50 protein-coding genes (2 of these 50 running past the window's edge) are annotated in these 57026 nt (G+C 68.7%); 32 read left to right on the top strand and 18 right to left on the bottom strand.

Going from position 1 to position 57026, the window contains the following annotated elements; translation table 11 throughout:
- The 6 genes from MRBLWH12_RS11665 to rocD all read left to right on the top strand — a co-directional run.
- A protein-coding gene (locus tag MRBLWH12_RS11665; protein ID WP_363549017.1) for a bifunctional proline dehydrogenase/L-glutamate gamma-semialdehyde dehydrogenase crosses the window boundary here: on the top strand, positions 1-1310 show its end. It extends 2341 nt beyond the left edge of the window; the window shows 1310 of its 3651 coding nt (coding positions 2342-3651); its start codon lies beyond the left edge, outside the window; its stop codon occupies positions 1308-1310.
- 152 nt (positions 1311-1462) lie between these two features.
- The gene (locus MRBLWH12_RS11660) at positions 1463-1927 is read left to right on the top strand and encodes a hypothetical protein (RefSeq protein ID WP_341977501.1); all 465 of its coding nucleotides are present in this window, start codon (positions 1463-1465) and stop codon (positions 1925-1927) included.
- Positions 1927-2157 carry a helix-turn-helix transcriptional regulator gene (locus MRBLWH12_RS11655; RefSeq protein WP_341977503.1) on the top strand — a complete coding sequence of 77 codons (231 nt, stop codon included), beginning with the start codon at positions 1927-1929 and terminating at the stop codon, positions 2155-2157. The genes MRBLWH12_RS11660 and MRBLWH12_RS11655 overlap by 1 nt, the downstream gene beginning before the upstream one ends.
- Before the next feature lies 1 nt (position 2158).
- Positions 2159-3169 (top strand): NAD(P)-dependent alcohol dehydrogenase, encoded by a 1011-nt coding sequence (locus MRBLWH12_RS11650; RefSeq protein WP_363549015.1) that lies wholly within the window; start codon positions 2159-2161, stop codon positions 3167-3169.
- A gap of 225 nt (positions 3170-3394) precedes the next feature.
- Positions 3395-4273, top strand: a complete 879-nt coding sequence (gene ddaH, locus MRBLWH12_RS11645) for a dimethylargininase (protein ID WP_363549012.1) — start codon at positions 3395-3397, stop codon at positions 4271-4273.
- A complete protein-coding gene (rocD, locus tag MRBLWH12_RS11640) occupies positions 4270-5484 on the top strand; it encodes an ornithine--oxo-acid transaminase (protein WP_363549009.1) in 1215 nt (404 codons plus the stop codon). Before ddaH ends, rocD begins: the two co-directional genes overlap by 4 nt.
- Before the next feature lie 16 nt (positions 5485-5500).
- On the opposite strand, the gene MRBLWH12_RS11635 is transcribed toward rocD, so the two are convergent.
- The 3 genes from MRBLWH12_RS11635 to MRBLWH12_RS11625 are packed head-to-tail and all read right to left on the bottom strand — an operon-like array spanning position 5501 to position 7529.
- Complete coding sequence (locus MRBLWH12_RS11635; protein WP_363549007.1) at positions 5501-5701, bottom strand: hypothetical protein; 201 nt, start codon at positions 5699-5701, stop codon at positions 5501-5503.
- Positions 5702-5757: 56 nt separating this feature from the next.
- Positions 5758-7083 carry an MFS transporter gene (locus tag MRBLWH12_RS11630; RefSeq protein WP_363551359.1) on the bottom strand — a complete coding sequence of 442 codons (1326 nt, stop codon included), beginning with the start codon at positions 7081-7083 and terminating at the stop codon, positions 5758-5760.
- 5 nt (positions 7084-7088) lie between these two features.
- The gene (locus tag MRBLWH12_RS11625) at positions 7089-7529 is read right to left on the bottom strand and encodes a MarR family winged helix-turn-helix transcriptional regulator (protein WP_363549004.1); all 441 of its coding nucleotides are present in this window, start codon (positions 7527-7529) and stop codon (positions 7089-7091) included.
- An 82-nt stretch (positions 7530-7611) separates the two neighbouring features.
- On the opposite strand from MRBLWH12_RS11625, the gene MRBLWH12_RS11620 reads away from it, so the two are divergent.
- The 4 genes from MRBLWH12_RS11620 to MRBLWH12_RS11605 are packed head-to-tail and all read left to right on the top strand — an operon-like array spanning position 7612 to position 11299.
- Positions 7612-8349 carry a copper homeostasis protein CutC gene (locus tag MRBLWH12_RS11620; protein ID WP_414684980.1) on the top strand — a complete coding sequence of 246 codons (738 nt, stop codon included), beginning with the start codon at positions 7612-7614 and terminating at the stop codon, positions 8347-8349.
- 45 nt (positions 8350-8394) lie between these two features.
- On the top strand, positions 8395-9249 hold the full coding sequence (locus MRBLWH12_RS11615) for an alpha/beta fold hydrolase (RefSeq protein WP_363551357.1): 855 nt from the start codon (positions 8395-8397) through the stop codon (positions 9247-9249).
- A 35-nt stretch (positions 9250-9284) separates the two neighbouring features.
- The gene (locus MRBLWH12_RS11610; protein WP_341977518.1) at positions 9285-10334 is read left to right on the top strand and encodes a lipoyl protein ligase domain-containing protein; all 1050 of its coding nucleotides are present in this window, start codon (positions 9285-9287) and stop codon (positions 10332-10334) included.
- Positions 10331-11299: a DNA-methyltransferase gene (locus MRBLWH12_RS11605; RefSeq protein WP_341977520.1), complete on the top strand. Its 969-nt coding sequence runs from the start codon at positions 10331-10333 to the stop codon at positions 11297-11299. Before MRBLWH12_RS11610 ends, MRBLWH12_RS11605 begins: the two co-directional genes overlap by 4 nt.
- A 22-nt stretch (positions 11300-11321) precedes the next feature.
- On the opposite strand, the gene MRBLWH12_RS11600 is transcribed toward MRBLWH12_RS11605, so the two are convergent.
- The 4 genes from MRBLWH12_RS11600 to MRBLWH12_RS11585 all read right to left on the bottom strand — a co-directional run bounded on the left by MRBLWH12_RS11600 (position 11322) and on the right by MRBLWH12_RS11585 (position 14289).
- Positions 11322-11798, bottom strand: a complete 477-nt coding sequence (locus MRBLWH12_RS11600) for a DUF3237 domain-containing protein (RefSeq protein ID WP_363548998.1) — start codon at positions 11796-11798, stop codon at positions 11322-11324.
- A complete protein-coding gene (locus tag MRBLWH12_RS11595) occupies positions 11795-12283 on the bottom strand; it encodes a MarR family winged helix-turn-helix transcriptional regulator (protein ID WP_363548996.1) in 489 nt (162 codons plus the stop codon). The genes MRBLWH12_RS11600 and MRBLWH12_RS11595 overlap by 4 nt, the downstream gene beginning before the upstream one ends.
- On the bottom strand, positions 12280-13524 hold the full coding sequence (locus tag MRBLWH12_RS11590) for a flavin-dependent oxidoreductase (RefSeq protein ID WP_363548994.1): 1245 nt from the start codon (positions 13522-13524) through the stop codon (positions 12280-12282). Before MRBLWH12_RS11590 ends, MRBLWH12_RS11595 begins: the two co-directional genes overlap by 4 nt.
- Positions 13525-13608: 84 nt before the next feature.
- Positions 13609-14289 carry a TetR/AcrR family transcriptional regulator gene (locus MRBLWH12_RS11585; RefSeq protein WP_363548992.1) on the bottom strand — a complete coding sequence of 227 codons (681 nt, stop codon included), beginning with the start codon at positions 14287-14289 and terminating at the stop codon, positions 13609-13611.
- A 163-nt stretch (positions 14290-14452) separates the two neighbouring features.
- On the opposite strand from MRBLWH12_RS11585, the gene MRBLWH12_RS11580 reads away from it, so the two are divergent.
- From MRBLWH12_RS11580 to MRBLWH12_RS11560, 5 genes are read left to right on the top strand one after another with little or no spacing between them, the layout of a single operon-like run.
- Positions 14453-16129, top strand: a complete 1677-nt coding sequence (locus MRBLWH12_RS11580; protein ID WP_363548990.1) for an amidohydrolase — start codon at positions 14453-14455, stop codon at positions 16127-16129.
- Positions 16129-17772, top strand: a complete 1644-nt coding sequence (locus MRBLWH12_RS11575; RefSeq protein WP_363548987.1) for an ABC transporter substrate-binding protein — start codon at positions 16129-16131, stop codon at positions 17770-17772. Before MRBLWH12_RS11580 ends, MRBLWH12_RS11575 begins: the two co-directional genes overlap by 1 nt.
- Complete coding sequence (locus MRBLWH12_RS11570) at positions 17769-18725, top strand: ABC transporter permease (protein WP_363548985.1); 957 nt, start codon at positions 17769-17771, stop codon at positions 18723-18725. The genes MRBLWH12_RS11575 and MRBLWH12_RS11570 overlap by 4 nt, the downstream gene beginning before the upstream one ends.
- Entirely contained in the window at positions 18722-19588 is an 867-nt protein-coding gene (locus MRBLWH12_RS11565) for an ABC transporter permease (protein ID WP_363548983.1), read from the top strand. The genes MRBLWH12_RS11570 and MRBLWH12_RS11565 overlap by 4 nt, the downstream gene beginning before the upstream one ends.
- Positions 19585-21195 (top strand): ABC transporter ATP-binding protein, encoded by a 1611-nt coding sequence (locus MRBLWH12_RS11560; RefSeq protein WP_363548981.1) that lies wholly within the window; start codon positions 19585-19587, stop codon positions 21193-21195. Before MRBLWH12_RS11565 ends, MRBLWH12_RS11560 begins: the two co-directional genes overlap by 4 nt.
- A 24-nt stretch (positions 21196-21219) precedes the next feature.
- Here MRBLWH12_RS11560 and MRBLWH12_RS11555 read toward each other — a convergent pair whose 3' ends face one another.
- Entirely contained in the window at positions 21220-21792 is a 573-nt protein-coding gene (locus MRBLWH12_RS11555; protein WP_341977538.1) for a TetR/AcrR family transcriptional regulator, read from the bottom strand.
- A 177-nt stretch (positions 21793-21969) separates the two neighbouring features.
- Between MRBLWH12_RS11555 and MRBLWH12_RS11550 the strand changes: the two genes are divergently transcribed.
- From MRBLWH12_RS11550 to MRBLWH12_RS11530, 5 genes are all read left to right on the top strand, one after another.
- On the top strand, positions 21970-23280 hold the full coding sequence (locus MRBLWH12_RS11550) for an MFS transporter (protein WP_363548979.1): 1311 nt from the start codon (positions 21970-21972) through the stop codon (positions 23278-23280).
- Positions 23280-24785: a carboxylesterase/lipase family protein gene (locus MRBLWH12_RS11545; protein WP_363548977.1), complete on the top strand. Its 1506-nt coding sequence runs from the start codon at positions 23280-23282 to the stop codon at positions 24783-24785. Before MRBLWH12_RS11550 ends, MRBLWH12_RS11545 begins: the two co-directional genes overlap by 1 nt.
- Positions 24782-25570, top strand: coding sequence for a phosphatase PAP2 family protein (locus tag MRBLWH12_RS11540; RefSeq protein ID WP_363548975.1), 789 nt, complete (start codon positions 24782-24784; stop codon positions 25568-25570). Before MRBLWH12_RS11545 ends, MRBLWH12_RS11540 begins: the two co-directional genes overlap by 4 nt.
- Complete coding sequence (locus tag MRBLWH12_RS11535) at positions 25567-27816, top strand: glycoside hydrolase family 3 C-terminal domain-containing protein (protein ID WP_363548973.1); 2250 nt, start codon at positions 25567-25569, stop codon at positions 27814-27816. Before MRBLWH12_RS11540 ends, MRBLWH12_RS11535 begins: the two co-directional genes overlap by 4 nt.
- A gap of 351 nt (positions 27817-28167) precedes the next feature.
- Positions 28168-29157 carry a hypothetical protein gene (locus MRBLWH12_RS11530; RefSeq protein ID WP_363548971.1) on the top strand — a complete coding sequence of 330 codons (990 nt, stop codon included), beginning with the start codon at positions 28168-28170 and terminating at the stop codon, positions 29155-29157.
- A gap of 187 nt (positions 29158-29344) precedes the next feature.
- On the opposite strand, the gene MRBLWH12_RS11525 is transcribed toward MRBLWH12_RS11530, so the two are convergent.
- A complete protein-coding gene (locus tag MRBLWH12_RS11525; RefSeq protein WP_341977548.1) occupies positions 29345-30730 on the bottom strand; it encodes an aspartate aminotransferase family protein in 1386 nt (461 codons plus the stop codon).
- Positions 30731-30757: 27 nt separating this feature from the next.
- Positions 30758-32242, bottom strand: a complete 1485-nt coding sequence (locus MRBLWH12_RS11520) for a CoA-acylating methylmalonate-semialdehyde dehydrogenase (RefSeq protein ID WP_363548969.1) — start codon at positions 32240-32242, stop codon at positions 30758-30760.
- A gap of 140 nt (positions 32243-32382) precedes the next feature.
- Here MRBLWH12_RS11520 and MRBLWH12_RS11515 point away from each other — a divergent pair, with 140 nt between their 5' ends.
- Positions 32383-33933 carry a PucR family transcriptional regulator gene (locus tag MRBLWH12_RS11515; protein WP_363548967.1) on the top strand — a complete coding sequence of 517 codons (1551 nt, stop codon included), beginning with the start codon at positions 32383-32385 and terminating at the stop codon, positions 33931-33933.
- 184 nt (positions 33934-34117) lie between these two features.
- Here MRBLWH12_RS11515 and MRBLWH12_RS11510 read toward each other — a convergent pair whose 3' ends face one another.
- The 3 genes from MRBLWH12_RS11510 to MRBLWH12_RS11500 are packed head-to-tail and all read right to left on the bottom strand — an operon-like array spanning position 34118 to position 36350.
- Positions 34118-34483: a cupin domain-containing protein gene (locus MRBLWH12_RS11510; RefSeq protein WP_341977555.1), complete on the bottom strand. Its 366-nt coding sequence runs from the start codon at positions 34481-34483 to the stop codon at positions 34118-34120.
- Positions 34480-35883, bottom strand: a complete 1404-nt coding sequence (locus MRBLWH12_RS11505) for an NAD(P)/FAD-dependent oxidoreductase (RefSeq protein WP_363548965.1) — start codon at positions 35881-35883, stop codon at positions 34480-34482. The genes MRBLWH12_RS11510 and MRBLWH12_RS11505 overlap by 4 nt, the downstream gene beginning before the upstream one ends.
- Positions 35883-36350 (bottom strand): Lrp/AsnC family transcriptional regulator, encoded by a 468-nt coding sequence (locus MRBLWH12_RS11500; RefSeq protein ID WP_341977559.1) that lies wholly within the window; start codon positions 36348-36350, stop codon positions 35883-35885. Before MRBLWH12_RS11500 ends, MRBLWH12_RS11505 begins: the two co-directional genes overlap by 1 nt.
- Positions 36351-36451: 101 nt before the next feature.
- On the opposite strand from MRBLWH12_RS11500, the gene MRBLWH12_RS11495 reads away from it, so the two are divergent.
- The 3 genes from MRBLWH12_RS11495 (at position 36452) to MRBLWH12_RS11485 (ending at position 41978) form a co-directional block, all read left to right on the top strand.
- A complete protein-coding gene (locus MRBLWH12_RS11495; protein ID WP_363548962.1) occupies positions 36452-37888 on the top strand; it encodes a gamma-aminobutyraldehyde dehydrogenase in 1437 nt (478 codons plus the stop codon).
- A 79-nt stretch (positions 37889-37967) separates the two neighbouring features.
- Complete coding sequence (locus MRBLWH12_RS11490; protein ID WP_363548961.1) at positions 37968-40601, top strand: hypothetical protein; 2634 nt, start codon at positions 37968-37970, stop codon at positions 40599-40601.
- A gap of 201 nt (positions 40602-40802) precedes the next feature.
- Positions 40803-41978, top strand: a complete 1176-nt coding sequence (locus MRBLWH12_RS11485) for a hypothetical protein (RefSeq protein WP_363548959.1) — start codon at positions 40803-40805, stop codon at positions 41976-41978.
- Here MRBLWH12_RS11485 and MRBLWH12_RS11480 read toward each other — a convergent pair.
- The 4 genes from MRBLWH12_RS11480 to galT all read right to left on the bottom strand — a co-directional run bounded on the left by MRBLWH12_RS11480 (position 41956) and on the right by galT (position 46298).
- A complete protein-coding gene (locus MRBLWH12_RS11480; RefSeq protein ID WP_363548957.1) occupies positions 41956-42495 on the bottom strand; it encodes a GNAT family N-acetyltransferase in 540 nt (179 codons plus the stop codon). The genes MRBLWH12_RS11485 and MRBLWH12_RS11480 overlap by 23 nt on opposite strands.
- A gap of 163 nt (positions 42496-42658) precedes the next feature.
- On the bottom strand, positions 42659-43636 hold the full coding sequence (gene galE, locus MRBLWH12_RS11475; protein WP_363548955.1) for a UDP-glucose 4-epimerase GalE: 978 nt from the start codon (positions 43634-43636) through the stop codon (positions 42659-42661).
- Between the two features lie 248 nt (positions 43637-43884).
- Positions 43885-45081, bottom strand: coding sequence for a galactokinase (gene galK, locus MRBLWH12_RS11470; protein ID WP_363548954.1), 1197 nt, complete (start codon positions 45079-45081; stop codon positions 43885-43887).
- 41 nt (positions 45082-45122) lie between these two features.
- Entirely contained in the window at positions 45123-46298 is a 1176-nt protein-coding gene (galT, locus tag MRBLWH12_RS11465; protein ID WP_363548952.1) for a galactose-1-phosphate uridylyltransferase, read from the bottom strand.
- A 139-nt stretch (positions 46299-46437) separates the two neighbouring features.
- On the opposite strand from galT, the gene MRBLWH12_RS11460 reads away from it, so the two are divergent.
- The gene (locus MRBLWH12_RS11460; RefSeq protein WP_363551355.1) at positions 46438-47388 is read left to right on the top strand and encodes a LacI family DNA-binding transcriptional regulator; all 951 of its coding nucleotides are present in this window, start codon (positions 46438-46440) and stop codon (positions 47386-47388) included.
- A 38-nt stretch (positions 47389-47426) separates the two neighbouring features.
- Here MRBLWH12_RS11460 and MRBLWH12_RS11455 read toward each other — a convergent pair whose 3' ends face one another.
- Positions 47427-48515, bottom strand: a complete 1089-nt coding sequence (locus MRBLWH12_RS11455) for a substrate-binding domain-containing protein (protein WP_363548950.1) — start codon at positions 48513-48515, stop codon at positions 47427-47429.
- A gap of 143 nt (positions 48516-48658) precedes the next feature.
- On the opposite strand from MRBLWH12_RS11455, the gene MRBLWH12_RS11450 reads away from it, so the two are divergent.
- From MRBLWH12_RS11450 to MRBLWH12_RS11420, 7 genes are all read left to right on the top strand, one after another.
- A complete protein-coding gene (locus MRBLWH12_RS11450) occupies positions 48659-50590 on the top strand; it encodes a DUF2264 domain-containing protein (RefSeq protein WP_363548948.1) in 1932 nt (643 codons plus the stop codon).
- A 54-nt stretch (positions 50591-50644) separates the two neighbouring features.
- Positions 50645-51925 carry an ABC transporter substrate-binding protein gene (locus tag MRBLWH12_RS11445; RefSeq protein WP_363548946.1) on the top strand — a complete coding sequence of 427 codons (1281 nt, stop codon included), beginning with the start codon at positions 50645-50647 and terminating at the stop codon, positions 51923-51925.
- A 70-nt stretch (positions 51926-51995) separates the two neighbouring features.
- Positions 51996-52943: a carbohydrate ABC transporter permease gene (locus tag MRBLWH12_RS11440; protein ID WP_363548944.1), complete on the top strand. Its 948-nt coding sequence runs from the start codon at positions 51996-51998 to the stop codon at positions 52941-52943.
- Positions 52940-53845 carry a carbohydrate ABC transporter permease gene (locus MRBLWH12_RS11435; protein ID WP_363548942.1) on the top strand — a complete coding sequence of 302 codons (906 nt, stop codon included), beginning with the start codon at positions 52940-52942 and terminating at the stop codon, positions 53843-53845. Before MRBLWH12_RS11440 ends, MRBLWH12_RS11435 begins: the two co-directional genes overlap by 4 nt.
- A 3-nt stretch (positions 53846-53848) precedes the next feature.
- Entirely contained in the window at positions 53849-54517 is a 669-nt protein-coding gene (locus MRBLWH12_RS11430) for a DUF624 domain-containing protein (RefSeq protein WP_363548940.1), read from the top strand.
- Positions 54514-55491: a hydroxyacid dehydrogenase gene (locus MRBLWH12_RS11425; RefSeq protein WP_363548938.1), complete on the top strand. Its 978-nt coding sequence runs from the start codon at positions 54514-54516 to the stop codon at positions 55489-55491. The genes MRBLWH12_RS11430 and MRBLWH12_RS11425 overlap by 4 nt, the downstream gene beginning before the upstream one ends.
- Positions 55492-55497: 6 nt before the next feature.
- Positions 55498-57026, top strand: partial view of a heparinase II/III family protein gene (locus MRBLWH12_RS11420; protein WP_363548936.1) — the 5' portion only. The gene runs 376 nt beyond the window's last position; the window shows 1529 of its 1905 coding nt (coding positions 1-1529); the start codon lies at positions 55498-55500; the stop codon falls past the right edge of the window.

Below are 57026 nucleotides of genomic sequence, written 5' to 3'. Positions count from 1 at the left end.
CGGCCGACCTCGTGCGCAGCGCCTTCGGGCATGCAGGGCAGAAATGCTCGGCGGCCTCCCTGGCGATCCTGGTCGGACCGGTCGGCCGGTCCAAGCGGTTCGCACGTCAGCTCGGCGACGCCGCGCGCTCACTGCATGTCGGCTGGCCCACCGACCCGCTCGCCGAGGTCGGGCCGGTGATCGAGAAGCCGCAGGGCAAGCTCGCCTGGGCGCTCTCCGAGCTCGAAGGCGATGAGCAGTGGCTCATGAAGCCGGCGCTCGCCGACGGCGATGCGAGTGGACGGCTGTGGAGTCCCGGCATCCGCGTCGGAGTGCAACCCGGATCGCGTTTCCATCTGGAGGAGTTCTTCGGACCGGTGCTCGGCATCATGCATGCACCGACGCTCGCGAAGGCGGTCGAGCTGCAGAACGCCGTCGCCTTCGGCCTCACCGCGGGTCTGCACACGCAGGATCCTGATGAGCTCGACTTCTGGTTGGACCGCGTGCAGGCCGGCAACCTCTACGTGAACCGCGGGATCACCGGTGCCATCGTGCAGCGCCAGCCGTTCGGCGGCTGGAAGCGCTCCGCCGTCGGGCCGGGGGCGAAGGCCGGCGGGCCGAACTACCTGTTCGGGCTCGGGTCGTGGCGCTCGAACTCCGGCGGAGCGGCATCCAGCACCCTGCATCTGCGCGGACTCGACTCCCGGATCACCACGCTCATCGAGTCCGCACAGCCCTCCCTCGATTTCGAGGCTTTCGAGTGGTTGCGCCGTGCGGCGCTGTCGGACGCGCTGGCCTGGGATCGAGAGTTCGGGCGGGTCAGAGACGTGTCGCGCCTCGAGGTGGAGCGCAATCTGTTCCGCTACCGTCCCGTGCCGGTCGCGATCAGGGCGACGGCGGATGCCGAGTGGCAAGAGGTGCTGCGCGTCGTCATCGCTGCCGTGCGCGCCGGCGCCGGATTCGTGCTGTCCACCCCGGTCGGTCTGCCCGCCCCGGTGCGGCATGCCCTCGGTGAGCTCCAGGCCGTCGTGTTCATGGAGAGCGACGAGCAATGGGTGGAGCGGATGCGGCGACCCGTCGTCGACGAGAATGAGTTCGAGCCTGCGCCTCGCCCCGATCGGGCGCGGCTCGTCGGCTCGCGGGAATCGGTCGCTGCGCTGCACCGGATGCTGGCCTCGGCGGTCGAGGGCGACCCCGACCTCGCGGTCTACGCCGGAGAGGTGACTTCGGCCGGCCGGATCGAGCTGCTGCCGTTCGTGCGCGAGCAGTCGATCTCGATCACCGCGCATCGCTACGGGAACCCCGATCCCTGGAGCGCCGGCGTCATCTGATGTCGGTTTGGCGTCGCCGCCCCTCGGCCGTTCAAAGAGCGCAAACGGCTCGATAATCGGCGAAGAAGGAGCCGTTTGCGCTCTTTGAACGAATCGCGCGCTCACACGGTGTAAAGAATTCTTGACATGAGTCGACGGCGAAGCGTACGCTCATGTCAAGAATCTTTTACATCGGAGGCGTCATGGTCTATGAAGAGCGCAATGCGTGGGCGGGGCTCGTCGTCGGAGTCATCTCAATGGCGGTCTACGTCTGGCTCGTGCTTCAGCAGGCCGCCGGCGGTCCGCTCACGGCGGTCGACTGGCTGCCCCTGATGCTCTGGACGATCGGCGTGAGCATCGCCATCATGATCGTGATCAGCATCATCTCGGGCATCGTCGCCGGTCTCACCGACGACGGCGGTGTCGGCAAGGCCGACGTCCGCGACCGGGACATCAGCCAGATGGGCGGCCGCGTCGAGAAGGCATTCCTCGTGATCGCCGGTCTCGGCGTGATCGCGCTGTGCGCGGTCGGCGCCGACGTGTTCTGGATCGCGAACACGATGTACCTGGGATTCGCGGTGTCCAATCTCGTCGGCGGCATCGCACGGGTCATCGCCTACCGTCGTGGACTCGTGTGATGGTCAAGCCGACACTCGTCTCCAACAGCATCCGCACTCACCGCGAAGAGGCCGGGATGACCCAGGCCGACCTCGCCCGCACGATCGGCGTGACGAGGCAGACGCTCATCGCCATCGAGCAGGGCAGATACTCGCCCACGCTCGAACTCGCCTTCCAGATCGCCCACGCCTTCGCCGTCGGACTCGACGATCTCTTCCAGTATCCGGCGCCTTCCCACACAGAGGACTGACATGACCGACACGATCCCCGACACGATGCCCGTCTGGCGTCGCGACTCCTATGGGGCGGCCGACGGGACCCGCCTCGAACAGACGCCGGTGCCGACGCCCGGTCGCGGCCAGGTGCTGCTGCGCATCAGAGCGACGGCGTTGAACGCCGGGGATGTCCGGCTCATGCTCGGGGATCCGCTCCTCGTCCGGCCGTTCGTCGGTCTGACCCGACCGAAGAATCCGGTGCGCGGAATGGACGTCGCCGGCACCGTCGTCGCCGTCGGCCCCGATGTGGTCGGCGCTGAAGTCGGTGAAGAAGTGATCGTCGAACTCCCGGGCGGAGGGGGCCTCGCCGGCTACGCCTGCGTCGCCGCCTCGCGTGTCGTCTCGATGGGGCGCGGGCTCGAGCCGGAATCCGCCGCATGCCTTCCGATCGCCGGCGGCACGGCGTGGCAGGCACTCGACGTGGCGGGCGTCGGGCTGACCGATCGGGCCACCCCGCGCGTGCTGATCATCGGAGCATCGGGCGGAGTCGGCGTCTTCGCCGTGCAGCTCGCCGCGCTCCGCGGCGCAGAGGTCTGGGCCTCCTGCGGCGATCGCAATGCTCCCCTGATCGAGGCGCTCGGTGCCACGCGCACCCTCGATCACCGCACGGAGCCACTGGAGGACCTGCCCGCGGGGCGGTTCGACGCGATCATCGATATCGCGGGCGGAATCCCGCTGCGACAGCTGCAGCGGCTCCTCGCCCCCGGCGGTACAGCGGCGCTGGTCACCGGCGACGGTGGCCATGTGATGGGGCCGGTGCCCCGGATGCTGAAGGCGGCCTTCCTCTCCATCGGATCGCCGCGCCGCATCCGCTCGGTCGCCGCCGTCAACCGGCCGGAGGTGCTGCGCAAGCTCCTCGCGCTCGCCGCCGAAGGGCGCATCGTCCCGGTCATCGAGCGGGAGTACCCGTTCGCCGAAGCGCCCGCTGCTCTGGCTCACATCGAGGCGGGCCACACCGTCGGCAAGATCGTCGTCCGCGGGGCCTGACCCCCGGTTCGGAGAGCGCAATCGGCTCGATATCTGGCGGCGATGCAGCCGTTTGCGCTTTCTGAACCGGCTGTGCGACGCTCTGGCGTCGCACAGCCGACGGGTGACACAATGGAGACTGGCGTGCCCGGGTCGCATCTTCCCGCGCCGACTCTGACGAGCGGCCGGTCGAAGGACCGCCGGGCCCCTGGACAGCGTCCGCCGCACCCCTTTCGAGGAGCATCCATGTCGACGCCCGAGACCACCGTCACGTCCGCACCCGTGCGCACCGCGCACCACCGCCGCTACCTGATGTGCACGCCCGCACACTTCACCGTCAGCTACACGATCAACCCGTGGATGGAGCCGGCGAAGCCGACCGACACCGCCAAGGCGGTCGCGCAGTGGCAGAAGCTGTACGACCTCTACCTCGAGCTGGGCCACGAGGTCGAGCTCATCGAGCCGCTCGCCGACTACCCCGATATGGTCTACACGGCCAACGGCGGGTTCCTCATCGACGGCCGCGCGTACGTGCCGAAGTTCCGATTCGAGGAGCGCGCCGGTGAGGCACCGGCCTTCGCCGACTGGTTCCGTGGCGCTGGCTACGACACCGTCATCCCTGAAGAGGTCAACGAGGGCGAGGGCGACTTCCTGCTCGTCGGCGACGTGATCCTCGCCGGCACCGGGTTCCGCTCCACCGGCGACAGCCACCGCGAAGTGGGTGAGGTCTTCGGCCGCGAGGTCGTATCGCTCAACCTCGTCGACCCGCGCTTCTACCACCTCGACACCGCCCTCACCGTGCTCGACCCCGTGCAGGGCGTCGAGAACGGCGGCCCCGAGCGCGCCAACATCGCCTACCTGCCCGGCGCCTTCGACGACGCCAGCCGTGTCATCCTCGAGGAGCGCTTCCCGGAGGCGATCCTCGTCTCGGACGAGGACGGCTCCGTGTTCGGTCTCAACTCCGCCAGCGACGGCTACAACGTCATCATCTCGCCGCGGGCGAAGGGGTTCGAAGTGCAGCTCCGCGAGCGCGGGTACAACCCGATCATGATCGACCTCTCCGAGCTGCTGCTCGGCGGCGGCGGCATCAAGTGCTGCACCCTCGAGCTTCGCGGTGCGAAGTGACGGCGGTCGAGGCTGAGACGACCTCCGCCGAGACGGTCGTCGAGCCGCACGTCGCGCACAACTATCACCCGCTGCCGGTCAACATCGCCCGCGGCGAGGGCGCGTGGGTGACGGATGTCGAGGGCAAGCGCTACCTCGATCTTCTCGCTGCTTACTCGGCCGTGAACTTCGGACACCGGCATCCGGCGCTCGTGGCCGCCCTGACCGAGCAGCTCGGCCGGGTCACGCTCACCAGCCGCGCCTTCATGAGCGACCGGCTCGAGCCGTTCGCCGCCGCCCTTGCCGCACTCTGCGGCAAGGACCTCGTGCTGCCGATGAACACCGGCGCCGAGGCCGTCGAGACCGGCATCAAGGTCGCTCGCGCCTGGGGCTACCGGGTGAAGGGCATCGCCGAAGGTCGTGCGCGCATCGTCGTCGCCGCCGGCAACTTCCACGGGCGCACGACGACGATCGTCAGCTTCAGCGACGACGAGCAGGCTCGCGACGACTTCGGGCCGTATACGCCTGGATTCGATGTGGTTCCCTACGGAGATGCGGATGCGTTGGCCGCCGCCATCACAGAAGACACCGCTGCGATCCTCATCGAGCCCATCCAGGGCGAGGGTGGCGTGGTGATCCCGCCGGAGGGCTACCTGCGCCGCATCCGCGAGATCTGCGATGAACGGAATGTGCTGTTCATCGCCGATGAGATCCAGTCCGGACTCGGCCGTGTCGGCGAGACGTTCGCCTGCGACCGCGAAGGCGTCGTTCCCGACCTGTATCTGCTGGGCAAGGCGCTGGGTGGCGGCATCCTTCCGGTCTCGGCCGTCGTCGGCGACAGTGATGTGCTGGGTGTCATCCGCCCGGGTGAGCACGGCTCGACGTTCGGCGGGAATCCGCTGGCCGCGGCTGTCGGCCTGCGCGTCGTCGAGATGCTGGAGTCGGGTGAATTCCAGGAGCGGGCCCGCGCGCTCGGCGCGCACCTCTTCGCCGCTCTCGAACCCCTGATCGGCCATGGTGTCACCACCGTCCGCATCGCCGGACTCTGGGCCGGCGTCGACATCGATCCGGCCAAGGGAACAGGGCGGCAGATCGCCGAGAAGCTGCTGGAGCGCGGCGTGCTCGTCAAGGACACGCACGGTCAGACCATCCGCATCGCGCCGCCCATCGTCATCCGTGCCACCGAGCTCGACTGGGCCGTCGAGCAGCTGCGGCTGGTGCTGGAGGCGTAGCGGACGCGCGCACCACTCAGGCCGGGGAGTCGTCGGGGTCCAGCGACTTCAGAGTGTCGCGCTCCGTCGGGTTGTCGGCCTGCAGCTGATCCTCTGTGACGTCGTCGCCCCCGAGCGGCGCTCCGCGATCATCGCTGGGAGAGCCGTCCTCGTCGACGCGGGAGCGGTCTTCGGCCGGGTCGTCGGAGTAGGGTCTGCGTTCCATGTTCTCGTCCATGGCAGGAGCGTACGTCGAGTCGGGGCGCGCAGCGGAAGGGATTGACAGCGCGCGTTTTAGTCCTTGCGCGGCGTGCGGATCGGCGTCGTCTGGGCGGCGGTGTCGCTGAACTCCACCGGGTCGACCTCGTCGATGATGCTGAGCGGGCGGGTCTCGTCGAGCGTCAGCCGGAAGCGGCTCTCCTCCCGGCGGTGCAGTCGTCCGGATGACAGCACCCACAGGGCGCCGATCAGGCAGGCGATGAGACCAGCGGTACCGCCGAGCATGATCGCGGCGCGGGGCCCGAACGCGTCCGCCACCCAACCGGCGATCGGGGCGCCAACCGGGGTCGAGCCCATGATCACGGCCATGTACAGCGCGAGCACCCGGCCGCGGAGCGCCGGATCGGTGCTGATCTGCACGTAGCCGTTCGCGGTCGTCAGCAGGGTGACGATCATGAATCCGGTGAACATCAGGGTGACCGCGTAGGTGGCGTACGAGGGCATGGCGGACGAGACGAACGCCGAGATGCCGAAGCCGCCGGCGGCGAGGATGACGACCCGCACTCTGGCCCGATCACGCCGCGCGGCGAGCAGCGCGCCGAGCAGGGCGCCGATGGCGAGGATCGAGCTCAGTACGCCGTAGCCGTCTGCACCGCTGCCGAACTCCAGTGCCATCGTCGACGCGAAGATCGGGAAGTTCATTCCGAAGGCGCCGATGAGGAACACCATCACGAACACGACGCGCAGGTCGCCGCGTCCCCAGACGTAACGGAAGCCGGCGGCGAGGCCACCGCGGTTGCGGTTCTTGAGGCGCGGGGCGAGCAGATGCGTGCGCATCATCAGGAGGGCGAGCATCATCGCGAGGAAGGTGGCGGCGTTCACGATGAACACCCACCCCGAACCGATCGCGACGATGAGCAGTCCGCCGACGGCCGGGCCGATCATGCGCGCCAGATTGAATGATGCGGAGTTCAGGGCGACGGCGTTCGACGTTTCGCCGGTGGAGACCATGTCGGATACGAACGCCTGGCGGGCCGGGGCGTCGAAGGCGTTGGCGACGCCGAATCCGAGGGCAAGACCGAACATCATCGGCAGCGTCATCACGTCGGTGAGCAGCAGGACGCCGGCCGCGACCGCCAGCAGCAGCAGCACGGTCTGGGTGACCAGCAGGATATGGCGGCGGTCGAAGCGGTCGGCGACCCAGCCGGTGAGGCTGACCAGCACCAGGGGAGGGGCGAACTGCAGAGCCATCGTGACGCCCATCGCCGCGGCGTCGTTGTCGGTGAGCTCGGTGAGCACGACCCAGTCCTGGGCGGTCGCCTGCATCCAGCCGCCGATGTTGGAGACCAGGGCGCCGGCGAACCAGATCCGGTAGTTGACGTTGGAGAAGGAGCGGAACATCGCGCTCATCGCTCGGCCACCCTTCGCATCAGTGCGCTGGCTTCGCGGAGGGTCGTCAGCTCCTCGTCGGTGAAGTCGACGTCGTCGAGCATCGCCGCGAGCAGTTCGTCGCGGCGGCGGATGGTCTCGGCGACGATCTCGACGCCGGCATCCGTGATCTCCACCTGCACTCGGCGGCGGTCATCCTCGTCGGGGATGCGCACGACGTAGCCCTGTTCCTCGAGGCCGTTGACGATGCTGCTCATGGACGGGGCCGTCACGTGCTCGTTCACGGCGAGAGCGGAGATGGTGCGACGGCCGTGGATGCGCAGGCCCGCGAGCACGGCGAGCTGCGTATCGCTCATCGAGTCGGCGGCGCGAGCGGATCGCAGGCGTCGCGCCAACCGGAACGTGGCCATGCGGAGTTCGGTGGCAGTGAGGGAGAGGGATTCATCAGACGCAGACATTACTTAGTTAGTCTATCTAATCTTCTTCGGGAGGGAAGGGCGGATGCGGGGGACGGCGGCAGCGCGGGGCAGAATGGATGTCGTGACTCGAACGCTCGCCCTGGAAATTGCCGTGCAGGATCCCGCCGGAATGCGCATCGCCCGGGAGGTCGGCGCCGCGCGCGTCGAACTCGCTCAGGCCCTCGCCCTCGGCGGGCTCACCCCCTCACCGGCGACGCTGGAGCTCACCCTTGAGGCTGCGGGCCCGGACGGTCCCGAAGTGCACGTGCTGATCCGTCCGCGGGCCGGCGGCTTCCACTACGACGCCGACGAACTCGCCATCGCCGAGCGCGACGTCCGCTGGGCCGTCGGAGCCGGCGCTTCCGGTGTCGTGATCGGCGCGCTCGACGCCGCGGGACGCCTCGACATCGACGCGATGACGCGACTGCGTGACGCGGCCGGCGGAGCATCCGTCACCCTGCACCGTGCCATCGACGTCACCGCCGACCCGCTCGCGACCCTGGTGGCCGCGCGCGAGCTCGGGCTCCGCCGCGTGCTCACGTCGGGGGGAGCCTCGGCCGCGATCGACGGCATCGACACGCTCCGCGCCCTGGTGGCGGAGGCCTCGGGGCAGATCGAGATCATGGCCGGCAGCGGGGTGGATGCGGCGACCGCTCCGGTGCTCGCGGCGATCGGTGTCGATGCTCTGCACTTCTCCGCGAAGCGCGCCGTGGTCGAAACGGGCGGCGTGCGGATGGGTTCGGCCTCGGACGGCGTCGGCGGCTACGAGGTCACCGACCGCGACACCGCGTTCGCCGTGCTCACCGCGCTCACGCGCTGACTCACTCTGCACGACGAGGGCGCCCGTGGGTAGGGTGGGGGCGTGATGGATACGCGTGAGTTCACTGATGCTGACGGCATCGCCATCGTCTACGACGTGCATCCCGCACAGGGCGCGCCGCGAGGAGTCGTGCAGCTGCTGCACGGTGTCGGCGAGCATGCGGGTCGCTACTCGGCGCTGATCGCCGCACTCAACGCTGCGGGATTCACCGTCTACGCGGACGATCATCGAGGGCACGGGCGCACGGGCATCCGTCAGCACGACGGGCCGGCGAAGCTGGGTCGGCTCGGCAAAGGCGGAATTCGCGCCGCGAAGGACGCGATCTGGCAGCTGACGCGCATCATCCGCACGGAGAACCCCGACCTGCCGCTCGTGCTGCTCGGACACTCGTGGGGTTCGTTCCTCGCTCAGATGCTGGTCAACGAGCATCCGGAGGCATGGGACGCCGTCATCCTGTCCGGATCCGCGTTGCGGACGCCGACGATGATGAACCCGGCACCGCTGAACGCGCGCTGGGCAGGACCTGAGGCGACCGGCTTCGAGTGGCTCTCGACAGATCCTGAGGTGTGGCGCGCATTCGACGAGGATCCGCTCACCACCGACGTGCCGCTGCTGAAGCTCTTCGGTCCGGTGGAAGCGGCGAAGCTCTACGGCCGCCCGGCGAAGGACCTCGGCCGGGACATCCCGCTGCTGCTCATGGTCGGCCGGGACGACCCGGTGGGCGGGCCGCGCAGTGTGCACAAGCTCGCCGAGGAATACCGCACGCGCTCGGGGCTGACCGACGTGACGACGTTGGTCTATCCCGACGCGCGGCATGAGATCTTCAATGAAGTGCAGCAGGCCGAAGTGCGTGCCGACGTGCTCTCCTGGCTGAACAAGCACATTCCGCCTCGGGATTGAGCGCAGCTCGACGGGCCGCGGCTTAAGCTGGATCCGTGCACGGTGAATACAAGGTTCCTGGCGGAAAGCTCGTCGTCGTCGACCTCGAAGTCGAGAACGGGGCGATCGCCCGGTTCCGCCTCGCGGGTGACTTCTTCCTCGAGCCCGACACCGCACTCGAGGACATCAATGCCGCGGTGACCGGGCTGCCGGTGGAGACGGACGCCACGGCCATCGCTGCCGCCGTGCGGCAGGCTCTCCCTCAAGGCGCACAGCTGCTCGGGTTCACCCCGGATGCCGTCGGCACCGCCGTGCGCCGCGCTCTCGTGACCGCGCCGGGCTGGCGCGACTTCGACTGGGAGATCGTGCACGACAAGGCGGTCTCGCCGCGCATGAACCTCGCTCTCGACGAGGTGCTCACCGCCCGTGTCGGTGAAGGGCGCCGACGCCCGACCCTGCGGATCTGGGAGTGGGACGAATCGGCCGTCGTCATCGGATCGTTCCAGTCGTACCGCAACGAGGTCGACCCTGAAGGTGCCGCGCGGCACGGCTTCGACGTCGTGCGCCGCATCTCCGGCGGCGGCGCGATGCTGATGGCCGCGGGGCAGATCATCACGTACTCGTTGTACGTGCCGGCCTCGCTCGTGCAGGGCATGACCTTCGCCGACTCCTATGCGTTCCTCGACGACTGGGTGCTGCAGGCGCTGCGCTCGCTCGGCATCGACGCCGTCTATCAGCCGCTCAACGACATCGCGTCGCCCTCGGGAAAGATCGGCGGAGCAGCCCAGAAGCGCCTCGCCAACGGGGGAGTGCTGCACCACGCCACGCTGTCGTACGACATCGACGGTCAGACGATGACCGAGGTGCTGCGCATCGGCCGCGAGAAGCTCAGCGACAAGGGCACGACATCGGCGGCGAAGCGCGTCGACCCGCTGCGGAGCCAGACCGGACTCAGCCGCGCCGAGATCATCGAGCGGTTCAAGGACACCTTCCGCTCTCTCACCGATGCCGAGGACGGCGCGGTCGCGCCGGACGAGCTCGCCGCCGCCGAAGCCCTCGTGGAGTCGAAGTTCGCCACCGAGGCGTGGCTGCAGCGGGTGCCGTGACGCCTTCGATCCCCGAGCCCGTCGAAGGGCCCGCGGTCGGGTCCGTCTCAATCCTCGAAGGCGACAACCTCGCCGCCGCTCGAGGCCTGCCATCGGCATCCTTCACCCTCGTCTACCTCGATCCGCCGTTCAACACCGGGCGTACGCAGGAGCGGCAGGTGGTCACCGCCCGGCGCACGTTCACAACTCAGGAAGAACCTGCCGAACCGGGCGCAGACACTGCCGAAACGACCGGGGTCGAGCCGAATCTCCTGAATTACGAACCGCAGTCGGCCGCCAGCGAGGTCCGACACGGCTTCCACGGCCATGCCTACGAGCGGGTGCGCGGGATGCTGCGCACCTACGACGACCGTTTCGATGACTACGGTGCGTTCCTCATGCCGCGGCTGGAGGAGGCCTGGCGGCTGCTGGCGGACGACGGCACACTGTACCTGCACCTCGACTACCGCGAGGCGCACTACGCCAAGGTGATGCTCGACGCGGTCTTCGGCCGGGAGTGCTTCCTCAACGAGCTCATCTGGGCCTACGACTACGGTGCGAAGTCGCGCCGCCGCTGGCCGACGAAGCACGACACGATCCTGGTCTACGTGAAGAATCCGCGGGAGTACGTGTTCAACTCCGACGACGTCGATCGCGAGCCGTACATGGCCCCCGGCCTGGTCACCGCCGAGAAGGCAGCGCGAGGAAAGCTGCCGACCGATGTCTGGTGGCACACCATCGTGCCGACGACCGGCCGCGAGAAGACCGGCTATCCGACGCAGAAGCCCGAGGGCATCCTGCGCCGGATCGTGCGGGCGTCGAGTCGGCCAGGCGACCGCGTGCTCGACCTCTTCGCGGGCAGCGGCACGACCGGGGCCGTGGCCTCGGCGTTGGGCCGCGATGCCGTGCTCGTCGACGACAACCCCGAGGCGATCCGCGTGATGCGCGAGCGGATGCCGCATGCCGAGGTGACCGGGATCGCCTGAGCGAAGCCGAAACGGCGGCGGGTCAGTCCACTCGATAGGCGCGGTACCGCACGGCCTTCGCCTGCCGTTGGGCCGCAGCGACGAACAGTGAGCGCTGCAGGTCGGCCAGGTGCGCGGCGGCGGTCTCGATCTGCACCGTCGTGCGGAAGCAGTACTCGTGAGGGTCGACGTCCTCACCCCGGCGCAGGCGTCCCAGCACGTCGGGAGGCCCGGTACGCAGGCCGCGGGCATGCAGCAGAAGATGATCACCGGATGCCGTGCGCGCCGTGTACCGGCTGTCGATCTCGATGGTGCCGTCGGGGCGGATGAGCTGCCAGTCGGCCCCGCCGGCGAGGATCTCCGCATTCACCGCACCGGAGATCCGGCCGCCGAGGATCGGCACGACGCGTCGTGAGCCCGCGCTGGTGGAATGGTGGTCCTCGATCGGGCCCAGCTCGACGGTGACGTCGAACGCGGATTCCAGTGTCGGAACGGGCAGCAGGGTGTGCGGGGTGCTCATGGCGAGGTCTCCTCCGGAGCTGTCGGTGCGTCGGATGCCGCGGCATCTGCTTCGCTGAGAGCCACGCTCAGCCGCTCGAGCACGGGCAGTGCGTCCGCGAGGATGGCGCGCTCACCGGAGTTGAGCATGCTGCTCGCCTGCGTGAGGATGGCGGCGCTCGCGGCATCGAAACGCGCGAACAGGTCGAGGGCGCGATCCGAGGCCTGGACGAGGACGCGGCGGCCGTCGGACGGATCGGAGGTGCGCTCGACGAGGCGCGCGGCTTCCATCGTGCCGAGCAGATTGCTCACCGTCGGACGGCTGAGCCGCAGCTGCGCGGCGATCTCGGCCGGCCCCCGTGCGGTGCCTCGCGGGAGCGCGCGGATGACGTCGATCTGCGCATCCGGCAGCTCCGGAAGTCGAGCCGCGGCGCGGGTCGCCGCGAGCAGAGCTCGGCGCAGCGGGGAGATGACCGCGGCGAGTCGCGCGGCGTCGAACGCGGTCATCGGGCCGGGGTGAGCGACGGGCGCTCATTCAGGATGGTCGGCAGGAAACCGGCGGCGGTCTTGTAGTCGGCGGCGATCTGCTCGCGCTCGGAGAGCGGGATGATGTCGTCGATGTCGCCGAAGCCGTGCGGAGCACGCTCGTGCGCCAGTTGCATGACCCGCTCCGGACCGGTCGCCCTGGTGCCGGCCAGGAGCGCGGTCATCCGTGGGCGGCGGGCGGCTTCGTAGCGGGCGAGGCCTTCGTCGATCGTGTCGGCGGTGGCCAGGTGGAAGGCGAGCGTACGTGCGTCGATGATCGCCTGTGAGCCGCCGTTCGAGCCGTTCGGGTACATCGCGTGCGCGGCATCCCCGAGCAGAGTCGTTCGGCCGAATGTCCAATGCGGCAGTGGGTCGCGATCGACCATCGGATACTCGAGGATCTCGTCCGCCGCCGCGATCGTGGCCGGCACATCGAGCCAGTCGAAGCTCCAGTCGCGGAACAGCTCAGCGATCGGTGCGGGGTCGACGGCTCGATTCCAGTCGGCGTCGCCGGAGCCGCCGACCCGGCGCTCGGCGATGAAGTTCACCAGCATCCGCCCGGTGGGATCCGCCGCGGACAGCGGGTACGCGACGAACTTCTGCTCGCCGTCGCCGGCCATGATCATCGTGCGCCCGTCGAGGAAAGCCGGGATCCGGCTGACCCCGCGCCATAGTGTGAGACCGCTCCATGGCGGGGCGCCCTCGGCCGGGTAGCGTGCAGCGCGGAGCGCTGAGTGGATGCCATCGGCGCCGATGATCAGATCGGCGGTGGCGTCGACGTCGCCGGCATCGGTCGAGAAGCGCGCGGTTTCGGAGCCGTCCGAATTCGAGGCGACGCCGATGAGGCGATGCCCGAGACGGATCGGCTCGGCGAGGCGCGCTTCGGCGAGGTCGCGCAGTGCCAGCTGCAGCCGCCCGCGGTGCACCGAGAGCTGCGGCCAGTGGTACCCGGCCGCGAGGCCGCGCGGCTCGCTCCAGATCGGCTGACCATGGCGGTTGAAGTAGCTAAGCGTGGCCGGCGCGACGCCGAGGTCGGCGATGGTGTCCGCGAGGCCCAGCTCGGTCAGTTCTCGAACGGCATGGGGGAGCAGGTTGATCCCGACGCCAAGGCCGCGGATGGCGGCGCTGCGTTCATACACGGTGACGTCTGTGAGTCCGGCTTCGTGCAGGCTGATCGCCGCGGCGAGTCCGCCGATGCCCGCGCCGACGATGATGATCTTCATCGATCTCTCCCTCTGAGACTCTCTTTCGAGTCACCGGAGTAGTTTTGCAACAAAACTAGTTTTGCGCAAGCGGTCGATCGCGACTCAGTCGTCGGTTGCCGTGCGCCGCGCCGAGTCGATGACCAGGTCGACTCCGCGGAGGAACAGATCCCGGTCCTGCAGCTCGGACAGCATCAGCGAGTGCTGAGCGATCAGCGGGAACCGACGAGGGTCGGCCAGGAGCGGGGCATCCACCCAGGGGTCGCCTTCGTCGGTCTCGCTCGGGTGCTCGGCACGCGCTCGCGCGATTCCGGCGGCGAGCGAGAGCACGTGGGAGGCGAGAAGGGCGTAGTGCTGCACGAGTTCCGCGCCGTCGAGCCCTGCGCGTCGGAATGCGTCGAGCATGAGCTCGATCGCGGCCAGCTCTCCGGGACCGTGGGTGGTGAGACTCATCGCCTCTGCGCCGATCGCCGGATGCTGGATGTACAGGTCGAGCGTCGAGATGGAGAGCTCGCGCAGGCGCTCCGCCCAGTCCTCGGCCGGCGCGTGAACGGCTGCGGCCGCACGGCCGTTGAGTTCGTCGAGGAGCGCGCCCATCAGGGCATCCTTGCTCTGGAAATGGCGGTAGATGGCGGTCGGATCGGCTCGCAGTCTGGCGCCGAGATCGCGGACCGAGATCGTGGTGACGCCCGGTGTGCTCGCAAGCTCCAAGCCGGCCTCCACGATGAGCGCGCGATCCAGCCGAGCCCGTTTCGGGGTCTGTTCGTGATCGGTCACCGCAGGCATGGGCGCCTCCTTTCGTTCGCTTCATCATGTCAGCAGGGGGGCCGCCGACGTCGAAGAGCGCTCTTTCGAACCTAGGTGCTGTCATTGCTGTGGTCAACAGTGTTGACATTGCCTTGCGAGCCGATTAGCGTGAGCGAAATCACTTCAGAGAAGAGGGAGAGCGATGACGCTCGAGATCGTGTTTCAGGGCGGTGCGGTGTTCACCGGCACCGGCGAGCCGCTCACCGGCCGGGCCGTGGTGGTCCGCGACGGGCGCATCGCCGCCGTCGTGCCCGAGCCGGCCGTCGAGGGGCTGATCTCTCCGGACGCCACCCGGATCGACCTGCGCGGCGCACTGCTCAGCCCTGGCTTCCAGGACGCGCACATTCACCCGGTCGGCGGCGGCATCGAGCTTCTGCAGTGCAACCTCACCGAAGTCGAGAATGCCGAGCAGACCGCGGCCATCATCCGTGCGTACGCGGAGGCGAACCCCGACGAGGAGTGGATCCTCGGGGGCGGCTGGGGCATGGACCACTTCCCCGGCGGCAATCCGTCACGAGGCGTCCTTGATGAGGCGACCGGCGGACGCAAGGTGCTTCTGCAGAGCCGTGACCACCACAGCACGTGGGCAAGCACCGCGGCGATCGAGTACGCCGGCATCACCGCTGAGACGCCGGACCCGGAAGACGGCCGAGTCGTGCGCGAAGCCGATGGCTACCCGGCTGGCACCTTCCACGAGGGAGCCGGCGATCTCTTCGAGGAAGTGCGCCCGAAGACCTCACCGGAGCTCGCCTACCAGGGGTTGCTCCGTGCGCAGGACGACCTCATCGCTCTCGGGATCACCGGCTGGCAGGATGCCATGGTCGGATCCAGCGTCGCCGGAATCGCCGATCCCCTCACCGCATACGAACGAGCGGCCGATGAAGGGACCCTGAAGGTCCATGTCGTCGGTGCCCAGTGGTGGGTGCGCGATCGCGGGATCGAGCAGGTCGAGCACATGGTCGCCCGTCGTGCGCGTATCGAGGCCAGGCATCCGGACCGGCGCCTCGACCTCGCATCGACCAAGATCATGGTCGACGGGGTCGCCGAGAACCAGACCGCCGCGATGCTCACTCCCTACCGTGACGACGCCGGCCACGACACCTGTAACCACGGTCTCAGCTTCATCGACCCAGCCAGACTGCGCGACTACGTCACGGCGCTGGATGCGGCCGGCCAGCAGGTGCACATGCACGCCCTCGGCGACCGCGCCGTCCGCGAGGCACTGGATGCCCTGCAGGAGGCGCGCGACGGGAACGGCGCGATCGACGGGCGCCACCACCTCGCGCATCTGCAGATCGTCGCCGAAGAGGACATCCCTCGCTTCGCCGAGCTCGGTGCGATCGCCAACATCCAGGCGCTGTGGGCAACTCACGAGGACCAGCTCGACGAGCTCACCCTGCCGTTCCTGCAGGACGGGCAGGAAGCCAGGCAGTACCCGTTCGGGGACTTCGCCCGCGCGGGCGTGCGGTTCGCGGCCGGCAGCGACTGGCCGGTCTCCACCGCCGACCCGATCGCCGCGATCCACATCGCGGTGAACCGGGCCTACCCGGAGTCCGAGCAGCCGCCGCTGGGTGGAGCGCATCAGTGCCTGGATCTGGCGACCGCGCTCGCCGCCTACACCTCCGGCAGTGCCTACGTGAACCGGCGTGATGACGACACCGGCAGCATCCGCGAGGGATACCTCGCGAACCTCGTCGTGCTCGATCCGAACCCGTTCGACGTTCCGGCATCCGAGCTGTACCGCACCAGGGTCACGTCGACCTGGATCGAGGGGCAGCCCGTCTACACCGCGGAAACCACCACCAGCAGGGAGTCCTGATGAACCGCACGTTCCTTCGCGGCAGCGTCGCCGCAACCGCCGGTATCCTCTCCATCGCGGCCCTCGTCGCCTGCAGCTCCGCTGCATCGAACGGCGCAGGCTCCGACGAGTCCGTCGAGTGGGAGATCACCGCGACGACGGCCGCGCCGAGCGGTGATATCGACTCCTTCACGTTCGCCAGCTACGCCGAGCCGTACTCGCTCGACTACGCCTACGCCTTCGACTATCCCGATAACTCGGTGCTCGCCAACGTCTGCGAATCGTTGCTGCGACTGAACCCGGACTACTCGCTCAGCCCAGGCCTCGCGGAGTCGTTCGCTCACCCTGATCCGATGACCTGGGTGTACACGATCCGAGAGGGCGTCACCTTCCATGACGGATCGCCGCTGACCGCGGCCGACGCCGTCGCATCGATGAACAGGCACCTCGATCCCGAGGTCGGATCGTTCTGGTACTCGGTCTACCAGAACGTCGCATCCATCGTGCAGACCGGCGACCGCGAAGTGACCGTGACGATGACCGGGCCGGACGCGCAGTTCAACCTCGGCATGGGCGGGTCTGCGGGCGTCATCGAATCGGCGGCCACTCTCGCCGAGAAGGGCGCCGATTACGGCAACTCCACCGGCGGTGTGAACTGCACAGGGCCGTTCGCGCTCGACCGCTGGGAGTCCGGCGAGTCGATCACCCTCACCCGCAACGACGACTACTGGGATGAAGACCTCAAGGCGCGCTCCGGTGAGGTCGAGTTCGTCTTCATCAACGACGCCACGGCGCGGGTCAACGCGCTCAAGTCCGGCAGCGTCGACGGCTCCTGGATGCTGCCGATGGAGGCGGTGCCCACCCTGCAGGCCGCGGGCAAGGGCGACGTGCTGTTCGGTCTGAACACGGCCGTCGGATCCGTCGTGGTGAGTGATCTCGAGGGTCCGCTCGGCGATGTGCGCGTGCGCAAGGCGCTGCTGCTCGCGATGGACCGGGACGGCATCCTCCAGGCCGCTCTGCGCGGAATCGGTGAGCGGACCGACGTGATGACCACGGAATCCGTCTGGCAGGAGGCATCCGATTCCGCTCGAACGGCGGCCTTCGATGACGTCGCCGATTACGAACAGAACCTCGAGGAGGCGAAGAATCTGATCGCCGAGGCCGGTGCGGAGGGTGCGGAGCTGACATACGTCACGGCGCCCATCAGCAACGACTTCTCCGTCATCTCGCAGGCCACCGCTGCTGCGGCGAAGTCGATCGGCCTGAACGTCACGGTCGAGACGGTCACCCCGAGCGCCTACTCGACGCTGTTCTCCGACCCCAGCGCACGCGAGGGCGTGGACCTGTTCTACACGAGCTGGTATCTCTCGAGCCCGGATGCGCTGGAGATGTACTCGGTGCTGCGAACCGGCGACTTCAGCAACTACGGCAACTGGTCCGATCCTGAATTCGATGCCCTCGTCAACGAAGCAGCGACGATCGACGACCCGGTCGCGCGCGGCGCGTTGACGGCGAAGGCACAGCAGATCGCGAATGAGCAGCTGCCCTGGCTGCCGCTGTTCGAAGCGCCGATCTCGCTGTATCTCGGTGAGCGCATCACGGGCGTCCAGCCCTCCGTCGCCTTCCTCTACTACCCCTGGGCAGCAACGATCGGCGCCCGATGACAGCCACCCGCCGTGTCGCCGGGAAGCTCGGGGGGCTGCTGCTGACGCTGTTCCTGGCGTCGCTGCTCGTTTTCTTCTCGCGCTTCCTGGTGCCCGGCGACCCGATCCGGTTCCTGCTCCGCGGGCGCAAGCCCACCGCCGAGGCCGTGGCGGAGGTCACCGCGCAATACGGTCTCGATCTGTCGCCGGGCGAGCAGTACCTGCGCTGGATCCTGGGGGTGCTGCAGGGCGACTTCGGCCGTTCGCTGCAGTACCGCCAGGATGTCACCGCCGTGATCGGGGATCGGCTTCCGGTGACGTTGATGCTGGTCGCGATGGCGGGTGCGATCATCGTGGTGGTCGGTCTCCTCCTCGGCGCGGTCGCTGCCTTGAACCGCGGCAGGGCGGCGGACCGGGCCATCCTGATCGGACTCACCGTGCTCGGTGCGATCCCGTCGTTCGTCGGTGCGATCGTGCTCATCGCGATCTTCTCGGTGCAGCTGGGTTGGTTCCCGTCCTTCGGCTCCGGCGACGGTTTCTTCGACATGGTCCGCCACCTCACGTTGCCGTCGATCGCGTTGGCGATCGTCTTCATCGTGCTCGTCGCCAAAGTGACCAGGTCGGCGATGGTCGACCAGTCGAGCCGCGAGCATGTCGAGGTCTCGACGAGTCGCGGAGTCGGCCGCTGGGCCGTGGTGCGCAGGCACGTTCTGCGCAATGCGCTCGGTCCGATCCTCACCGTGGGCGGGGTGCTCGTCGCCGGACTCATCGTCGCCAGTTCCATCGTCGAGGCGGCCTTCGGTCTCTCCGGGATCGGCTCGCTCCTGGTCCAGTCCGTCGATCGGCTCGACTTCCCCGTGGTGCAGGCGATCGTCTTGCTCGTCGTCGGCGTCTTCGTCGTGATGAACGCCATCGTCGACGTTCTCGAACCCTGGATCGATCCGCGATCCGCCGCCGGAACAGGTGCCAGATGACATCTTCGACCCCCACGCTCGCCATGCGGGTGCTGCGCGCACCCAGGAAGCGGCGTCCGCGAGTCCTGTACCTCGGCAGCGTCGTCGTGCTCGCGCTGGTCGCGCTCGCTGCGATCCTCGCGCCGCTGCTCGCCCCCTACGATCCGGATGCCGTCGATTTCACGTCCTTCCTGGCACCGCCGTCTGCGGTGCACTGGCTCGGGACGGATGCTCTCGGCCGCGACGTGCTCAGCCGGATCATCCACGGCGGACGCACCGCGCTGATCGGCCCGCTGCTGGTCGTCGTCTTCTCCACCGTCATCGGCATCCTGCTGGGCCTGTGGGCAGGGTGGCGCGGCGGCTGGGTGGATGCGGCCCTCAGTCGAGTGTTCGACGTCCTGTTCGCATTCCCCTCGCTGCTCATCGCGATCATGGCCGTCGCCCTGTTCGGCAAGGGGCTCGTCGCGCCGATCATCGCGATGAGCATCGCTTACGCGCCGTTCGTCGCCCGGCTCACGCGGTCGCTGGTGGCAGCAGAGCGCACGCGGCCGTATGTCTCGGCGTACCGTGTGCAGGGCTTCGGCGGCGGCTGGATCGCTGTGCGCAGAGTGCTCCCGAACGTGACACCGATCGTCGGCGCCCAGTCGACGCTGAACTTCGGGTACGTGCTCGCCGAACTGGCAGGGCTCTCGTTCCTCGGCCTGGGCGTGCAGGCACCGACCGCCGACTGGGGCGCGATGATCAACGAGGCTCAGTCCGGTGTGGCGGCGGGTCACTTCCTGCCGGCCATCGCGCCGGCCGTCATGGTCGTCATCGTGGTGGTGGCGGTCAACATCATCGGCGAAGAGCTCTCCGATCGCATCGGTGGGGAGACCCCGGCATGAACGTTCTCGAAATCGACTCCCTGACGCTCGATCTGCCGAGCGGGGCGCGGCTGCTGCACGGCATCAGCCTGGCTGTCGCCGCGGGCGAGACCGTCGGCCTGGTCGGCGAGTCCGGGTCGGGCAAGTCGCTCACGGCGCGAGCCGTGCTCGGACTCCTGCCCGACCGCGCGAGCGTCGGCGGCACCGTCACGGTCGATGGGCGGTCACCGCTCCGGGATGCCGATTCCCGCCGCGAGGTCCGTCGGCGCAGCGCGGCGATGGTGTTCCAGGACCCGAGGGCCGGCATCAACCCGATGCGCACCATCGGCGATCACGTCACCGAGGCGTTGCGGCTCTGCGAAGGGTGGGACCGGGCGCGGGCGCGCGAGCGCGCTCTCGAACTGCTGACCGACGTGCGGCTTCCCGCTCCCGCGGATCATCTCGCGCAGCATCCGCACGAACTGTCCGGAGGGATGCTGCAGCGCGTGATGATCGCCGGTGCCCTGACGGCCTCGCCGAAGCTGCTCGTCTGCGATGAGCCGACCACCGCCCTCGACGTCACCACGCAGGCCGAGATCGTGTCGGTGCTGCGCCAGCTGTGCGCGGAGCGAGGGATGGGGATGCTGTTCATCACCCACGACCTGAACCTGGCCGGGGCGCTGTGCGATCGTCTCGTCGTCATGAAGGACGGCGCCGTGGTCGAGACGGGCAGCGCCCGCGAGGTCCTCACGGCCCCGGCCGCCGAGTACACGCGGCAACTGGTCCTGGCCACGCCGAAGCTCACCGGGGGAAGCACGGCCGCGGCCCCGGACGTCGTCGCGGCCGAGCCGATACTGTCGGTCTCCGCCGTCACGAAGACCTATCACCCGCGCGGCCGAAGCGCCGTCACGGCGGTCGCCGAGGCCGACCTGGTGGTACCGCGTGGCGGCGCCCTCGCGGTCGTCGGAGAATCGGGTTCCGGGAAGTCCACGCTCGCACGGATGATCGTCGGTCTGGAATCACCCGACAGCGGTGAGATCCGGATCGGCGGACGAACCATCGGCGCTGCGGACCGCTCCGCGGCCGCTCGACTGGCCAGGGCGAAGAGCGTGCAGATGGTGTTCCAGGATCCGTACCTGTCGCTCGATCCGAGGATCCAGGCAGGACGGGCGATCGAAGACGTTCTGCGTCTGCACGCCGGTCTCTCCGGGGCGGCGGCGCGGTCGCGGGCCACGGAGCTGCTGACCGCCGTCGGCCTCGGCGAGGAGCATCTCACCGCGCGGCCGCGCACGCTCTCCGGCGGGCAGCGACAACGAGTCGCCATCGCGAGGGCGCTCGCCGTGGAGCCCGAGCTGCTGGTGATGGATGAGGCCACCAGTGCGCTGGACGTCTCGGTGCAGGCGCAGGTGCTCGATCTCGTCGCCGGCATCCGTCGCGCTCAGGGTCTGACCCTGCTGTTCATCAGCCACGACCTCGCCGTGGTGCGCAAGGTCTGCGAGCAGACGATCGTGATGCGCCGGGGCGAGATCGTGGAGGCGGGGCCGACGGAGCAGATCCTCAACGCTCCGCAGCACGACTACACGCGCCTGCTGATCGCATCGGTGCCGGTCCCGATCGAATCCGGATCATCCGCCGGCGGATCTCGCTAGGCGAGGTGACCTCGCCTAGCGCCGTCAGGATGCCGGTCGCAGCAGGGCGATGAACTGCTCGATCTCCGCGGCCATGTCGATCGAGGGGTCGAGCATCCAGGCGGACTGCAACCCGTCTGCGAGTGCATGCACCGAGCGGACGATCCACGCCGGATCGAGATCGTCCCGGATCAACCCGGCCTCCTGATCCTGGGCGACCTGCGCGCGGGTGGCCGACTCCACGAGCGCGGTGCGCTCACGGAAGTATGCGTGCGCGGGGTGCGCGGGGTCACCGGCTTCGGCGGCGAGCTGTGCATACAGCTGCACGAGTCCTGGCACGGCGGAGTTGTGGCGGACGACGGAGAGCAGGGTCTCGATCGCGTCGTCGGTGCCGTAAGTGCGAACGTCTCGTTCGTCTCTGGCACGGAGGATGGCGATGAAGAGCTCTTCCTTGCTCTCGAAGTAGTGCAGGAGGCCGGCGGGGCTCAGACCTACCGCTTCCGCGATCTCGCGTACTGATGCGCCGCGGTATCCGCGGGTCGCAATCACGTCGAGCGCCGCCTCGAGGATCTCCTCGCGTTTCGCGATTCCCTTCGCGTACACGGCTCGTCCTGACATGGCCTCAGCGTATCCGCCCACGCCGATCGGAAGAAACCGAACGTCATTCTGTTTCCCTCTTGCGTCGGGCTGCGGGTCCTGCCATCCTGATTACCGAACGACGTTTGGTTTTTGAGCTTCGGCCCCGATCCGAGGCTCGTCCTACCCCGTGAACCGTGCTCAAAGAGGAGCAGAACCATGACAATGCAATCCACGCCCGACCCGGCCGCAGATCTGGCGCCCACCGGGACCATCTCCACGGATGCTCCCGCTCCCGGCGAACCCGCAGCCAGCCCGCCCGCCACAAGACGGCTGCTGCCGAGCCTGCTGATCGCCTCGCTCACGCTGTTCGCCACCTACGGCGGACTCATCGCGATCCTCCTCCCGTCGCAGGTCGCGATGATCGACGAGGCGAACAAGGTGCAGAACCTCGCCATCGTGACGACGATCTCGTTCGTCTTCACCCTGTTCGCGCAGCCGCTCGCCGGCGCGTTCAGCGACCGCACGCGCTCACGTTTCGGCCGCCGGGCACCCTGGATGGTGATGGGAGCCGTCGTCGGCGCCATCTTCCTCTTCGGCCTCGGATCCCTCACCGACCTCCTGTGGATCACCGTGTTCTGGGTGATCATCCAGGTGGCGCTGAACTTCTTCCAGGCCCCGCTGACCACGATCACCGCCGACCGGTTCCCGCGCTCCAAGCGCGGCGGAGCCAGCGCCATGATGGGCTTGGGCACGCAGCTCGGCATGACCGTCGGGATCATGCTCGCGGCCGGTCTCGCCGCCCAGGTGGGCGTCGGCTACTCGGTCTTCGGTGTCGCGGTGCTCGTCGTGACGGTGCTGTTCGTCGTCGTCAATCGCGACTGGTCATCGAAGGATGCCGCTGTCGACGGCTTCCGCTGGGGCGCGTTCTTCCGGGGTTTCTGGATCAGCCCGCGCCGCCACCCCGATTTCGCCTGGGCGTTCGGTGCGCGCTTCCTGCTGATCCTCGGATACTTCGTCGTCACGACGTACCAGTTGTACCTGCTCACCGACTACATCGGCATGTCCCTGACCGAGGCGCAGGGCGCTGTCGTCACGTTGACCCTCGTCGCGCTCGTACCCACGCTGCTCGCCATCGGCGTCTCTGGCTGGTGGAGCGACAAGGTCGGCCGCCGCAAGGTGTTCATCTACGCGGCATCCCTCGTGATGGTCGCCGGCCTCGCCATGCCGCTGCTGATGCCGGACATGACCGGGATGATCGCCATGAGCATCATCAACGGGATCGGATTCGGCCTGTACATGGCCGTTGATGCCGCGCTGATGACCGAGGTGCTGCCGAGTGAAGGCACGTCGGCGGGCAAGGATCTCGGCATCCTGAACATCGCGACGAACATCCCGCAGGCGATGAGCCCGGCGATCGCCGCCGTGATCATCACCTCGTTCGGCGGGTATCCGATGCTGTTCGTCTTCGGGATCGTGTTCGTGATCCTCGCCGCCATCGCCACCGCGCCGATCAGAGGAGTGCGCTGATGACCGCCATCGACCAGAAGAATGCTGTGATGACCGAATACGTCGAGGTGGAGACCGCAGCCGGGCGGGTGCGCGGATGCTGGAGACCGACGACAGGGGGCAGAGGCAGGCCGCGCTCGGCCGCCTTCCTCGGCATCCCGTTCGCCGAGCCGCCGGTCGGAGCGCTGCGATTCCAGGCTCCGGTGCCGAAGGCGCCGTGGGGCGGGGTGCTCGATGCGCTGGAGTTCGGGGCGACCGCCCAACGCGGCGACCCCGGTGTGACGCTCATTCCCGAGCCGTCCGTTCCAGGGGAGTCGACGCTCAACGTCAACGTCTTCACGCCCGATCCCACGGCATCCGGGCTCCCGGTGTTGGTCTGGATCCACGGTGGCGGATTCTTCGCCGGATCGCCGGCGAGCGAGTGGTACGACGGGCGCAACTTCAATCGCGACGGCGTCGTCACCGTCACGCTGTCGTATCGGCTGGGCTTCGACGGATTCGGCTGGATCGAGGATGCGCCGTCGAATCGCGGTGTGCGGGACTGGCTGCTCGCCCTGGAGTGGGTGCAGCAGAACATCGCCACGTTCGGGGGAGACCCGAGTCGTGTCACGATCGCCGGGCAGTCCGCCGGAGGCGGCGCCGTGCTCACGCTGCTGGGCATGGAGAAGGCGCAGCACCTCTTCCACGGCGTCTACGCGATCTCCGGGGCGCTCGCCGATGTGGCTCGGCCGCGGGCAGAAGCGTTCGGGCGCGCGCTCGCCGCGGATGCCGGAGTCGAGCCGACGATCGCCGGATTCGGGACCGTGTCGGAGGAGCGGCTCCTGGAACTGCAGAAGAAGGCGACGCAACTCGGACCGGACTCGTTGACCTCGATGATCGAGGAAGGCCTCGCCCTCGGCCCATCCGTCGACGGTGATCTCCTGCCCAGGCCGACGCGGGAGGCGCTGCGTGCCGGCATCGGTGCCGACAAGCCCCTCGTACTCGGCGCGACCGATGACGAGTTCACGATGGCGCTCTCGGCGGCTCCGAAGATCCTGCGCTGGGTGCCGAAGTCATTGCTGCTGAAGAAGCTCGGTATGCCGAAGGCGGCGATGCGGGCGTATCTCGATGCGAACGCGGACGTCGTGGCCAAGGGCTCCGTACGCATCGCCGGTCGCTATCTCACCGATCGCATGTTCCGTGCTCCACTCGTGAACATTGCGGCTGATCGCGCCGAGGCGCCCACGTGGCTGTACCGATTCTCGTGGCCGTCCGGCACTTTCGGATTCGCCGAGCACTGCCTCGATGTGCCCTTCTTCTTCGACTGCCTCGACGGACCGGCCATGGAGCCGCTCGCCGGCCCGAACCCCCCGCAGACACTCGCCGACGAGGTGCACTCGGCCGCTGTCGCGTTCATCGTCACGGGCGTTCCCGGCTGGGAACGACACCAGGAGGACCGCGGAATCGTGCGGGTGTATGACACGCCGACGCGGGACGTCGCGGATGCCTATGCCTCAGTCCGTCCGCTGCGAGGAGTCGCATCGTGACGGACCTCGCCTCGGCGGAGGCCGTGCCGGCGCGTCATCACGCTGTGCGGCCGCGCCCGATGCTCTGGACCGCCTTCGGCCTGCTGGTCGCGTTCCTCCTGTTGGCCGTCGGCGTGCTCGCCGCGCCCGAGTCCCCCTGGACGCAGGCGGTGGACGATGTCTGGCGACGATTCGCCGGAGTGGACCCGGCCTCGTCTCTTCCCGGAACGGCGGTGGCGCAGCTCTTCCAGCACCTCGGACAGCTGCCCGGTGCTGTGCTGATGATGCTTCTGCTGCCGCTGGTGCTCGTCGCGGTCGGACGCTGGCGCTCCGCGTTGTTCGTCATCGCGGTGCAACTCGCTAGTCCCGGGATGCTGTCGCAACTCACGAAGAATCTGGTCGACCGTCCGCGACCCGCCGATGACGCAGCGGCGGGACTCTTCGGCCCGCTCGTCCCAGTCGACCACGGTTCGTTCCCGTCCGGGCACGCGGTCAGCATGGCGGTGATCATCGTCACCGTGTTCGCGTTGATTCCGGCATCCGCCGTCTGGGCGCGTCGGATCTGGGCGGTGCTCGGTGCCTTCCTCGCCGTCGGCATGGTGTGGCAGCGAACCCTCATCAACGCGCACTGGTTGAGCGACGCCGGTGCCGGACTGATCGGTGGCGCGGGCGTGGCGCTGCTGCTCTGGTGGGCGTTCTGGCCCCAACTGGCGCAGGATCATCGCCGGCCCGTGTGGTTCCTGCCGCACGGCAACTCCTCGATCCCCGCGGCGACTCCCGAATCCCAAGAAAAGGTGAACCGATGACCACTCCTGAAAACCTCAGCCTCGAACAGAAGGCATCCCTGACCAGCGGCGCCGACTTCTGGACGACGAAGGCGATCGACAGCGCCGGCGTGCCCTCCCTCATGCTCACCGATGGCCCGCACGGGTTGCGGAAGCAGGCGGAGGCCAGCGATCACCTCGGTCTGAACGCGTCGGTCCCCGCGACGTGCTTCCCGCCGGCGGCGGCGCTCGGTTCGACCTTCGATCCGGAGCTCGCCGAACGCGTCGGCGTCGCGCTCGGCATCGAGTCCGCGATCGAGGACGTCGCCGTCATCCTGGGCCCCGGCATCAACATCAAGCGGTCTCCGCTGTGCGGCCGCAACTTCGAGTACGTCTCCGAGGACCCGCTCCTGTCGGGTGGAATCGGAGCCGGTCTCGTCCGCGGCATCCAGTCGCAGGGGGTCGGATCCTCGCTCAAGCATTTCGCCGCGAACAATCAGGAGGACGACCGGATGCGCTCGTCCAGCGACGTCGATCCGCGCACACTCCGCGAGATCTATCTGCGCGGGTTCGAGCGCGTCGTCAAGGATGCCCAGCCGTGGACCGTGATGTGCTCGTACAACCGCATCAACGGGGTCTACGCCTCCGAGGACCCGTGGCTTCTCACCCAGGTGCTGCGCGACGAGTGGGGTTTCGACGGCCTCGTCGTGTCGGATTGGGGGGCCGTCGACGACCGCGTCGCCGCTCTCGCTGCCGGACTCGATCTGGAGATGCCGTACAGCGGCGGCGAGACGGATGCCGAGATCGTCGCCGCCGTCCGCGACGGTGGGCTCGCCGAGGATGTGCTGGACACGGCGGCGCAGCGTGTGCTCGACCTGGTCGCGAAGGCGCAGGAGCGTCCGCCGGTCCCGGGCCCGCTCGACGTCGACGCGCACCACGCGCTCGCGCGGGAGGTCGCCGGACGCTCGATCGTGCTGCTGAAGAATGAGGGCGCTCTGCTACCGCTGGCACCCGAGGTCTCCATCGCTGTGATCGGCGAGTTCGCACGCACCCCGCGCTACCAGGGCGGCGGGTCCTCGCACATCAATCCGACCAGGATCGACACCGCGCTTGACGCGTTCCGCGATGTCGCGGGGGACCGGGTTGCGTTCGCGCCGGGGTTCACCTTCGACGGGGCGGATGCCGAGGCGCTGCGGGATGAGGCCGTGGTGCTCGCCGCGCAACGCGACGTCGTCGTGCTGTTCCTCGGACTGCCGGATGCAGAGGAGTCGGAGGGTTTCGACCGCGCGCATCTCGACCTGCCCGCTGTGCAGCGGGAACTGGTGGATGCGGTCGTCGCGGTGAACCCGCGCACGATCGTCGTGCTCTCCAACGGCGCGGTCGTGACGTTGCCGTTCGCCGAGAAGGTCCCCGCGATCGTAGAGGCGTGGCTGCTCGGACAAGCGGGCGGATCGGCGACGGTCGACGTGCTCACCGGTGCGGTGAACCCCTCTGGTCGCCTCGCCGAGACCATCCCGCACCGCCTGGAGGACACTCCGGCCTTCGGCAGCTTCCCCGGTTCGTTCGGGCACGTCCGCTACTCCGAGGGCATCTTCGTCGGATACCGCTGGTACGACGCGCGCCGCATGGAGGTGGCGTTCCCGTTCGGGCACGGTCTGTCGTACACGACGTTCTCGTACGGTGAGCCCACCGCAGCGGTGAACGCCGATGGCGACATCGTCGTGTCGCTCGCCGTGGCGAACACCGGCAATCGCGACGGCCGCGAGGTCGTGCAGGTCTACGTCGCCCCCGAGTCGTCGGCCGTCGAGCGCGCCCCACGCGAACTCAAGGCCTTCGCCTCGGTCGAGGTCCCTGCGGGGTCGCGGCGGGAGGTCGAACTGGTCGTCCGTCGCGAGGACCTCGCCTACTGGGACATCCGCGTCGATCGCTTCGTCGTCGAGGGCGGCTCTTATCGGGTCGAGGTCGCAGCATCCAGCCGCGATATCCGGGGCGCGATCTCTGTCGAGGTCGGCGGCGACGAGGTCCGCCTCCCGCTGACCGCTCACTCGTCGATCACCGAGGTGCTCGCGCACCCGGTCGTCGGTCCCGTCGTCGCCCAGCAGCTCGCGGCGATGCGGGAGCAGGCGGACGGCGCGATGGATGCCGGGATCATGGGCGACGAGGCCATCATGAAGATGATGGCGTCATTCCCGATCGGCCGGATGGCCGGCTTCCCCGGGATGGGCATCGACCGCGCACAGGTCGATCAGCTCATCGCCGCAGCTGCTGCCGCGGACGCGGCGCGCTGACGTGGATGCTGTTCGCCTTCACTCGCATCGACCTTGATCTGGCACCTCGGGTCGGTATTCCTGCGTGATAGCGACCCGAGGTGCCAGATCAGCGCGCGCCCGACTTGGAGCTGCACCTTGATCTGGCACCTCGGGTCGGAATTTCTGCGTGATAGCGACCCGAGGTGCCAGATCAAGGCGGCCGCGGCCGATGTTGGCGAGGTGCGGGGCGCGAGGCGCGGGATGCGGCCCGAGGTATCCAATGACGCGGCGGGGCGACTTGTCCTGCACAGCGGCAAGATTGGCGGGAGTTCTACGCATCTTCAGGTAACTCGGGCAGTGGCAGCATCCGCAATGCGGCACTATCTCGAGATGCCGAGGTCTCCACGTCCGTTGCCCACTTCGCTCAGTGCGACCTTCACCCAGGAGGAGGCGCGTGCAGCCGGTGTCACTCCGCGTCGGCTGCGCGCTCAGGACATCGCTCGGCCCTATCGAGGCCTGCTGCGCAAGGAACAGTGCAGCGAGTTCAGGGATGACGAGGCGGATGCCGTAGAGCCGCCGACCCGCGAGCAGCAGGAGTTCGCGGCCATATGGGAGCGAGCGCGGGAGTTCGCACCCCTCATGGTCGAGCATGCGTTCTTCGTCGGACGCACGGCTGCGAAGCTCCGGAACCTCCCCGTGGATGCACAGAGCGACCTGGAAGTAGGGGTCACCACGCCGAATCGTGCACCGCGCCGCCGCGGGATCAAAGGGCGACAGCTCATGCCGGAACTCGTGTCGGTTCGTGAGGTCGGCGGCGTCCGGATCGCGAGTCCGGCATCGACCTGGGCGATGCTCGCCTCTGAGTTGACCGCGCGCGAACTCGTCGTTCTCGGCGACGCCATCGTGCGGGTGCCCCGCGATGATCGTGGTGATCTGCATCCGGAACTCGCGCTGGCGACCATCGACCAGCTCCGCGCCGTGGTCGATGCCGGACGTCGCGAAGGGCGAGCGCTCCTCAGGGCAGCGCTGGGACGAATCAGGGTGGGCAGCGCGTCGCCGCTCGAGACTGAGTATCGAATGGATGCGGAGGATGCCCGGTTGCCGGAACCCGTGCTCGATCTACCGATCCGCGACGTGTACGGGCGTCTTCTGGGGATCACGGAGATCGCGTATCCGGAGTTCCGCGTGCTGGTCGAGATCGAAGGGGATCAGCATCGGGTCTCACGTCAGCAATGGAATCGCGACATCGAGAAGTATGCGGCGTATGTCGCCGAGGGGTACGAGGTGGTGCGCCTGACGTCAGCCCACATCCGGGGCAAGCAGCCGCGCGCGGTGGCGATCGTTCGCGAGGTGTTGACGAGGCGCAACTGGCGCAGTTGAGCAGCGCGCGCTGCCTTCATCTGGCATCTCGGGTCGGTAAACGTCGGACATTCCGACCCGAGGTGTCAGATGAAGGCGAGCCCGCTGTGTTCATCTGGCACCTCGGGTCGCTCAGCGACGCGAATACCGGCCCGAGGTGCCAGATGAGGGGGGTGAGGGGGATGAAGGGCGCGTGAGGAGAGGTGACTCAGCCCCGCACGTAGCCGTCGGCGACGGTGAGCGCCTCGTCGAGCACACGCAGGCCGCGTACGAGGTCGTCTTCGGAGATCACCAGGGGAGGAGCGACGTGCATGCGGTTGAAGTGCGTGAACGGCCACACGCCGCCCCGCTTCGCCGCCGCGGCGAACTCGGTCATCGGCGCCGCATCCGCTCCGCTCGCGTTGAACGGCACCAACGGCTCACGGGTCTCGCGGTCGCGCACGAGCTCGACGGCCCAGAACAGTCCGCGCCCTCGGACTTCGCCGACGCTGGGGTGCGTCTCCGCCCAGGCCCGCAGCGTCGGTTCGACGATGCGGGTACCCAGATCGCGCACGCGCTCCAGGATGCCGTCGCGTTCGAACACCTCGAAGGTCGCGACGCCCGCGGCGCAGGCCAAAGGATGCCCCGAATAGGTGAGTCCGCCAGGGAACGGCACCCGATCGAAGTGCGCCGCCACCTCTGCGGAGATGACGACACCGCCGAGCGGCACGTACCCGGAGTTCACACCCTTCGCGAAGGTGATCAGATCGGGCTTCGCATCGAACGCGTCGATGCCGAACCACTCGCCGAGACGCCCGAAGCCCACCATGACCTCGTCGGCGATGTACAGGATGCCGTGGCGATCGCACAGCTCGCGGACGCCCTGCAGGTAGCCGGGCGGCGGCACCAGCACGCCGTTCGTGCCGACGACGGTCTCGATGATGATCGCCGCGATCGTCGCCGGGCCCTCCAGCAGGATCGTCTGCTCGAGGTGCTCCAGGGCGCGCTGCGACTCCTCTTCGATCGTCGAGGAGTGGAACGCCGACCGGTACAGGTACGGGCCGAAGAAGCGCACGGTCGCGATGTCGCTCGGGTCGTTCGCCCAGCGGCGCGGGTCGCCGGTCATCGAGATCGCGGTCGACGTCGAGCCGTGGTAGCTGCGGTACATCGACAGCACCTTGCGGCGGCCGGTCACCTGGCGCGCCATCCGCACCGCGTACTCGTTCGCCTCGGCGCCGCCGTTCGTGAAGAACACCTTCTCGAGACCGTCGGGAGCGACCGCGGCGATGCGCCGGGCGAGCTCGCCGCGCACGTCGTTCGCGAACGACGGCTGGATCGTCGCGAGTCGGCCGACCTGCTGCTGGATCGCGGAGACGAGATCCGGATGCTGGTGCCCGAGGTTCAGGTTCACCAGCTGGCTGGAGAAATCGAGGTAGGCGTTGCCCGCGTAATCCCAGAACGTGGCGCCTTCGCCGGCGGCGACGGGCATCGGGTCGATGAGCGCCTGGGCGCTCCAGGAGTGGAAGACGTGACCGCGGTCGTCCGCGCGGACCTGCGCCTCGGCATCCGGAGCGGGGAGGGTGTGGGCGGCGTTGTGCCGGTCGGTGAAGTTCATGCGTGACTCCTCAGAATCGAACGACGGTCAGTGGTTGCTCGGGAACCCGAGGTCGACCTGTGCGGGCGTGTGGTCGGGCCAGCGGGTGGTGACGACCTTCGACCGGGTGTAGAAGTGCACCGATTCGGGACCGTAGATGTGCGAGTCTCCGAACAGCGAGTCCTTCCAGCCGCCGAAGGAGAACGCCCCGACCGGAACCGGGATCGGCACGTTCACGCCGACCATGCCCACCTCGATGTCGAATTCGAACTGACGGGCGGTGCCGCCGTCGCGGGTGAAGATCGCGGTGCCGTTGCCGTAGTTGTTGGCGTTGATCAGCGCGACAGCCTCCGCGTACGTCTCGACGCGGACGACGGAGAGTACCGGTCCGAAGATCTCGTCATCGTAGACCTTCATGCCGGGCTTCACGTCGTCGAGCAGGCTCACGCCGATGAAGAATCCGTCTCCGGCGAACGACTTCCGGCTGCCGTCGACGACGACCGTGGCGCCCTCGGCCGCAGCGCCGGTCACGTAGGAGGCGACCTTGTCGCGGTGCTCGCGGGTGATCAGCGGACCCATCTCGCTGGACGGGTCCGTGCCGGGACCGATCTGCAGCGTGGCGATGCGGTCGCGGATGCTCGCGACGAGGTCATCGGCGATGTCGCCGACGGCGACGAGCACCGAGACGGCCATGCAGCGCTCGCCGGCCGAGCCGTACGCGGCCGAGATCGCGGCTGCGGTGGCGCCGTCGATGTCGGCATCCGGCATCACGACCATGTGGTTCTTCGCGCCGCCGAGGGCCTGAACGCGCTTGCCGTTCGCCGAGGCGCGCTGGTAGATCGTGCGGGCGATCGGGGTGGAGCCGACGAAGCTGACGGCGGCGACGTCGGGTGCGTCGAGCAGCGCGTCGACCGCGACCTTGTCGCCGTGCACGACGTTCAGCACGCCGTCGGGGAGTCCTGCCTCCTGGAAAGCCTTGGCGAGCCAGACGGCGGCCGACGGGTCCTTCTCGCTGGGCTTCAGGATGACGGTGTTGCCGCAGGCGATCGCCGAGGCCACCATCCACAGCGGCACCATGACCGGGAAATTGAAGGGGGTGATCGCCGCGACGACGCCCACGGGCTGCTTGACGGAGTGCACGTCGACGCCGCGCGAGACCTGCTCGGCGCGCTCGCCCTTGAGCAGGTGCACGAGCCCGGCGGCGAACTCGACGTTCTCGATGCCGCGGGAGACCTCGCCTGCCGCGTCCGAGAGCACCTTGCCGTGCTCGTCGGTGACGATCGCCGCGAGCTCGGAGGTCCGGTCGGCGAGAATCTGGCGCAGCCGGAAGAAGACGTCCGCGCGCTTGATGAGGCTCGATGAGCGCCAGCCCGGGAGTGCGGCCTTCGCGGCGGCGACGGCGGCGGCCACTTCGGCCTCGGAGGCGAATGCGACCTGTCGCTGCACCGCGCCGGTAGCCGGGTTGAAGATGTCGCCGGTGCGGGCGGCCTCGGCGGTTTCTGTGCCGTTGATGAGGTGGCGGACGATGCTCACGGATGGACTCCCAGGTGATGTGCGGCGGTCGAACACTCTGACCGGCAAAACGAACGTGCTTGCTTTCCATGTTTTCAGAGGGCAGGATCGATGGGAGGCGGCAGAACGTCGTGAACTTCACCAGAATCCGGACAGAGTGTATGGATCGCATCGTCGAACAGCTCGCCGGATTGCCTGATGTCGCCGAGGTGCTGTCGATGCCTGCCCTGCAGGCCGGCTTCCCCGAGGTCCTCACGGACGTCACCACCCTGCAGTCGTCGGTCCGCTGGGTGCACGTCTCGGACAGCCCGCGGGTCGCCGCGCTTCTCGACGGGGGAGAGCTGTTGCTGTCCACCGGCGCCGGCTGGCCGGGGGATGCCGAAGGGCTGTCGGCGCTGGCATCCGAACTCGCGGATGCCGGTGTCGCCGGGATCGTGCTCGAACTCGGCACCCGCTTCACGGTGACTCCACCGGCATTCGTCGCCGCATGCCGCCGATTCCGGGTCGCGCTGATCAGCCTCGAGCGGGAGGTCAAGTTCGTCGCCGTCACCGAGGCGGTGCACCGGCGGATCATCGCCGGTCAGCTCGACGCGCTGCAGCAGCGTCAGCAACTGCACGAGTTGTTCACCACGCTCAGCCTGCGCGGCGCGCCGGCCGACGTCATCGTGCGCGAGACCGCCAGAGCCCTCGACGCCGGCGTCGTGCTGGAGAACCTCGCGCACGAGGTCGTCGCGGCCGATGCCCGCACCGTCGATGACGCCGGTCTTCTGGACGGATGGGCGGCGCGCTCGCGGCGGATCACCGACGGGCGCGAACAGGGATGGATCCTGGTGCCGGTCGAGGGCCGCGGAATCCGGTGGGGGAGCCTGCTCGTGGCTCCGGGAGCGCCGCATCCTGCCGGCCGGACGACGGTGCTGGAGCAGGCGGCGACGGCACTCGCTCTAGCCCGGCTCGCCGACGGAGACGGCGCGTGGGAGCTGCTCTCGCAGCGCCGGCTGCTGGCATCCCTGCTCGAGCAACAGCATGCGACGACCGCGGATGCGCAGGCGCGTCTGGAGGCGAGCGGCTTTCCCGTGCGGGGGCGGCGGCTGCAGGCGCTGGTCGTGGATGCCGCCTCGCCGAGCAGTGCGGAGATGGTACTTGCCGCCATCGAAGACACCGAACCCGCAGCGCGCTCCATCAGCGCCGTCTTCGACGGGGGCGCCGTCATCCTGCTGTCGTTTCCCGCCGGTGCGTCCGTGTCGGATGCGGCCGCCCGTCGCATCGCCTCCGGTCTCGATGACGCCGGAGGACTCGCCGTCGGCGCGGCATCCGATTCCCTCGCCGAGCTGCTGGACTCGTTGCCGGCTGTTCGTGCCCTCGCGCGGCGGCTGCCGCCCGGCGGCTTCCGGCGCGTGGACGACCGACCCCTCGCGCGTCTGGTGAATGCGCTGCACGGGGATCACCGGCTGCAGGAGCACAGCGAGCGGATGCTCGGGCCGCTGATCCGGTACGACCAGGATTCCGGCGGCGACCTGCTCGCCGTGCTGAGCGCACTCGTGCAGCATCCGGGCAGTCGCACGGCCGCCGCGGCGGCATCCCATCTCTCGCGCTCGGTGTTCTACCAGCGGCTGACCCTCATCGGCGATCTGCTGGATGCCGACCTCGAGGACGGCGAGACGCTCGCCGCCCTGCACCTGGCGCTCTCGGCGTACACGGCGACGTCGCGCTGAGTGCGTCGTCCCGCTCGCCGGCGCTCACCCCCAGGGTTGTTGAGCGACACTTCGGCTCGCTCCGCTCGCTTAGTGCGTTTCGTCTCGGTCGCTTCGCTCCCCCGCTTCGTCTCGGTCGCTTCGCTCCCCCGCTTCGTCTCGGTCGCTTCGCTCCCCCGCTCAACGACCGGTGAGCGGGGGACCCTCAGGCGATGTAGACCTTGCGGAGCGTCTCGGCGACGGTCCACAAGGTCTGCATCCCCTCATCGAGGCGGACGATGCTGCCCGGTCCGACCTCGAGCGCTGGCAGCGCGGGCGAGACGAACTCGATCGTCGCCCGCCCGGACAGCACGACGAACACCTCGTCGACCTCGGTGTCGGATGCCGTTCCCGGCGTCATCTCCCAGATGCCGATCTCGGTGTCGTCGATTGTCGCGAGGGCGTGCGACGCCGTCGTCGGTGCACCTGACAGCACCTCCGCGGCAGGTAGCGGCTCGTGCGCGAGCGCCAAGCCCGCCGCATCCACGCCGGTCCCTGCCGCCAGCTCGCCCGCGAGCTCCTCACGACTCACGAGTCGAACCCCATGCCGACGGCGTCGAGCGCCTTGAGGAACAGGTTGCGCTTGCCTTCGTTGTGATCGGCGCGGTTCATCGCCGCCCGCACGAGGTTGATGCCGATGGCAGCCGCCGGCTCCGGCGGGAACGGGATCGGCTTCTCCCGCACCATCCGCAGCTGTGTGCGCTCGGTCTCGACTCCCGATAACTTGTCGAGCATGACGTCGGCGGCGAAGCGGGCGGCCCCGACGCCGAGTCCGGTGAAGCCGGTGGCGTACGCGACGCGTCCGCGTCGCGCGGTGCCGAAGAATGCGCAGAAGCGGCTGGATGAATCGATCGCCCCGGCCCAGCGGTGGGTGAAGCGCACGCCCTCCAGCTGCGGGAACGTCGTGAAGAAGTGCTCCGCGAGGCGGCGATGGCTCTCCATCCTGTCCTCGTACTCCGGGCGCACCTTGCCGCCGAAGTGATAGACGGCGTCGTAGCCGCCGAACAGGACGCGGTTGTCGGCCGACAGCCGGTAGTAGTGGAACTGGTTCGCGCTGTCGGCGAGACCCTGCCGGTTCGACCAGCCGATCGAGGCCAGTTGCGCGTCGGTCAGCGGCTCGGTCATCAGCACGTAGTCGTACACGGGAACGGTCATCAGGCGATTGCGCTTGAGGAGCGACGGGAAGACATTCGTGCCCAGGGCGACAGCATCCGCCGTCACCCGCCCGCCGTCGGTCTCGAGCACGACCGGGTCAGCGCCGTCACCGTCGACGAGGCGCACCCGCGAGTGCTCGAAGATCTCGACGCCCAGTTCGGTGGCCACGCGTGCCAGCTCGAGACCGAGCTTCGCCGGGTGCACCATCGCGCATCCCTCGCGGTCCCAAGAGCCGGCGAGGTACGTGTCCGAGTGCACCTCGGCGCGCACGGCATCCTGATCGAGGAATCCCTCCTCGCCGCGATACCACTCGACCTGGTGCGGCTCTACCGCCACGGCCAGCTGGCCGGTGCGCTCGAAGTCGGCGTCGATGCTGTAGCGCTGCACGGTGTCGGCGATGCCGTCGAGGTTCTCCACGCCCAGTTCCTCGAGCCGGTCGATCTCTTCCGGCCAGCGGTTGACGCCGTTCTCGTGACCGTGCGTGAGGCTCGCCTCGCAGAAGCCGCCGTTGCGTCCGGATGCCGCCCAGGCGACGCGCGAGGCCTCCAGCAGCACGACACGGCGGTCGGGCTCGCGCTCCTTCGCCCGGATCGCCGTCCAGAGTCCGGCGTACCCGCCGCCGACGATCGCGAGATCCGCCCGGACGTCGCCCGCGAGACGCGGGTACTCCGTGCGCTGCACGTCTTCGAGCCAGAAGGCGGCGAATGCGGTGCTCTGCAGGGCGTGGTCGACGACGGATGCCGCGGGGCGGCGGCGCTCGAAAACAGTGGTGCCCATCAGCGCGTTCCCCAGTTGTAGAGGTCCTTGTAGAGCCCCGCGTAGAGCAGGCTCTCGGTGTGCGTGACACCCGGAAGGGTGCGGATGCGGGTCGCGATGAGGTCGATCAGGTGCTCGTCGCTCTCGCAGACCGCCTCGACGAGGATGTCGAAGGTGCCGAGGGTGACCACCACGTAGGCGAGCTCGGTGATCTGCGTGAGTTCCTGTGCGATCGCTCGCGGGTCCCCCGAGACGCGGATGCCGATCATCGACATGCGATGGAATCCGAGCTGCATCGGGTCGGTGACGGCGACGATCTGGATGATCCCTGCCTCCGTCATGCGCTGCACGCGCTGCCGGGCAGCGGCCTCGCTGAGGCCGACCGCACGGCCGATTTCGGCGTAGGGGCGGCGGCCGTCTTCCTGGAGGAGCTCGATGATCTTCTTCGAGACCTCGTCGAGGGCAGGCTGCTTCTGTTTGGCGCTCATGTGTCGATATTGACACGTTGGGTCGGCTGGTGCAACCGAATCAGTCGTGAAAACTGGATAAGTGCTACAGAATTCGTAGGGTGCCGGATATGATGACGGTCATGCGCACAGAGCTTTCTTTGCAGAACTTCATCGGCGGCCGCTACGTCCCTGTGCACGGGGACGGCACGATGCCGCTCATCGACCCCGCGACCGAAGATGTGTACGGGACACTCCCGGTCTCGGATCGCGACGACGTCGACACCGCGTACGCGGCAGCATCCGCCGCCTTTCCGTTCTGGCGCGACACGACGCCGGCAGACCGTCAGCTCGCGCTGTTCCGCATCGCTGACGAGATGCAGGACCGCGCGGAGGAGTTCGCCGATCTCGAGTCGCAGGACACCGGCAAGCCGCGGGCGACCCTGGTGGCCGATGAGATCATGCAGTCCGTCGATCAACTGCGGTTCTTCGCGGGTGCTGCCCGCAGTCTCGAGGGGAGAGCGGCGGGGGAGTACCTCGCCGGACACACCTCGTTCGTGCGCCGCGAGCCGATCGGCGTGATCGGGCAGGTCACTCCCTGGAACTACCCGCTGAACATGGCGGTCTGGAAGATCGCACCGGCGCTCGCCGCTGGCAACACGGTCGTGCTGAAGCCGGCAGAGTCGACCCCGCAGTCGACCCTGCTGCTCGCCGAGATCGTGGCGAAGCACACCCCGGCAGGAACGCTCAACGTCGTGCTCGGCGATCGCGACACCGGTGTGGCCCTGGTCGAGCATCCGACGCCGCAGATGGTCGCGATCACCGGGTCCGTGCGCGCCGGCATGGCCGTGGCGCGTTCGGCCGCGAACGATGTCAAGCGCGTGCACCTGGAACTCGGCGGCAAGGCGCCGGCGATCGTGTTCGCGGACGCCTCGATCGAGAAGGCGGTGGAGGGGATCATCACCGGCGCGTTCTTCAACGCGGGGCAGGACTGCACGGCGGCGACGCGCGTGCTGGTGCACTCGTCGGTGCACGATGAGCTGGTGGAAGCCCTGGTGGAGAGGGCGCAGTCGGATGCTCGCACTGGCGGCCCGCACGAGGAGGGCGTGCTCTACGGCCCGCTCAGCAGTGCGGCGCAGCTCGCTCAGGTCTCCGGCTTCATCGAGCGGCTTCCCGGGTACGCGAAGATCGAGACCGGTGGTCGGCGGCAGGGCGACCGCGGCTACTTCTTCGAGGCGACGATCGTCTCGGGCGTGCGGCAGGACGACGAGGTCGTGCAGGGCGAAGTCTTCGGCCCTGTGCTCACCGTGCAGTCCTTCGAGACCGACGAAGAGGCACTGGAACTGGCGAACGACGTGGACTTCGCGCTCGCGTCATCCGTCTGGACCACCGATCACGCGCGGGCGATGCGCTTCTCCCGAGACCTCGACTTCGGGTGCGTCTGGATCAACACGCACATCCCGTTCGTCTCGGACATGCCGCACGGCGGCTTCAAGCACTCCGGGTACGGGAAGGACCTCTCGCAGTACGGATTCGACGACTACACGCGCATCAAACACGTGATGTCGGCGCTCGGCTGATCCCGTGCAAGACTGTCGATCGTGCCGGAGGCATCCGGTCGACCAGCCCACGACCCGACGAGGAGGATGATCCGTCGACATGGGTATCGCCGGCCGGCTGGTAGACGCGCGCTCCCTCGTCGAGGAGGGTGAGCAGGGCGCAGCCAGAGCTCTCCTCATGACAGGTCTTGCCGAAGCGTCGACTCCGCGGAACGCCGAAGAGGCGTGCGCGATCGCCGCGGCGACCGAGCTCCTGATCGCGCTCGACGTCGAGATCGAGCCGGCCTCGACGATCGATGGTCATCTCGCCCGCATGGAGGCGCTCACGATCGGCTTCGACGATGCCGGCACTGCGGAAGGGCGAGCGCTCGCCGAACTTCGACGGATCGAGTTCGTGCACGGGCTCGACGACCTCGACCCGGTGCTGCACGTCGAGATTCTGAACCGAGCGCTGGAGGCCGACGCCCGGTTCCGGGAATCCGAGCATGTCGGCGTGCGCCGTGCTGCCGCGGAGGCCGCCCTCACGGCACAGATGATCCGACGGTGGCTGGGACAGGACCCGGGATCCATCGCGGTCGCGCTGGACGAGCTCGCGCTGCGCCTCGGCGGTGAGGGCGACGAAAGGCTGTCGGCGATCAGAGTCGAGGCGATGGTGATCTCCTCGCGGATGCGCATCGACAACGGTCTCGACATCACAGGGGTTCCCGAGATGCTGCATCTCGTCGCCCAGGAGGCGCAGTCGGTGCCGCAGTCCGAGGCGTTCGGGCAGGAAGCCTCGTTGCTGCTGGCCGATCTGGCGATCGCCGACGGCGTTCCACCGACCGAGGCTCTCGCGTTCGCCCTTCGATTGCTGGCCGGCGATGCCGAGGCGCACGACGCACGGCAAGCGCGTCTCGAGGCCCGGCATCTGCATCGGATCCTCGACCGTCTCGACCCCGCGGAGCGGGGTGGTGTCGCCGAGGAGGAATGGCAGGCGCTGCTGGGGCGGTACGCGGGGGCGCTGGACCCTCACGCGCGATCCGCGGTGCTCACCGAGCTGCTTCATCAGGTGGGCTCGGCCGCGGAGGTGACGACCGCAGGACTGAGTATTCTTCGGCATGCGGATCTGCTCTTCCGGGCGGATGATGAGTCTGCATCCGCTCTCGCTCGTTTCCGGGTCGCTGCACGGATCGCGGGCGTGCTCGGTCGCCAGGACGCGGTAGACCCATCGCGCGATCGGTACTCGCCGGAGCGCGACGTCGCGGGCGCCGTGCGCCTCTCGCTCGAGATCGAGGAGCGGTTCGCCCCGTTCTGGTCCAGCGAGGAGACGGTACCCGCCATGGCGGCGCTGCTGCTGGAACGGGCGCTGCGGCTCTCTGATCTGGGGCAGCGGAACGACGCTCTGGCGACGCTCGATCGGCTCGTGACCAGCGTGCGCGAGACTGGGCACGACACTGCTCGTCTGGAGCGGGCGCAGGCCGCCTACTGGATCGGCAGGTTCCTCCGCGAGGCGGGGGAGATCGAGGCATCCTGCCGCGCCATCGACGAGGGCTTCCGTGAGTTCGCCGACGACCCGTCCGGCGACGTGCGCCTCTGGGCAGCGAACGCCCTCTGGTCCGCTTGGCGCTCCGATCGCACCGACCCGGCGGAGGCGTCGGCGCTGCGGCAGGCGTTCGCCGAGCAGTTCGGGGACGATGCGGACGTCAGGATCCGCAGGCTCGACGCCACCAGACGTCTCGGTGAAGCCGTGAACGCGCATGAGGCCGGCGAGACGGAGCGTGCGATCGCCCTCTTCGGAGATCTCGAGGCTCACTTCGCGGATGCCGAGGACGAAGACATCCAGGACACCGTCCGCCGCGCGCGCGAGAACCTCCGCATCCTCGCGCTTCTGCCGACGAGCACGCCGGTACCCGGCGACACCGCGACGGCGCACTATCGCACCCTGCGCGATCGGCTCTATGCGGCAGACGAACTCGCAGAGAGCGGGCAGATCGACGAGGCCGAGAAGCTGTGGCGCGCTCTCGTCGACGAGACCGCGGGCACCGACGAGATCGACATCGCCATGCTGCGCCTCGCGGCGCTCGACGCCTGGGCCGGATGGCTGCAGGACGCCGGGTACTGGGAGCAGGTCGCCTCGCTCGCACGCCAGGCCACCGTCATCCGTGCAGGGGCCGACGTGCGTGCCGAGCGGGTGCAGGTGCGGGCGCATCTTCGCCTCGGCATGGCACTCGGGAAACTCGGAGATCCACGCGGAGCCATCGCGGCCTACGAGGCGCTCGACGCCCTGGCCGTCGCCTCCCGCGACAGCGAGGTCTGCGTGGCACGCCAGCAGGCGGCCTACAACAGGGCCGTCATGATCGACGACATCGGCGACGGCGCCGGAGCGCTCGCCGCCTACGAGTACGTCGTGGCCGTGCACGGGCAGTCGCTCGACTCGCCCTCCGGGCGGTTGCGCTGCGCGAAGGCGCTGCGAAATCAGGCGCTCATCTTCGCCGGGCTCGGGCGCACCGCCGAGGCCGCCGGAGCGCACCGGAGGGTGCTCGACCTCGCGCCGGGATCCGCGGACCCGCAATTGCTGGACCGCGCCAAGAGCTCGGCGTTCGACCTCGCTGCCGGGTTCACCGCCCTTGGAGATCACGCCTCCTCCGCCGCCACGTACGCCTGGATCCGGACCGCCACGCACCTCGCGGTTTCCGCGGAGGAGAGCCGTGCTGCGGCACGGGCGGAGAAGACAGCGCGCCGCCTGTCGCGCTGAAGGGCATCCACGATCCGCGCTGGCGATGCCGGCGCCACGTCGACGGGGGGCAGCCCGACGAAAGTCTGGCCACACGCGACGAAAGTCACGTGTCGGCGGAATGAGTCGCGGCAATAGAGTGACGCTGTCGTAAGCGTGCGCTGGGGAAGTTGCCGATCTACGGGAATGGCGTCCCCAATGAACGCCTACGAAAGAGGGCTCGTGCGCACACCCACCAAAGCCGCCGTTGTCGTTGCAACGACGGCTTTTCTCATCCCGGTATTCTCCTCACCCGCCTTCGCCGCCGACGACACCCCGATACTGCTCGGCACCAACACCTCGGCCGCGGCGGCTGCCGACGTCCTCACCGATCTGGCGGTGGCAGGCGGACAGGTCTACTCCAGCTACGGCGACTATGACGCCAACACCGGCCCGGTCGATCTCAACTCGCTCAACGTCACCACGGGTGCGCTGACGAAGCAGCTGACTCTGAACAGCGAAGAGCTGAAGGCGCTCCGCGTCATCGACGGCAAGGTCTACGCCGCGGATGTCGACCCGAAGGCCGCGTGGACGGCCAACGTCGGGTATGCCACGAACGCCGGCGGATCCTGGACATATAACGCGGCCACCCCGTTCCAGCACGTCTTCGACATCGCGAAGAGCGGCAGCGAGATCTTCCTCGCCGGCAGCATCGTCAACCCGGATCCCGCGGCGTACGGGCCGACCCCTGACCTCGCCGTGATCAAGAAGAGCTCTGATGGCGGAAAGACCTGGTCGATCACCAAGGCGAGGTCGTCGGCCAGCGGTTCCAGCGCCTACGACCGCTACTACTGGCTGGCCAACGTCGGGGGGAAGATCGCGGCGATCGCGGAGGTCCGCGATGCGAGTGGCAACACGAACCGTGTGCTGGACGTGTACAGCGGCGGCCGATGGAGCACGATCGACCTGGGGCGCTTGTTCTCACTCGCGCACCGGCACGAGCCGACCAAGTACGAGGTCCTCGGCAGCAGGATCATCCTGTCGGACAGCAACACCACCGGGTACATCGACCTGAACGCGAAGGGCAAGACCGGCGGAGTGCAGATGTCGAACCTCCCGGCCTCCTTCGCCTCGCGCGACATCACCGTGCACAACGGGGTCGTCTATTCGGTCGGGAACTGGTTCGCCGGCACCGGCATCGACATGACGAAGAACGTCGTCTTCGCGACCAGGGACGGCGCGAACTGGGCCCAGGTGGCGACGCCGGCTGTCATCCCCGCGACCACCTATTGGGATCACAACGGGGAGATGATCCCCGACTACGGCATGTACACGTCGATCGCCGTGGATGGCGCGACGATGTATCTCGGCGGAGATGACGCCAAGGTCTACAAGGTCAGCGCGCCCGTGGTGCCCTGACGAGTTCCTTCACTCGACGGTGCTCGGCGAGCGCGAGGTCGGGGCGCTCCTCGACCTTCGTCGCGCCGTCGGCGACCCAGCCGTGCGCTTCGTAGAACGCGTCGGCGCGAACGTTGCCGTCGAGCACCCAGAGGTAGGCGCGGGTGTGCCCGGCACCGGCGATCCGCTCCTCGGCCGCGGCGAGGAGCGCATGCCCGATGCCGGTGGACCACGCGGCGGGGTCTGCGTAGATTCCGTAGACCTCGCCGTCCGCCGCGCCGTCTTCGTCGCGGCCGGATCCGAATGACGTCCAGCCGACGACCTCGCCATCGCGCTCCGCGACCAGGAGGGCGAGCGTCGTCGGCAGCGGCTCGGCGATGATGCTCCGCCAGCGATCGGCACGATCGGCGACCGAGAGCCCGTCGAGCACCTTCTGGTCGATGAGCCCGAGGTAGGCGGCCTGCCAGGAACGCACGTGCACGCCTGCGACGTCGTCGGCATCATCGATCAGGGCCTCGCGTATCACCAGCTGCGTCATCCGTTCAGGCTAACCGCGAGGGCGGGAGGTGTCGGAGATGGTCGCCTCGCCGCGTCGGATGCGGCCGAGTGCGTCCCCTCTCGCGGGGGAGGTGTCGGAGATGGTCGCCTGGCGGCGGGGGATGCGGCCAAGTGCGTCCCCTGCCGGTCGCCGGCAGGAGAAATCAGCCGGCGTTGCGTCGGGCTTCCCAGCCGGTGCGCACCATCTCGTCGACCGTGTATCGCATCGTCCATTCCAGATCGCGGGCGGCGAGTTCACCGGTCGCCACGATGCGGTCGGGGTCGCCGGCGCGGCGAGGTCCGATCTCGGGCGTGAAGTCGATGCCGGTGACGCGGACCATGGCATCCATGATCTGCTTCACGCTCAGACCGTCGCCGGAGCCGAGGTTGTACGCGGCCTCGATCGTTTCGCCGGCGGCAAGGCGCTTCGCGGCGGCGACGTGCGCCGCGGCGATGTCGCCGACGTGCACGTAGTCGCGCACGTTCGTGCCGTCTTCCGTGGCGTAGTCGTCGCCGTTGATCCGCGGGGTCTCGCCGGCGATCAGCTTCTCGAACACGATCGGGAACAGATTGTGCGGGCTCACGTCGTACACCGTCGGGTCGGCCGAGCCGACGACGTTGAAGTAGCGCAAAGACGTGTGCCGCAGCGGCTTCTCGGAGCCGGCGGTCGCGGTCGCCTGGTCACGCAGCAGCCACTCGCCGATGAGCTTGGATTCGCCGTACGGGCTCGCCGGCTTCTTCTCGGTCTCCTCGACGACGAGCGAGACATCGGGGGTGCCGAAGACAGCGGCGGATGACGAGAAGACGATGTTCGTCACGCCCGCAGCATCCATCGCCTCGAGGATCACGCGGGTGCCCTCGACGTTCTGCGCGTAGGTATGCAGCGGCCGCTGCACCGAGACTCCGGCGTACTTGAAGCCGGCGACGTGGATGACGCCCTGCGCGTCGTGGTCGCGGAGCGTCTTCTCGACGAGGTCGCGGTCGAGGATGCTCCCGTGCACGAACGGCACGCCCTCAGGGACGAACGAGGCGACGCCGCTGGAGAGGTCGTCGAGGACGACGGGGGTGAGACCTGCATCCGCGAGTGCACGCACGACGTGCGCTCCGATGTAGCCGGCGCCGCCGGTGACGATCCAAGACATGTGGTCCTCTCGTTGCCGCTCCCGCGGCTTCTCGTGCATCAGTGGTTCAGATTACCTGCGTCGCGCGGCCCGCTTCATGTGGCACCTCGGGTCGCTATGGCCCTCGAATTCCGACCCGAGGTGTCAGATCACCAATGCCGGCGACAGTTCATGTGGCACCTCGGGTCGGTATTGGGTGGGGTTTCCGACCCGAGGTGTCATATGAACCGGAGAGGTGTCATATGAACCGGAGCGGTGTCACATGAGCGTCAGGCGTCGCGGTGCGCGCCCGCGGAGGGGGTCACCGTGAAGATGTGCGGTTCGGAGAATCCGGATGCGGCGAACGCGGCGTTCACGGCATCGGACACGGATGCCACGGCGTCCTGCTCGACGAGCGCGATGGCCGCGCCGCCGAAGCCGCCGCCGGTCATCCGCGCACCGAGCGCGCCGGCCGCCAGCGCGGCCTCGACCGCGGTGTCGAGCTCGGGCACCGAGATCTCGAAGTCGTCGCGCATCGAGACGTGCGAGGCGACGAGCAGATCGCCGATCGCGCGGGCACCCTCTGCGCGCAGCACCTCGACGGTGTCGAGCACGCGCTGGTTCTCGGTCACGATGTGGCGTACACGGCGGAACGTGATGTCGTCCATGAGCTCCTGCGCGCGGGGGAGATCGTCGACGGACACGTCGCGCAGCGCGACGACACCCATGATCGATGCGCCCAGCTCGCAGGACGCCCGGCGCTCGCCGTAGCCGCCGGTGGAGTGCGTGTGCTTCACCCGGGTGTCGATGACGAGGATCGCGAGGCCGGCCTCGGCGATGCCGACCGGCACCAGCTGCGCCTCCAGCGATCGGCAGTCCAGGAAGATCGCGGCATCCGGCTCACCGAGCATCGACGCCATCTGATCCATGATCCCGGTGGGCGCGCCGACCGCCTCGTTCTCCGCGCGACGGCCGATACGGGCCAGGGCCGTGCGGTCGAGGTCGGCGTTCCAGAGGTCGTTCAGTGCGGATGCGGCGGCCCCCTCGATCGCGGCGGAGGAGGATAGCCCGGCGCCGACCGGGACATCCGAGGCGATCGCGATGTCGACACCGCTGCCGACGAGTCCGGTCTGCCGGAGCGCCCACGCGACGCCGAGCGGGTACGCCGCCCACTCCGGCACGGCCGGTTCGCTGCCGGTCGCTGTCGGGAAGATCTCGTCGAGATCGTCGAGCGCGACTTCGACCGGCTCCGCGGCGAACGTCGATGCGACGCGCACACGGCCCTTCCCGTCTTCGCGCCTGCCGACCGCGGCGACGGTGCGGTGCGGAATCGCGAAGGGCAGCACGAAGCCGTCGTTGTAGTCGGTGTGCTCGCCGATGAGGTTCACGCGACCCGGTGCCGACCACAGGCCGTCCGGCTCGCGGCCGGTCAGGTCGGTGAAGAGGCTGCGTGCGGCGACCTGGGTGGCGTGATTCGACTCGGCCATCTCGTTTCCTTCGGTCGATCCGGTCGAGGGCTGCCGACGCATCATGCGGATGCCCTTTCGATGGCCTCGCGAATACGGGCGGCACCCTGTTCGGGGGCGACCTCGGCGGCCCAGGCCCACATCGCGGCCTCGGATCCGGCAAGGAATTTCAGCTTGTCGGCGGCGCGACGGGGGCTGGTGAGCTGCAGGTGCAGGCGCACGCTCTCGCGGCCGATGTGCACCGGCGCCTGATGCCAGGCGGCGATGTACGGGGTCGGGGTGTCGTAGAGGGCGTCAACTCCGCGCAGCAGTTTCAGGTAGAGGGGGGCGAGTTCGTCGCGCTCCGCTTCCGTCGTCTCGGCGAAGTCGGGCACGTGGCGGTGCGGCATGAGGTGCACCTCGAGCGGCCAGCGGGCCGCGAAGGGGACGAACGCCGTCCAGTGCTCGCCCTGGAACACCACGCGCTCCGACCCCTGTTCGAACTCGAGGATGCGCTGGAACAGATCGGGCGCGGTGCGGTCGATGCTCTCCAATACCCGGGCGGTGCGCGGGGTGACGTACGGATAGGCGTAGATCTGGCCGTGGGGGTGCGGGAGGGTCACGCCGATCGCCTCGCCGCGGTTCTCGAACGGGAAGATCTGCTCGATGCCGGGGAGGAGCGAGAGCGCGGCGGTGCGGTCGGCCCAGGCCTCGATCACGGTGCGGGCGCGGGTGACCGACTGGGTGCCGAAGGATCCTGCGTGTTCGGGGCTGAAGCAGACGACCTCGCAGCGGCCGACCGAGGTGCGGGTGCGGCCGAGGCCCAGGGCCGCGAGATCATCGAGGCCTCGTGGCGGGTTGCTCGCACCTGGCGCGGTGCCGACGGCTTCGGCGAGGGCAGGGCCGAACGCGGGAGAGCGGTTCTCGAAGACGGCGACGTCATAGAGCGACGGCACCTCGGACGGGTTCGTCGGCGTCTGCGGCGCGAGCGGATCTGCGTCGGCGCTGGGCATCATGACGCGGTTCTGACGGTTCGCGGCGACCGTGATCCAGTCGCCGGTGAGCACATCGAGGCGCATCGTCGCCGTAGCGGGCCGCGGGTCGAGGGTGCGGGCGTCGACGGAACGCTCGGCCTCGAGCGTCGTGTCTGGGTCGTCGTAGTAGATGAGGTCGCGGCCGTCGGCCAGCACGGTGGCGCGCTTCGTGACGCCGGCGCTCAGTGCTTCGATTCGCGTCTGGGGGGATTCGTGCGTGTTCACGTAAACATGGTGGCATAGCCTCCGTGGTAACGTCAACACGGAAAGGGGGATTGCGATGACCGCTGAGGATCTCGTGCTCGGATCGGACCAGGCCGAGCCGACACCGCGTCGCCGCCGCGGCTCGACCGGACGGGTATCGATGGCCATGGTCGCCGCGCGTGCGGGCGTGTCGGGTCAGACCGTCTCCCGTGTCGTGAACGACAGCCCCCGCGTCGACCCCGAGACCCGTGCGCGCGTCGAGACCGCGATGGCCGAGCTCGACTATCGCCCGCACCGCGCCGCCCGCGCCCTGCGCACCGGTCGCTCGCAGACCATCGGTCTCGTCGTCACGACACTCGCCACCGTCGGCAACTCGCGCATGCTGCAGGCGACGGCCGAGGCCGCAGCCGAGCGGGGCTATGCACTCACTCTCGTCACCGCGTCGAACGGCGTCGCGGCCGCATTCGAGAGCCTCGCCGAACAGGAGGTCGATGGAGCGATCGTCCTGAACGAGGCCTCGGCTCAGGTCGCCACGGTCGAGCGCCCTCGTGGGCTGCGACTGGTCGTCGTGGACGCGGCTGTGGATGCCGGGTTCGTCTCCGTGCACAGCGATCATGCGGGCGGTGCGGCCGCCGCCACCGCGCATCTCCTCGCCCAGGGGCACGTCGCGGTGCATCACGTCGCAGGCCCCGCCGACTCCTTCGCTGCGGCCGAGCGCGAGCGCGGCTGGCGCGAGATGCTCATCGCCGCGGGGGCCGACGCGCCGGCTCCTGTTCGCGGCGACTGGAGCGCTGAGTCGGGGTACGCGGCCGGGGTCGCCCTGGACGCGGCATCCGCCGTCTTCTGCGCCAACGATCAGATGGCTCTCGGCGTGCTGCGCGCTCTCGCGGACAGTGGTCGACGGGTGCCGGAGGACGTCGCGGTGATCGGGTTCGACGACGTGCCGGATGCTGCGAACTACCGGCCGCCGCTGACCACGATCAGACAGGACTTCGCAGCCCTCGCGCACCGCGCTGTTGAGGCGCTCGTGGCAGAGATCGAGGGTGGCAGCGTGGCGGCAGGCCCCGTCATCGTGCCGACGTCCCTGATCGAACGCGCGAGCGTGCGCTGACGCCTCCTCGCCTCAGGCCGAGATTACGCACTCGCTTGTCAGCGCGCCGGCGCCGTGGATTCGCGCGCATGCAGCGTCGGGCTCAGGATGACCCGGTGCACGGGGCGCGAGGGGTCGGCGAGGCGCCGGGCGAGCAGATCGACCGCCGCGGCGCCGACCGCACCGCGCGGAGGGCTGACCGCGGTGAGCGCCGGGGTGAACAGCTGGGCGACCTCATCGTCGTAGGCGATGACGGACAGGTCCTCCGGCACGGCGAGGCCGCGGTTGAGGGCGATGTCGATGAAGGCCATCGCCGCGGGGTCGGGGTGGATGAGCAGCCCGGTCGCCCCCTTCTCGAGCGCGGTGTCGATCGCGGCGTTCACGGCCGAGGTGAAGCCGGGGGCGTTGCGATCGGGGATCAGGCTCTCGAAGTGGGCATCGGGACCCAGTTCGAGCTCTTCGCACGCGGCGGCCCACCCCTTCACGACCTTGCGGCCGGTGGGGGAGTCGCGCGAGACGATCAGGCCGAGCCGTCGGTGGCCCAGTTCTGCGAGGTGCCTGGCAGCGAGCACGGCGCCGAACGCGTGGTCGGTCGTGACGCTCTCGACGGGCTCTCGCCCGGGGAGAACGACCGCATCACGCTCGACGAACACGCTGGGGATGTCGGAGGAGGCGAGCCACTGCACCACGTCCTGCGCGTGGGCGGCGTCGGGGTTCGGCGCCACGATCAGGCCCCGGATGTCATCGGATGCCACGAGGCGCTCGAGGACCGGTCGCTCGTCCTGCAGCTCGTACGAGGCTCCACGGAGCACCAGGCGCAGGCCGCGGCGCTGCGCCTCGGCCTCCATGCCGCGGAAGACGCCGGGCCAGTAATACGCGAGCGAGGGGACCAGCACAGCGATCGCCCCGCCGCTGACGGACTCCGTGGCGTCGACAGATACCGCGCCCGATGTGGGAACGGCTCCGCCATGCACCCGCTCGAGGTGGCCTTCCTCCTCGAGCTGCTGCAGATCCCGGCGGAGGGTGACGGGGGCGACGCCGAGCTCCTCGGTGAGCTGCGAGACCCGCACGATCCCGTCGCGCACCAGGGCGGCGAGGATGTGCGCATGGCGCGCGGGCGCCAGGGGGACGTGCTGCTGATCGGTCATGGATTCAGCATAGCTGATCGAAAATGATCGAATGTGGATTAATTGCAGGTTGTCTTGATCGAAACAGAATGATAATCTCCAAACGATCGCGAACGGAGAGAGACCGACGGCGGTACCCGGAGCAGTATTCAAAGGAGAAGCCCGTGGCGTTCGAGCCCACCAGTGAAGCGGCGAAAAGTCACCGCAGCGATGCGGAATGGACTCGCGATGATCTGCTCGCGTACGCCGACGGGCTGCTGGCGGCCGTGCGTCCCTGGGCCTCCGAGACCGGCGCCCGCATCACGCTCCCCGGAGCATCCGGCGGCTACGGCGTCGACGTCGACGGGCTCGAGGGCTTCGTGCGCACCTTCCTGCTGGCCGGCTTCCGCATCGCCGGCGCCCGAGGTGAAGGAGTCGACGATCTCATCGACTTCTACTCGCGCGGCATTGTCGCCGGCGTCGATCCCGAGAACGAGGATCGCTGGGTACGCCTCGATGAGTATGCGCAGGCCAAGGTCGAAGCCGCCTCCATCGCGCTCATCCTCGACATGACCAGGCCGTGGATCTGGGATCGCCTCGACGCTCTCACCCGGCAACGCATGATCGACTACCTCTCGCCGGTCGTCGGTGACGAGACCTACCCCGGCAACAACTGGCTGTGGTTCCGGGTGGTCGTGCAGACCTTCCTGCGTTCGGTGGGCGGCCCGTGGTCGCAGGCCGACATCGACGACGATCTCGCCCGTCACGACTCCTACCTCCGTGAGAGCGGCTGGATCTCCGACGGAGACGAGCGCGCCTATGATCACTACGTCGGCTGGGCACTGCACCTCTATCCCGTGCTGTGGGCGCGGATGCAGGGCGCAGCCGAACTCGCGAACGGCCGCACGGCCGGAGATATCGCGCGTCTCGACGCCTTCCTGCAGGACGCGATCGCGATGGTCGGCGCCGACGGCTCGCCGCTCATCCAGGGTCGCAGCCTCGTCTACCGCTTCGCGGCGGCCGCGCCGTACTGGGCAGGCGTGATCGCGGAGGTGCCGTCGGTTCCGGCGGCGCAGCTGCGCCGTGCGGCATCCGGCATCGTCCGCCATTTCTCCGCCAACGGCGTGCCGAACGGCGAGGGGCTTCTCGACCTCGGCTGGCACGGAGAATGGCGCCGTCTCGCGCAGAACTACTCGGGCACCGGGTCGCCCTACTGGGCGGCCAAGGGGCTGCTCGGCATCGCCCTGCCCGAAGACCACCCCGTCTGGTCAGCGCCGCCCGTGCCGCTGCCCGCCGAGACCGCAGACACCCTGCGTATCGCCGTCGCTCCGGCGTGGATCATCTCGGCCACCGTCGATGACGGCATCGTGCGCGTCATCAACCACGGCGCCGACCACGCGCGCCCCGGCGACCTCGTCGGAGACTCACCCCTGTACGCCCGCCTCGGCTACTCCACCGCTGCGAGCCCGTTGCTGAACGGCGACGCCTGGGCCGAACCGCTCGAGCAGTCAGCCGCCCTGATCCACGCCGACGGCCGGGCGACGCACCGTGCCGGTATGCAGGTGCAGGGCATCCGGCTCGATGGCGGGGCGGCGATCGCCGGATCCCTGGCGAATGCGCACTGGATCGCTCCGGCAGCGACCCAGACCCGACATGGCTCGGGGATCGTCGGCTCCGTCGAGATCGCCGGTGCCGTCTCCACCTGGTCGATCGTGCGGGGAGCCTGGGAGGTGCGCCTGGTGCGCGTCGACGCCGTCGAACCGGATGCCGCGCCGACCGTGCTGCGCATCGGCGGCTGGGCGATCGCAGCGGATGCCGTCGACGATCTGGTCTCCGCCGACAGCGCCGCAGCCGCGGCCGGCGGCCGTCACAGCACGATCGTCGCCCTCACCCCCGGAGGCGCGCCTGCCGTCGAGACCCGAAAGGATGCGAGCCCGCTCGGTGCTGCGGCATCCGTTCCGGTCATCACCTACCCGGTCGTGATCGGCGGGTGGATCGCCACCGCGGTGCACCTCTCCGATCACGCGCCGGTATCCGCCCCCTCCGTCCGGATCGACGGCGACGCTGTCGCCGTCACCTGGCCCGATTCCACCGCCACCGAACACCGGCTCGCCTGAGCCGGACCCCCGACCCGTCCTGGGCACCCGCAATTGCAAAGGAGCAGTACCCACATGAACCGCAAGATCCTCGCCGCCGGCAGTATCGCCGCAGTCGCGGCCCTCGCCCTCGCCGGCTGTTCCGGTGGCACCGACGCCGCTGAGAGCACCGACCCCGACGCCCCCATCACCCTGACGCTGTCGGGCTGGAGCATCGAGACCACGCCCGAGTTCCAGACCCTCGCCGACGCGTTCACGAAGGAGCACCCGAACGTCACGATCGAGCTCAAGGAGTACGACGCCGCCGAGTACAACACGCTCGTCACGGCCGACCTCGCCGCCGGCTCAGGTCCCGACATCATCACGCAGAAGGAGGTCAAGTACGTCACCACCTTCCAGGAGGGCGGTCAGCTGCTCGACGTCTCCGATGTGGAGCTTCCCGACGGCATCAGCGGCGCCGACTCCTACAAGGTCGACGGCGCCTCGTACGCGGTGCCCTACCGCCAGGACTCCTGGGTGCTCTTCTACGACAAGGACCTGTTCGACGCCGCAGGCGTCGAACACCCCGACGGCTCGTGGACCTGGGATGACTACGCCGACGCCGCGAAGGCGCTGACCACCGACACTGTCAAGGGCGCCTACCTGCACCGCTGGCAGTCGACCGTGCAGGGCTTCGCGAACGCGCAGACCGGCACCAGCGTCCTCGACGGCGACTACGGCAATCTGAAGGACTACTACGACAACACGCTGGCGCTGCAGGATGCCGGCTACCAGGTCGACTTCAACACCTCGACTGCCAACCAGCTCACTTACCAGGGTGAGTTCGGCACCCAGAAGGCAGCGATGATGCTGATGGGCACCTGGTACACGGCGACCCTGATCGCCCAGCAGGCCTCGGGCGACGCGAACGACTTCGAGTGGGGCATCGCTCCCGCTCCGCAGCTCGACGCGAAGACCGCGGGCACCGACAACACCCCGGTGACCTACGGCGACCCGACCGGCTTCGGCATCAACGCGAACATCGACTCCGCGAAGGCCGACGCGGCCAAGCAGTTCCTCGAGTTCGCTGCGTCCGAGGACGGCGCCCAGGCGCTCGCCGGGATCGGAATCACCCCGGCGCTGACGAACGACGCCGTGGTCGACACCTACTTCTCGGTCGAGGGCGCTCCGTCCGACGAGCTGTCGAAGTTCGCCTGGTCGACCCACGAGGTGCTCCCCGAGAACCCGACGTCCAGCAAGACGGCGACGATCCAGGGCATCCTCGCCGACCTGCACACCGCCGTGATGTCCGGCTCGGCGGCGATCGGCGACGCGATCAAGACGGCCGAAGACCGCGTGAAGAACGAGGTCGGCTGACCCACTCGGGGGCCGGCCGCCGGCCGGCCCCCGACATCGCGCCCCGCGCCGCATCCAGGAGATGAGAGACATGACCACCACCGAGGCCCCGCCCCGCGGCACGGCCCCGCGGCCGGCCAAGCCGCCGAAGCCGCAGAAGCGCAGCTCGGCGCTGCGCCGCCGCAACGCCCTGATCGGCTGGAGCTTCATCCTGCCGAACTTCATCGGATTCGGGTTCCTCACCCTGCTGCCGGTGCTGATCCTCTTCTACATGGCGTTCACGAACTGGAACGTCTTCGGCAAGGCCGACTGGGTGGGACTGGCGAACTTCCAGCGCCTGATCGGCGATGGCAGCTTCCGCATCGCCTTCGGCAACACTCTCTACTACTCGGTGATGCACATCCCGCTGACGATCATCGTCTCGCTGGGGCTGGCGCTGCTGCTGAACAACAAGCTGCGCGGCGTCGCGTTCTTCCGCACCGCCGCTTTCTTCCCGTACATCACCTCGATCGTCGCGATCGCGGTCGTCTGGAACCTGCTCTTCAGCCCGGATTACGGGCCCATCAACGAGATCCTCCGCGCGATCGGCATCTCAGAGCCCCCCGGTTGGCTCACCTCGTCGGAGTGGGCGATGCCCGCCGTGGTCATCGTCAGCACCTGGCGAGACATGGGTTACTACATGATCCTGTTCCTCGCGGGGCTCCAGACGGTGCCGAGAGAGCTGCACGAGGCCGCCAGGGTTGACGGCGCGAGCGTCTGGCAGCGCTTCGTGAACGTGACGCTGCCGTGCCTGCGGCCGACGATGTTCTTCGTCACCGTGATGCTCACCATCAACTCCTTCAAGATCTTCGATCTGATCCTCGTGATGACCGACGGCGGCCCCGGCCAATCGACGCTCGTCCTGTCGCAGTTCATCTACAAGAAGGGCTTCGAAGAATCGCAGTTCGGCTATGCATCCGCCGCAGCCGTCGCGTTGTTCTTCCTCTGCATCATCGTCACCATCGGCCAGTTCCTCTGGAACAAGAAGCGGAGCGCATGATGACCGCGACCCAGGTCCTCGTCACCGGAGGGACGCTGCGCAAACTCAGCGACCCCACCCCAGCCGGCCGCGTACGCACCCGCCGCACGGTCGGCCGCGTCATCGGCTACATCGCCCTGATCATCGCCGCGATCGGTCTGCTCGCCCCGTTCGCCTGGATGGTGATGAGCTCGCTGAAGAACGCCAACGAGGTGTTCTCCGTGCCGGTCGTCTGGGTGCCCGAGATCTTCGTGTGGCAGAACTACGTCGACATCTGGACGAAGTCGGACATGCTCGTCTGGATCCGCAACACCCTGTTCCTGGCCGTGAGCGTCACGTTCCTCCAGGTGCTCACCGGATCGTTCGCCGCCTACGGCTTCGCCCGCATCCGCTTCGCCGGCCGAGACATCCTGTTCCTCGCCTACATCGGCACGATCGCCGTGCCGTGGCAGTCGTACATGATCCCTCAGTTCATCCTGCTGTCGAATCTCAAGGTGTCGAACACCCTGTGGTCGATCATCCTGCTGCAGGCGTTCGGCGCCTTCGGCGTGTTCCTCATGAAGCAGTTCTACGAGACGATCCCCGAGGAGCTCAGCGAGGCTGCACGCCTGGACGGTCTCAGCGAGTACGGCATCTGGCGGCGCATCATGCTGCCGCTGTCGATCCCGGCGATCGCGAGCCTCACGCTGCTCACCTTCGTGAACACGTGGAACGACTACCTCGGACCGCTCATCTATCTGCGCAACCCCGACCTGTGGACGATCCAGCTCGGACTCAAGAGCTTCGTCTCGAACCTCTTCGACACGAACTACGCGCTGCTGTTCGCCGGCCTGACGATCTCGGTCCTGCCGATCGCGATCATCTTCCTGCTCGGCCAGAAGTACTTCGTCGAGGGCATCGCCACGAGCGGGATGAAGGGCTGACCGATGAAGCGCATCTCACACGACACCTGGGCGACGATCCTCGGCGTCGTCTACCTCGGCCTGATGTCGAACTTCCTCGTGCTCCTCACCGCAGCACCGCTGGTGGTGCTGCTGATCACCACCGACCCGATGCTTTCCTGGCCACTGCTGGCTCTTGCGGTGCCCCTGGCTGCGCCGGCGCTCACGGGGGCGTTCGCCGCGTTCCGCGAATTCGGGCGCGGTGAGCCGCAGGTGGTGCGGTCGTTCTTCCGCGGCTGGAAGGCGACTTGGCGCAAGGGGATGCTGATCGGGGCCGCCGCCGCGGCATCCGTCGTCGTCCTGCTCGTCGACGTGCGCGCGGTGGCTGCGCTGCCGGCGTCCGTCGTCGTGGTCCCGGTTCTGGCCCTGCTCACCGTGGTCGCCGTCGCTACTGCGCTCGTCGCCCTCGCCGCGCTCGCCGAGGCACCGCAGGCACGGCTGCGTGACATCCTCAAGGCGGCGCTCTACCTGAGCGTGCGGCGCTGGTACCTGACGGCGCTGTCGTTCGCGGTTCTGGGGGTGCAGCTGGCGCTGTTCACCACGATGCCGGCGATCGCGATCGGCCTGACCTGCGCGCCGGCGCTGTACGTCGCGTGGGCGAACAGTCGTTACACGTTGCGCCCTGTTCTCGACCTCGAAGAGGTGCGGGCGTGAGGGTTCGCACCGCGATGAGCCCCGAGGTGTTCGAGTTGCTGTTCGACTCCGCCCGTCTCGAGCGGCTGCGCGCGCTGACCTCGTCGTCGCCGTGTCTGGCGATCGACGACGGCGATCTTGCAGACACCGAGATCCTGTTGACCTCGTGGGGGGCGCCCCGTCTCGACACCGAGCTGCTCGACCGCATGCCGCGGCTGCGCGCCGTGGTGCACGCCGCCGGGAGCGTCCAGGGGCTCGTCTCCGATGAGCTGTGGGAGCGCGGCATCACTGTGACCTCCGCGGCCGATGCCAACGCGGTGCCCGTTGCGGAGTACACGTTCGCCGCGATCATCCTCGCGTTCAAGCGTGCCTTCGTGCACATGCGCTCTCCCGCGGCGGTCCTCGGCTGGGGAGACCTGGTCGGTTCGCCGAAGTACGGCAGCGTCGGCAGGACGGTGGGCATCGTCGGCTTCTCGCGGATCGGGCGCCGGGTGGTGCGGATGCTGCGGCAGCTCGATGATGTGCGCATCCTCGTCGCCGACCCCTTCGTCGCGCCGGATGCCGTCGCGGCGGCGGGGGCGGAACTCGTCCCTCTCGAGTCGATGCTCGGACAGGTGGATGTGCTGTCGCTGCATGCTCCGGCCCTGCCGGAGACGCACCACATGATCGGCGGCACCGAACTCGCCGCCCTGCGCGACGGTGCCACCGTGATCAACACGGCGCGCGGCTGGATCCTCGACCACGAGGCCCTCCTGCGGGAGTGCGCCTCCGGGCGGCTGGACGCCGTCCTCGACGTGACGGAGCCCGACCCCCTGCCGGCCGAATCGCCGTTGCGCGAGCTGCCCAATGTCGCGCTGACCCCGCATATCGCCGGATCGATGGGCACCGAGGCGCGTCGGCTCGCAGACTCGGCCCTCGACGACATCGAGACCCTGCTCCGCGGCGGAATCCTGTCGCAGGTGATCACGCGGCCGGACATGGAGCTCAGCGCGTAGCCGCACATGGACGGACAGGATGAGGGCCCCGCTGGGCTGATCGAGCGCGGAGCGCTGCTGCGCATCTGGCAGTCGTCGCAGGCAGACGCCGCACCGCATCTGGTGCCGAAGTCCTCCGATCGCGCCGCCTGGGAGTCGATCGACCAAGAGGCGCGAGCTCTCATCCTGTCGGCGGCCGACGCCGAGCGAGGCGAAGCTTGGCTCGTGCCTCGGCTCTCGCAGTGGTCGGACTTCGCACGGACCGGGGATCGCGGAGGTTACGAGGCGGTCGAATTCGCACACAAGCGGCGCATTCGACTGGCCGTCCTCGCCGCCGCGATCGACCCGTCACCTGCGCGTGTCATCGAGGCGGCCGACGGTCTGTGGACGCTCTGCGAGCAGTCGACCTGGTGCTGGCCTGCGCACGACGACTCGTTCTCGCGGGGGCTGCTCACCACCGATGTCGACCGACCGTTCCTCGATCTGGGGGCGGGGGAGTGCGCGGCTCTCGCAGGATGGGCGGCCCTCATCCTCGGCGACGCCCTCGATACCGAGGTGCCGGGGCTGATCCCGCGGCTGGGCGCCGAGGTCGAACGCCGCATCCTGTCGCCGTTGATGCAGCGCCGTGACTGGTGGTGGGAGAACCGCGAGATCAACAACTGGCTGGCATGGATCGTCGGCAACGTCATCCCTGCCGCGGTCGCGTTCAGTGCGGGGGAGCGCCGAGCCCGACTGCTCGAGAGATGCGTCGACGGCATCGATCGGTACCTGTCGCATCTCCCGGCCGATGGCGGCATCGACGAGGGCTTCGCATACTGGTGGCAGGGTGCCGGTCGTGCCTTCGACGGCCTGGTGCTGCTCGACACGTTGTCCGGTGGCCTGATCAGGCCGGAGGCGGTCGACGGTGCGCTGGCTGGACTGCGCGAGCTCGCCCGCTTCCCCGAGAGGATGCTGCTCGGCGAGGACTGGGTCGCCAGCTACTCCGACGCGGAGGCGCGGATCGGAGCGGATACGCCCTGGTTCTCGCTGTTCCGCGCGGCCCACCTCTGCGGGCTCGAGGAGACCGCGGCGTTCGCGGCGGGCCGGAGGCGCGAGGGAAGGATCCTCGGGCTGGAGGCCGACACGGTCGGTGGAATCGGTCGCATGGTCGGCGAGTCGTTCGATGCCCGGTGGCGCACGACCCCGCCGGGCGGGGCACCCTATCCCCGCCTCGCCGAGTGGGGTTCGATCGCGGTCGGCGTCCGTCGGGAGCGTGATGGTGAATCCACCGGGCTCACCGTCATCGCGAAGGCGGGGCACAACGGCGAGAGCCACAACCACAACGATCTCGGATCCGTGTCCGTCGCGGTCGACGGGGTGCCGCTGCTCGCTGATCTCGGCCGTGGCGTCTACACCGCGACGACCTTCTCCGAGCAGCGGTACTCGCTGTGGCATCTGAGCAGCGAATGGCACAGCCTCCCGCATCCCTTCGGGCTCGAGCAGCTGCCCGGTCCGGAATGGGAAGCACCGATGCGGCCTCTCGACGACGGCTGGTCGATCGACCTGAGCGCCGCATA

The sequence above is a fragment of the Microbacterium sp. LWH12-1.2 genome, from assembly GCF_040675825.1.
Taxonomy (GTDB): domain Bacteria; phylum Actinomycetota; class Actinomycetes; order Actinomycetales; family Microbacteriaceae; genus Microbacterium.
Note: the sequence above shows the minus strand (reverse complement) of the source record. Positions and strands in the feature narration are given on the sequence as shown.

Excerpts from the sequence above, each read along its gene's own strand:
- MRBLWH12_RS11660 (WP_341977501.1), top strand. The coding sequence starts at position 1,463 with ATGTCAAGAATCTTTTACATCGGAGGCGTCATGGTCTATGAAGAGCGC.
- MRBLWH12_RS11655 (WP_341977503.1), top strand. The coding sequence starts at position 1,927 with ATGGTCAAGCCGACACTCGTCTCCAACAGCATCCGCACTCACCGCGAA.
- MRBLWH12_RS11650 (WP_363549015.1), top strand. The coding sequence starts at position 2,159 with ATGACCGACACGATCCCCGACACGATGCCCGTCTGGCGTCGCGACTCC.
- ddaH (WP_363549012.1), top strand. The coding sequence starts at position 3,395 with ATGTCGACGCCCGAGACCACCGTCACGTCCGCACCCGTGCGCACCGCG.
- MRBLWH12_RS11635 (WP_363549007.1), bottom strand. The coding sequence starts at position 5,701 with ATGGACGAGAACATGGAACGCAGACCCTACTCCGACGACCCGGCCGAA.
- MRBLWH12_RS11630 (WP_363551359.1), bottom strand. The coding sequence starts at position 7,083 with ATGTTCCGCTCCTTCTCCAACGTCAACTACCGGATCTGGTTCGCCGGC.
- MRBLWH12_RS11625 (WP_363549004.1), bottom strand. The coding sequence starts at position 7,529 with ATGTCTGCGTCTGATGAATCCCTCTCCCTCACTGCCACCGAACTCCGC.
- MRBLWH12_RS11615 (WP_363551357.1), top strand. The coding sequence starts at position 8,395 with ATGGATACGCGTGAGTTCACTGATGCTGACGGCATCGCCATCGTCTAC.
- MRBLWH12_RS11600 (WP_363548998.1), bottom strand. The coding sequence starts at position 11,798 with ATGAGCACCCCGCACACCCTGCTGCCCGTTCCGACACTGGAATCCGCG.
- MRBLWH12_RS11595 (WP_363548996.1), bottom strand. The coding sequence starts at position 12,283 with ATGACCGCGTTCGACGCCGCGCGACTCGCCGCGGTCATCTCCCCGCTG.
- MRBLWH12_RS11590 (WP_363548994.1), bottom strand. The coding sequence starts at position 13,524 with ATGAAGATCATCATCGTCGGCGCGGGCATCGGCGGACTCGCCGCGGCG.
- MRBLWH12_RS11585 (WP_363548992.1), bottom strand. The coding sequence starts at position 14,289 with ATGCCTGCGGTGACCGATCACGAACAGACCCCGAAACGGGCTCGGCTG.
- MRBLWH12_RS11580 (WP_363548990.1), top strand. The coding sequence starts at position 14,453 with ATGACGCTCGAGATCGTGTTTCAGGGCGGTGCGGTGTTCACCGGCACC.
- MRBLWH12_RS11575 (WP_363548987.1), top strand. The coding sequence starts at position 16,129 with ATGAACCGCACGTTCCTTCGCGGCAGCGTCGCCGCAACCGCCGGTATC.
- MRBLWH12_RS11570 (WP_363548985.1), top strand. The coding sequence starts at position 17,769 with ATGACAGCCACCCGCCGTGTCGCCGGGAAGCTCGGGGGGCTGCTGCTG.
- MRBLWH12_RS11565 (WP_363548983.1), top strand. The coding sequence starts at position 18,722 with ATGACATCTTCGACCCCCACGCTCGCCATGCGGGTGCTGCGCGCACCC.
- MRBLWH12_RS11560 (WP_363548981.1), top strand. The coding sequence starts at position 19,585 with ATGAACGTTCTCGAAATCGACTCCCTGACGCTCGATCTGCCGAGCGGG.
- MRBLWH12_RS11555 (WP_341977538.1), bottom strand. The coding sequence starts at position 21,792 with ATGTCAGGACGAGCCGTGTACGCGAAGGGAATCGCGAAACGCGAGGAG.
- MRBLWH12_RS11550 (WP_363548979.1), top strand. The coding sequence starts at position 21,970 with ATGACAATGCAATCCACGCCCGACCCGGCCGCAGATCTGGCGCCCACC.
- MRBLWH12_RS11545 (WP_363548977.1), top strand. The coding sequence starts at position 23,280 with ATGACCGCCATCGACCAGAAGAATGCTGTGATGACCGAATACGTCGAG.
- MRBLWH12_RS11535 (WP_363548973.1), top strand. The coding sequence starts at position 25,567 with ATGACCACTCCTGAAAACCTCAGCCTCGAACAGAAGGCATCCCTGACC.
- MRBLWH12_RS11530 (WP_363548971.1), top strand. The coding sequence starts at position 28,168 with ATGCCGAGGTCTCCACGTCCGTTGCCCACTTCGCTCAGTGCGACCTTC.
- MRBLWH12_RS11525 (WP_341977548.1), bottom strand. The coding sequence starts at position 30,730 with ATGAACTTCACCGACCGGCACAACGCCGCCCACACCCTCCCCGCTCCG.
- MRBLWH12_RS11515 (WP_363548967.1), top strand. The coding sequence starts at position 32,383 with ATGGATCGCATCGTCGAACAGCTCGCCGGATTGCCTGATGTCGCCGAG.
- MRBLWH12_RS11505 (WP_363548965.1), bottom strand. The coding sequence starts at position 35,883 with ATGGGCACCACTGTTTTCGAGCGCCGCCGCCCCGCGGCATCCGTCGTC.
- MRBLWH12_RS11500 (WP_341977559.1), bottom strand. The coding sequence starts at position 36,350 with ATGAGCGCCAAACAGAAGCAGCCTGCCCTCGACGAGGTCTCGAAGAAG.
- MRBLWH12_RS11495 (WP_363548962.1), top strand. The coding sequence starts at position 36,452 with ATGCGCACAGAGCTTTCTTTGCAGAACTTCATCGGCGGCCGCTACGTC.
- MRBLWH12_RS11490 (WP_363548961.1), top strand. The coding sequence starts at position 37,968 with ATGGGTATCGCCGGCCGGCTGGTAGACGCGCGCTCCCTCGTCGAGGAG.
- MRBLWH12_RS11480 (WP_363548957.1), bottom strand. The coding sequence starts at position 42,495 with ATGACGCAGCTGGTGATACGCGAGGCCCTGATCGATGATGCCGACGAC.
- galE (WP_363548955.1), bottom strand. The coding sequence starts at position 43,636 with ATGTCTTGGATCGTCACCGGCGGCGCCGGCTACATCGGAGCGCACGTC.
- galK (WP_363548954.1), bottom strand. The coding sequence starts at position 45,081 with ATGGCCGAGTCGAATCACGCCACCCAGGTCGCCGCACGCAGCCTCTTC.
- MRBLWH12_RS11460 (WP_363551355.1), top strand. The coding sequence starts at position 46,438 with ATGGCCATGGTCGCCGCGCGTGCGGGCGTGTCGGGTCAGACCGTCTCC.
- MRBLWH12_RS11455 (WP_363548950.1), bottom strand. The coding sequence starts at position 48,515 with ATGACCGATCAGCAGCACGTCCCCCTGGCGCCCGCGCGCCATGCGCAC.
- MRBLWH12_RS11445 (WP_363548946.1), top strand. The coding sequence starts at position 50,645 with ATGAACCGCAAGATCCTCGCCGCCGGCAGTATCGCCGCAGTCGCGGCC.
- MRBLWH12_RS11440 (WP_363548944.1), top strand. The coding sequence starts at position 51,996 with ATGACCACCACCGAGGCCCCGCCCCGCGGCACGGCCCCGCGGCCGGCC.
- MRBLWH12_RS11435 (WP_363548942.1), top strand. The coding sequence starts at position 52,940 with ATGATGACCGCGACCCAGGTCCTCGTCACCGGAGGGACGCTGCGCAAA.
- MRBLWH12_RS11430 (WP_363548940.1), top strand. The coding sequence starts at position 53,849 with ATGAAGCGCATCTCACACGACACCTGGGCGACGATCCTCGGCGTCGTC.